The following is a 51,367-nucleotide window of genomic DNA, read 5'->3' as shown; positions in this document are numbered from 1 at the left end:
ATTTTTTCAGGACGTTACAGATGTTGAATGATTAATCCATCGCTTTCAGTTCATTTAAGAAATCAACAATATCTTGTCCAGAATAATCCGCCATTCCCATTGTTGTATGTGCAATATTTCCTTTCTTGTCTAAAATAACTGTTGTTGGTAACGAACCATTAAAAAACTCAGTAGGAATAGATGAATTTGGATAAACTACAGGCAACGATAAATTTTTACGTTCCATAAATTTTGCTACTTTATCACGTTTTCCTTCTACTTCAACCGTCAAAATAACGATTTCGTTATCATCTTTTACTTTATCATAAAGTTTTTGAATTGATGGCATTTCCGCGATACAAGGCGGACACCAAGTTGCCCAAAAATTCATGAAAACAACTTTACCTTTTAAATCCTCCATGTTGATTGCTTTTCCGTCAGCATACACCATTTCGAACGTATAATTTGCTTCAGATTTTGGTTGAGTTGTTGGTTCAATTTTTTCTAATTTCGGTTCAAATAAGCCTAATTTCATTAAACCTTGTTGCATCATTGCTTTAGCTTCTGGCACAAAAAGTAAGACCAAAGCCAGCGCACCTATGATAATTGTTGAATAATTTCTTTTTAACATTGCTATAAATTTGTTATTGTTTGTTCCCATTGTAATCCGCTTATATCGGTTAAAACTACTTTGTGAATTTTGTCTGAAATATCAAAATTCAGATTTGCTTTCGCTCCCAAAGGTAACACCAAACTGTGTTTGTGCGGTGTAACTTTTGATACATAATAATTCGAAATTTGTTGTTTGTCCAAATTAGATAACTCTTGCATATCCAAACTTTCAATTATTTCATTTTGATGATTATGAAAATCAATTTGGATTAAAAAAGAGCCATAAACATCAGCGCCTTCTATTCGCATTACATCAAATGAAACCTTGTTTTGATATTGTTTCAAATTAGATATTTCCACTTTTGGTTTGACAGATTTATTGTGTAAAGTCCCGTAAACTCCACCATGAAAAACCTGATTTGTAAACAAAGTAACGAATAAAATAAAAAAACTAAAACCTACAAAATAAGGTCTATACTTTTTGATTGAAATTGAATTCCAATTATTTTCTTGTTGAATAAATTGATTTTTATTGAAAAAATAATCCAACGAAATTTTTCCTGAACCAGCCTGAAATAGCGTAAAACCTCCAGCTAATCCTAAAACACCAATTTGCCATTCATCCAGACAAGTTGTACCAATCCAGCCGGAACCAAGTAAAATTCCTATTGCCAAAAAGAAAACGGCTATACTCATGATTCGTGTTTTGTAACCAAGCATTAAGAGTAAGCCTACAACGCCTTCTACAATTGTGAAAATCCACATATTCCAAAGCAACGCTTCAGGATTTTCGACTAAATATTGAATAAGTGGTTTGATGAAAAGGGCATTTGGTAAAAAATGATTGAATTTTTCGCCAATATAACCCGCAGCTTCTGGATCGAGTTTATTTTCTAAAATTAAACGCCTCCAAAAGGCAGAAAAGTACGTCCAACCAATGACTAAACGTAACGCCAATACAGCATTACCCATTGATAAAACAGATTTATTTTGCATGAATTTTTATATAAGTGATTGAATATTGTTGTCTAAATTAATTAAGGAAAATTAAGACATCAACGAATACTTCAATTGCTTATACAACAGATAAAAAGGTATTTTTGGTGATTGAATTTCATTCGAATCAATATCTTCTTCGATTAATGAAGAACGTGCTAACCCAATGAAATGAATAGATGAATCTGGTAAATCAAAATTCGGAACATCAAGATTTTTTGTCGATTTTTTAATCGTTTCAAACTTGACAACCGAACATGAATTCGAATGATTTTGATTAATTTTGACTTGAGAAGTTTTCGTTTGATGAACATTTTCTACGTCCAAAATCGTATGAATAGAAGCTTTAATGCTACATGGTGTAAGTAGCACAAAAATTGAAGAGATGATTAAAACGAAACTTCTAAAATTCATGGAACGAAACTAATCATTAATTTTCAATAAAAACCAATTCACAATTAAACTTTAAGAAATTATTAGAATTTCTATCTTTGTCTTGATGAAAGAAAAACCACTATTTTTTGTTTTAATAATTCTAACACTTTTACTTTTTGTTTTGAGTTTAAGTGTTGGAAAAGTCTCGATTTCTTTCATCGAAATTTTTAATGTGTTTTCTGGTCACTCAGACGAAATGTTGCATAATCTTGTTCTTAATTTTCGTTTACCAAAATCATTAACTGCTTTATTGGTCGGAATTTCGTTGCCAATTTCAGGTTTTTTAATGCAAGAATTATTCAAAAATCCGTTGGCAGAACCTTCTGTTTTGGGAATAACTTCGATGGCAAGTTTAGGCGTTGCGATTGTGATTTTTCTTTTTTCGATGATTGGTTTAGAAGAATTTCTTAATAATCCTTGGTTTACAATTATAGCTTCATTTTTGGGCGCAATTGTTGCGTTGTTTTTGGTTATTTCATTATCATTTCGTGTCAAATCATCGGCATCTTTGGTGATTATAGGATTTATGATTGCAGGTTTAGCAGGCGCATTAATAGGCATGATGCAATATTTTGCTCCTTCCGATAAAATAAAAGCGTATTTAGTTTGGGGATTTGGCTCATTAAGCGGATTGTCTTGGGAACAATTAAGCGTTTTTGGTTTATTTGTTTTGAGTGGAATCATCATTTCATTATTTGCTTTACGTGGAATTACAGCCTTGTTATTGGGCGAAAAATATGCACAATCATTAGGAATTAATATCAAAAAATTACGTTTTACGATTTTAGTTTCGACAGCATTATTAACGGCGTCAGCTACGGCTTTTGCAGGACCAATTAGCTTTATAGGATTGGCAGTTCCACATATTTGCAGAACATTATTACGAACAGGTGATATGAAAATTTTGTACCGATGGATTTTCGTATCGGGTATATTTTTTATGCTGTTATTTTCGATTTTGACAGAAGTTTTTCCGTTTGGAACTTTACCGATTAATATTATTACAGCGTTGTTTGGTGCGCCAATTGTCATTAGTATTTTGTTGAATAATAAAAACGAAGTTCGATGAAAAATACCATTTTGAAATTAGAAAATGTTTCAGTTGGATATGGTTCTAAAGAAATTGTTTTAGCTATAAATGCGACTATAAATTCGAATGAATTAGTTGCTGTTTTAGGAAAAAATGGTGCAGGAAAATCAACGTTGATTAATTCAATTTTAGGCTTTCAGAAAACGTTGAATGGAGAAATTTATTTAGAAAATAATTCAATCAAAAAATTATCTTCTCAAGAAATAGCACAGCAAATTGCGGTTGTTTTACCACGTTTGTCAATTGTTCCAAAGATTAAAGTTTCGGAATTGGTTGCGATGGGACGTTTGCCTTATAACAAGGTTTTGAAAAAGATTTCTGAGGAAGAACAAAACTTAATTGATGAGGTATTAGAATTGGTCGGAATTACAAATTTAGCAAATCAATTTGCAAATGAAATTAGTGAAGGTCAATTGCAATTGGTGATGATTGCGCGTGCATTGTGTCAAGATGCGAAATTGGTGATTTTGGATGAACCGACTTCTAATTTAGATTTAGCGAATCAATATCGAATTTTCAATTTACTGAATGAATTAAAATCGAAAACGAATAAATCATTTCTAATGATCACACACGAAGTTGATTTTGCTTTAGAGAAAGCGGATAAAATTTGGTGGATTGAAAATGGAAATCTTTTCGAAAATATTCCAGAACAAATGGCTTTTGAACATCAAATTATTCAGAAGTTATCCAATCAAAACCTGATATATGATGAAAAAAATAATCGCTTTTCGACACAAAAATCATTTTCTAAAACGATTGGTGTAAAAGGAAATTCGGAATTGGCTTTTTGGGTAAAAAATGCCTTAATTCGGAATGGAATTTCTGTTGAAAATAATGCGGAAAATCATATTGAAATCACAGAAAATAACATCATCTTTGAAGGAATAAAGTTTGAAACGATAGAAGAAATTGTAAATTTTGTACAACACTATGAAAAATATAATTGTAACGGGAGCGAGTAGAGGAATTGGTTTTGAATTGACAAAACAACATTTGGAATTAGGAAACCGAGTGTTGACAGTCTCTCGAAATGTAGATAAATTGAAGGAATTAACGGCGTTTGCAAAAGAAAATCAATATCAGTTTATCGATGTTGATTTGTCTAATTTTGATGAGATTTCAGAAGTTTTGAAAGCTGTGGAATCTTGGAATAAAGTAGATGTTTTGTACAATAATGCAGGAGTTTGTATCAACAAACCATTTATAGAAATTCAACAAGAGGATTTGTTAACTTCTTGGCAGATTAATTTTATGGCACCTTATCGCTTGATACAAGTTTTGATGCCAAAATTTGATACATCTTCTCATGTAGTTAATATTTCGACAATGGGAGCTGTACAAGGTTCAGTGAAATTTCCTGGTTTGTCTGTTTATTCGTCTTCAAAATCTGCAACGGTTAATTTGACTGAATTGTTAGCAGAGGAGTTGAATGAACTTGGACCAAGAATAAATGCAGTAGCTTTGGGAGCGGTACAAACAGAAATGTTAGAAGAAGCGTTTCCGGGATATATTGCGCCTTTACAACCAGATGAAATGGCCGAATATTTGGTAGATTTTGGATTGAATGGTTGGAAATATTTCAACGGAAAAATTCAACAAGCTTCTATTTCTACACCTTAAGAAAAATAGACTTTAGATAAATTGTAAAAGTCGCTCTTGTGCGACTTTTTTTATATCTTGTAATAAATTAACATTTTATGAGATATTTAATCGCGATGATAGCTTTAATAGCTACGGTTTTTAGCTGCAAAAAACCTTCTAATTATTTAGTCAAATATAATTTCAATTTTATTCCAGATTCTTTAAATAAGTCAGATATAAAAGTTGATGAAATGATTCTCCATACAAATAAGTTGGGCTATACATTTTTATCTAATGATTTGTTTATTGCTGATACAACAGATGGAAATATTGCAGATTTAATTAAAAATAAGATTAGTATAAATGATCTTTTGCAGATGAAAACGTCTCCAAATAATGATTTGAGATTATATTTTAGAAATGATTCTAATCTTTATTATATCAAATCTTCGGTTAATCGTCTAAATTATAGTTTTGAAGACAATGTACCAGAAATTTCATGGAAATTATTAAATGAAGAAAAGAAAATCAATAATTATAAAGTAAAAAAAGCTACAACAAATTTATTTGATAGAACTTGGGAAGCTTGGTATACAGAAGATATTCCTGTGTCTTATGGGCCTTACAAATTTCATGGATTACCAGGTTTAATTTTGGATATAAAAGATTCTAAAGGTTACTTTCATTTTGAGCCAATTAGTATAAAAGAAAACGAAGATGATGTTGAATATCCGATTTATAAGGATTTTAATAAGATTAATTCGCAAAAATCTGAATTTGTAAAATATATCAAAGATTATAAAGAAAATCCAGAAGTTATCACTGCAAAAACGGGAGAAAATGCAAAGATTGATCAAGAAAAAAAACTTAAAAAGAAAGAAGAATTAAAGAAACTTAATAACTCTATCGAGAGAGATTTACAGTTTAATATTAAATAATTTTAGCTTGATAGAACTCGTTTTTCTAAAATTTATTTCAACGGAAAAATTCAACAAGCTTCTATTTCTACACCTTAAGAAAAATAGAATTTAGATAAATTGTAAAAGTCGCTCTTGTGCGACTTTTTTTATTGATTCAAAACTCGTTTTCTAAAAATATATATCAACGGAAAACTGCGTAAAAACATCCAAATGCCAAATGCAATCCAAATTCCATAAATACTTAAACCAAAGTAATCTGCAAGATAAATGGTTGGTAGAAAACCAAGAAATGTTGCGACAATTAAGTTGTTTCGCAAGAGTTTTGCATCGCCCATTCCTTTGAAAAAACCATCAAAAATATAAGCCAATGTGTTGATTGGTTGCATTAATAAAACCATCCAAAATACAGAGTTGAAAATAGTCAAAACATTCGGGTCTTGATTGAAAATTTGCCCAATTTGATTGTAAAAAATGAAACAAATAGTAATTAAAATACACGCAATTAAAACAGAATATTTGGAAATATCTTTGCTTAAAATCCAAAGTTTAGGATAATTTCGTTCGCCTTGTAATCGTCCTGCCATAGCATTTCCTGCACCTGCATAACCATCAATAAAAAATGAAAAGAATAACCAAATATTCATCAAAATACTTTGCGCGGCGATATAATCTTTTCCATAATCGGTGGCGTAAGAATTGGCAAGAAAAAATGCAACATTCAACGAAGCTGTTCGTAAAATAAAATTGAAACTTAAGTTGACATATTTCTTAAAAAGTGGATGAATGGTTTTTCCTGGATTTAACCCAAATGAAGTTTTCGTGAAATAGTAGTAAAACGCCATAATTACCATTATCAATTGTGCAATAAGACTTGCATAGGCAGCGCCTTTGATATGATAAGCAGGAATTATTCCATTTACTCCAAAAATTAAAATATAGTCTAAAAACACATGAACAAAAGCAGCTGTTAAACTACATTTCATTGCCCAAACGGTGTTTTGCATTCCTCTAAATGCTCCAAAAAGAGTGAGCGAAATAAGTGTTAATGGAAAACCAAATGCTCTGATTTTGTAATAATCGACCGAAAATTGAAGAACCAAATCTTTTGCATTGTATAGTTCGAATAGATTTTGTGCAAAAAAATACGTTGGTATAAAGATAAGTAAACTCAAAAATAGATTGAAATACAACGCTTGCGGAACTAAAGTTTTGAGACTTTCCAATTTATTTGCTCCAAAACTTTGCGAAACCAAAGACGAAATAGAGGTTTTGGTTTGGGCAACAATCCAGATAATTCCTGAAAGAAAAGAACCAACTAAACCAGTCGCAGCAAGTGCTTCGACCGAATATTCTTTTACATTACCCACCATCGCAATATCGGTTAAGGTAATAAGAGATTCGGCAATCCCCGAAAAAATAGTAGGAATCGCTAATTGATTAATTTGTTTGAAGGTAATTCTATCCAAAACCAAACTCATTACGAAAAATTATTTTTTTACGCGTTTGTATGGTGGTTTGTTTTTGATGATTTGACTCAACATAAATAAGGTAGTTCCGACCAATGTGAAATAACCCAAAAGTGGTAAGCCTGGAATATGATAATCGTTGTATTTGAACATGAAAATACACGCTAAATATCCAGCGAAAATCAAATAATAGATTACTTTTTTGAATGATCCGTAAGTAAATTTTCCTCGAATATATTCAATCAAATTCAATAGAATTAAGAAGAAATAAAAACCGAAAAAGATGTAGCGTAATGGATTAATCGGGCGATCGGTTGTTCTTATATTCACCATTAAATTGTAATTGTAAACACCGTTATAAATTAATAACAATAAGATAAGAACGATAATTATACGAAGTATTTTCATAAAGTATTTTTGCATTAAAAAAGCTGTCGAAACAGCTTTTTGATTTTATTTTACAGGTTTGAAATCTAACGAAAGCGAATTCACACAATAACGTAAACCAGTTTCTGTAGGTCCGTCATCAAAAACGTGTCCTAAATGGCTTCCACAATTTCCGCAAAGAATTTCTGTTCTCTTCATTCCGTGCGAAGTGTCTACACGTTCTACAATTTTCCCTTCTTTTATTTCTTTGTCAAAACTTGGCCAACCACAATGTCCATCAAACTTAGAAGAAGAAGAAAACAATTCTTCTCCACACGCATTACATGTATAAATTCCGTTTTCGAAATGCATGTTGAATTTTCCTGTAAAAGGACGTTCTGTTCCAGCTTCTCTTAAAACATAATATTCTTCAGAAGAAAGTTCTTTTTTCCATTCTTCGTTTGACTTATTGATATTGAATTGAGGTTTTTCGTTCATCGTAACAGTGTTTGAAGGTTGTTCTACTTTAGCATCTTCTTTCTTGTGTTGAGATGTACAAGCAGCCATAAGGCTCATTATTAATCCAACAACAAAAAAAGAAGTATATTTTTTTAGGCAATCCATTGATTATATTTTTCAAAAGCTTGTCTGATTTCTTCTTCAGTACAAACTACATCATAACGACAATTTCCAATCTTGTTGATCAAACTAAAGTTGATTGAATTGTTTTGATTTTTTTTGTCGTGTTTCATCCATTCCATTAAGTTCGGAAAAATTTTCATATCAATTGTATTTAATGCATACATTGACGAAAAACTTTCGCAAACCTCTTCCACATCAGCTTTAGAAATTAATTCTTGATCATAACTAAGGAATGTCTCAATAATCATTCCGATTACAATTGCTTCTCCATGTAAAAGCGGAAAATCAGTTTCTAAAGATTCACTTTCTATAGCATGACCTATTGTATGACCAAAATTTAAAATTTTGCGTTCACCTTTTTCATATGGATCATTATCAACCACATTTTCTTTGATATGAATAGAATCCATGATAAAAGGAGCTAAAGATTCGGCATCGTGCGAAGGTAATTGCACCAAATTATCCCAATGATCACGGTTCTTGATTAAACCATGTTTTAACATTTCGGCTAAGCCAGATTTTACTTGACGTTGCTCTAATGTCAACAAAAATTTAGGATCAACTAACACCATTTCTGGCTGTGTAAATGTCCCAATCATGTTTTTCATTCCTTCCAAATCAATTCCATTTTTTCCACCAGCAGAAGCATCAACTTGCGATAATAACGTAGTTGGAATGTTGATGAATTTGATTCCACGCTTGAAAGTAGAAGCCATAAAACCTCCCATATCGGTTAAAACTCCACCACCAACATTAATAACTAATGAATGACGATCTGCACCCAACTCGCTTAATGCTAACCAAAGATTAGTTACAGTATCGATGTTTTTATTTTCTTCTCCAGAGTCAATTTCAAGGATTTCGTAAGCAGAAATATTGTCCAAATCGGCTAATAATAGCGGTAAACAATGCACATGAGTGTTCTCATCTACCAAAAAGAAGATAGAAGAAAAAGTGTTATTTGCAAGGTAATCGTCTAATATATATGCGATTGAACCAAAATGAATCGGAGCTGATTTCAAAATGAAAAATGTTTTTAAAATGTGCCTAAAATTACGACGACCTTTTTACATCAACCAAATATTTTGAATGATTTATTTTAGGAGGGCTGTCGATAGAATCTATATTGATATTATCGACTTATAAAATAATTATTTTTAAATTTGCACAAATTCATAGATCAATGAACATAGTTCTTTTTGATGGCGAAGAATGGGAAGATTTTTTGCCCCTAACATTTACAAGACCTGTAGCTGCCCTAAGAATGGGGATATTGAGTTTTGCAGAACGTTGGGAAAAAATACTAAATACAGAGGTTTCTTATCAAACGAAACCTTATTTGCAAGAAAAATTTCCTGCTAAACTTCAAACAGAAAATACATTTATCAACCCAACTTTTTTTCCGAATGAAAAATTAATTGAAGCGATAAAGAATTTAAAACCAAACCAAACCCTAATTTTTGACAATCAACTTGTAGCAGTTAAATCAACTGAAGAAACTCCAAAAATCACATCAGATATTATTCAATTTGAAGATGAAGTAATTCATCTACAACATTCTTGGGATCTGTTTACTTACAATTTCCAGGCAATTGAATTTGATTTTGATTTGGTGACAAAAGGAAGAACTTCTCAATCAATATCTACAACCAACCAAGTTTTAGCTCCTGAAAAAATATTTATTGAAGAAGGTGCGAAAGTTGAATTTTCTATTTTGAATGCATCAGAAGGTCCAATTTATATTGGAAAAGATGCCGAAATTATGGAAGGTTCTATGATTCGTGGCGGATTAGCTTTATGCGAGCATGCAAAAATAAATATGGGTGCAAAAATATATGCTGGTTGTACGATTGGTCCTTTTTGTAAAGTTGGTGGTGAATTAAATAATTCAATCCTAATAGCATATTCAAATAAAGGACATGATGGGTTTTTAGGGAATTCTGTAATTGGAGAATGGTGCAATTTAGGCGCGGATACAAATAACTCAAACTTGAAAAATAATTATGCAGAAGTAAAGTTATGGAGTTATAACCAAAAAAGATTTGTAAAAACAGGTTTGCAATTTTGTGGTTTAATAATGGGCGATTATGCTAAATCTGCAATCAATACACAATTTAATACTGGTACAGTTGTTGGAGTTTGTGCGAACGTTTTTCAATCAGGTTTTCCACCAAATATGATTAAACATTATAGTTGGGGTGGACAATCAGACGCTCCTGTTTTTAATTTTGATAAAGCTTGTGAAGCTGCAGAAAAAATGATGGAAAGAAGAAAAATTGCTTTTACACTTGCTGATAAAAGAATTTTAGAACATATTTTTAATTTAAATAATAACTAATTTAATAACGAGTAAATCATAAGAATTTAAGTTTAAAATTGTAATATGATTAATTTTACGTGTTAATCTTTTAACAATTAATTAAAAAATCCTTAATTTTGCTTTTTGTTAGAAAAGAATATTTGTGAAATGACTGGTAAATATAAAAACGTTTTAGAGTTAATTGGAGATACTCCATTAGTTCAGTTAAACAGAATTAACCAAGACATTCCAGGCGAAGTTTATGCAAAGTTAGAATGTTACAATCCTGGACATTCAACAAAAGACAGAATAGCTTTACATATTATAGAAGAGGCTGAAAAAAATGGTCTATTAAAACCTGGTGCTACGATTGTAGAAACAACTTCAGGTAACACTGGATTTGCTGTAGCTATGGTGGCTATCGTAAAAGGGTACAAATGTATCTTAGCGGTATCGGATAAAACAAAGGCAGAAAAGATTTCATTTTTAAAAGCGATGGGAGCAAAAGTATTTTTGTGCCCTGCGAATGTACCTGCTGATGATCCAAGATCATATTACGAAGTAGCAAAACGTATTGCTGCGGAAACGCCAAATTCTCTTTATATTAATCAATATTTTAATCAAGGGAATACAGAAGCTCACTATTTAACAACAGGTCCTGAAATCTGGAATAAAACAGAGGGTAAAATTACTCACCTAATCGGTTGTACAGGTACAGGAGGAACTTTGACAGGTAGTGCACGTTATATAAAAGAGCAAAACCCAGATGTGAAAATCATCGGAGTTGATGCTTATGGATCAATTTTGAAAGGTTATCACGAAACTGGAAAAATTGATCAGAATGATATCTATCCTTACAGAATCGAAGGAATGGGAAAAAATTTAGTTCCTGGAGCTTTAGATTTTGAAATGGTTGATTCTTTTATCAAAGTGACAGACGAAGAAGCTGCTTATCGTACAAGAGAAATTGCTTTGAAAGAAGGAATTATGGCAGGATATACTTCTGGTGCTGCAACACAAGCATATAAACAATTGGCTGAAGCTGGAGAATTTGACGAAAATTCTTTAGTTGTAATTTTGTATCCAGACCACGGATCTCGCTATATGACAAAAGTTTTTAGTGATGATTGGATGGCAGAGCAAGGCTTTACAAATAGTAGACTCAATGGCTTAGAAGCTCGAGCAACAGTCGAAAGAATCAAATAATACGTATATTTGTAAAAATTAAATATTTAAAGTAGGTAGTGTTCATTCACTTTCTACTTTTTTTCAATTAATAAAAAATTAAACTATAATAAAATGGACATTTTTGAACGTTTAAAACAGAACCCTGGACCATTAGGTCAATTCGCTGATTATGGTGAAGGTTATTATGTTTTTCCACAGTTAAAAGGAGAAATTGGACCCGTAATGGAATTCCAAGGTAAAAAAGTAATTACTTGGTCAATCAATAACTACTTAGGTTTAGCTAATCACCCAGAAGTTCGTAAAGCAGATGCTGATGCTGCGGCACAATATGGTATGGCTTATCCAATGGGAGCTCGTGCAATGTCTGGTCAAACAGATTATCACGCTCAATTAGAGCAAGAATTGGCTGATTTCGTTCAAAAAGAATCTGCTTATTTAATGAATTTCGGGTACCAAGGTATGGTATCTACAATTGATGCTTTAGTATCTAAAAATGATGTAATCGTTTATGATGCTGAATGTCATGCTTGTATTGTTGATGGAGTTCGTTTACACTTTGGTAAACGTTTTATTTACCAACACAACAACATCGAAAGTTTTGAAAAAACAATTGCTCGTGCTCGTAAATTAGCTGATAAACAAGGAGGCGGAATTCTAGTGATTACAGAAGGTGTTTTTGGAATGACTGGTAAGCAAGGTATTTTGAAAGAGATTGCTGCTTACAAAGATGAATACAAATTCCGTTTATTAGTAGACGATGCACACGGTTTTGGTACATTAGGTAAAACTGGAGCTGGAGCCGGAGAGGAGCAAGGTTGTCAAGATAAGATTGATATCTATTTCTCAACTTTTGCAAAATCTATGGCAGGTTTCGGAGCATTTATTGCAGGTAACAAAGATATTATTCGTATTTTAAAATATAACTTACGTTCTCAAATTTTTGCTAAATCATTGACAATGCCAATGGTAATCGGAGGTTTAAAACGTCTTGAGTTATTACGTTCTCAACCAGAGCTTAAAGATAAGTTATGGCACAATGTAGAAAAAATTCAGAAAGGATTAGAAGAAAGAGGATTTGATATTGGAGGTTCTAACACATGTGTTACGCCAATCGTATTGAATGGTTCTCCTATCGAAGCGACTGTATTGGCAAAAGAAATGCGCGAAGAATATGGTATTTTCGTTTCTGTAGTAGTTTATCCAGTTATTCCAAAAGGAATGATTATTTTCCGTATTATTCCAACTGCTGCTCACGAAGACGAACACATCGAATATACGTTAAACTCATTTGCTGAGATTAAAGATAAATTAGCTGACGGATATTACAAACGCAAAGCAGAAGAATTGAATGTTGATTTTGTTCAATACTAAAATAAATATTCAATCAAATAATAGAAAAACCCTAAACTGAATTAGTTTAGGGTTTTTTGTTTGTATTCTGTTCAAAAGTTAAGTAATTATTCACTTTTTTCCATATTTGATTTACTATATTTGTTTACAAATTAGACACACAAACACACAACAATTTTAATTATGAAAATTCACAATTTTAGTGCAGGACCATGCATTTTACCACAAGTTGTTTTCGACAAAATGGCTCAAGCTTGTTTAGATTTCAACAATTCAGGAACATCAATCTTAGAAATTTCTCACCGTCGCAAAGATGCGGTAGAAGTAATTGATACAGCAAGAGCGTTGGTAAAAGAATTGATGAATGTTCCAGAAACACATGACGTAGTTTTTATGCAAGGTGGAGCTTCATTGCAATTTCCTACTGTAGCTTACAATTTATTGAAAGAAGGCGGAAAAGCAGCTTATACACAAACAGGAAAATGGGCAGAAAATGCTATCAAAGAAGCGAAGCGTTTCGGAGAAATCGAAGTTATTGCTTCTTCAAAAGATCAAAATTATAGTTATATTCCAAAAGGATATACTGTTCCTTCAGATGTTGATTATTTCCACTGCACATCAAATAATACCATTTTTGGAACACAAATGAAAGAGTTTCCAAATTCTCCAGTTCCAATAGTTTGTGATATGTCTTCGGATATTTTATCTCGCACAATTGATGTTTCTAAATTTGGTGTAATCTATGCTGGAGCCCAAAAAAATATGGGACCTGCAGGTTCTGCTGTTGCAATCGTTCAAAAAGATTTATTAGGTAAAACGGGACGTAATATTCCCGATTATTTAAACTACGAAACACATATCAAAAAAGAATCATCGTTTAATACGTGGCCAGTAATTGCAATTTACGGTGTCATGTTAAATTTACAATGGTTAAAAGAGCAAGGTGGAGTAGAAGCGATTGCAAAAATTAATACTGCAAAAGCAGATGCAATGTATGCTGAAATTGATCGTAACGGATTATTTACAGGAACTGCTGCAACAGAAGATCGTTCTCAAATGAATGCCACTTTTGTCTTAAATAACGAAGATTTCAAAGCTGATTTTGATGCAATGTTAAAAGAAGCTGGAGTTGTTTCTTTGGCTGGTCACCGTGATGTTGGTGGATACCGTGCGTCTATGTACAATGCTTTACCATTAGAATCTGTTCAAGTTTTGGTAGAAGTAATGAAACAATTTGAACAAAAATTTGGTTAATCAGCAGACATTAGATGCTAGATATTAGTATTGAGAAATATATTATCTAACATCTAAAATCTCACATCTTAATTCTATAATAATAACATGAAAATATTAGCAAACGATGGAATTTCTAAGGCAGGAATAGAAGCTTTAGAAGCAAAAGGTTTCGAAGTAATAACTGCTCACGTAGCACAAGAACAATTAGAAAATTATATCAACGAAAATGGAGTTGAAGTACTTTTAGTGCGTTCTGCGACTAAAGTTCGTCAACCTTTGATTGATGCGACAAATCTTAAAATTATCGGTCGTGGAGGAGTTGGTATGGACAATATCGATGTTGCTTATGCACGCGAAAAAGGAATTCAGGTGATTAATACGCCAGCATCTTCTTCTCAATCTGTAGCAGAATTTGTAATTGCGCATTTGTTTTCTATCGTTCGTAATTTACACCAAGCCAATCGTAATATGCCTTTAGAAGGAGATTCTAACTTCAATGGATTGAAAAAAGCTTACGCAAAAGCAATCGAATTGAGAGGAAAAACAATGGGTGTAATCGGTTTTGGCCGTATCGGTGTAGAAGTGATTCGTGAAGCGATTGGTTTAGGAATGAATATTTTAGTGTATGATAAATTCCCAGCAACACGTGACATTGAATTAGAATTTTTTGATGGTCAAAAATTAACGTTTACCATCACTTCTGTTGATTTTGATGAAGTCATTACAAAAGCAGATTTCATTTCGCTGCATGTTCCAGCACAAGATGGATATATTTTGGGTGAAAAAGAATTTGCAAAAATGAAAGATGGCGTGATTGTAATTAATACGGCTCGTGGTGGAGTAGTTGACGAGCGTGCTTTGGTTGATGCAATTGAAGACGGAAAAGTTGCTGGAGCAGCCTTAGATGTTTTTGAGAATGAGCCAACACCAGAAATGGGCTTGTTGATGAACGAATCTTTGTCATTATCTCCTCATATTGCAGGTTCTACGAATGAAGCGCAGGACAGAATTGGAACTGAATTAGCTTCGCAAATCGTTGAGATTTACGGAAAATAATTTTGAGTTTCATTCTATCTAAAACTATTCAAAATGCCTCAATTTAAACCATTCAAAGGAATTCGACCTACAGAAGAAACTTCTCAAGAATTTGTGACGCTTGCCGTTAATCAATATTCGAAAGAAGAATTGGATTATTATATCAATAACAGAGAAAACTCTTTTTTGCATATTATTTTGCCAACTTGGGACGAAACGATTCAAGATCCGAAAGAGAAATTCAGAAAAGTTCGTGAGAATTTTGAGGATTTTATTTCGAAAAAAATATTAACGCAAGACAAGTCGTCTTTTTATATTTATCAAGTCATACAGCCTGATGGACGCGAAACAAAAGGACTTTTAGGCTTGGTGAATATTGATGATTATCGTCAAAATAAAATAAAAAAGCACGAAGAAACTTTGGAGCGTCGTGTGGAATTATTTGCTGATTATTTGAAAGAATCTCATTTCCATGCGGAACCTGTTTTGTTGACCTATAAACCTGCTCAACGTGTAGATTTGTTGATTGATACGGAAATGAAACGCAAGCCGATTCTGAAAATAGAAGAAGAAAACGGAACGCAACATTTGTTGTGGAGAGTTGATAATCGTTTAAATTTAAAACAATTAAAAGATTCAATCGAAAAATTAGACGAATTGTATATTGCAGATGGACATCATCGTATGGAAAGTTCGGAGCGATACACAAAATTTGCGGTTGAAAATTCGAAAGATGAAGTCTATGGTGATGAAGCTTTTAATTATACGTTAGCACTTTTAGTTTCGAATGAAGATTTGATTATCAATGATTATAATCGATTAATTAAAGATTTAAACGGCTTAACTCCAGAAGCGTTTTTAACTGCTTTAGAAGCTGATTTTGAAATTATTCCGAAAGGTGATGAATTAGTTGTGCCAACCAAAAAACATCATATTGTGATGTATTTAGATGGTCAATATTATAGTTTATATGTCAAAAATAATTTATTGACAACCGAAGGTTTAAGCGAATTGGATACTTATATTTTCGAAGAAAATGTGATGAAACCAATTCTAAATATTCAAGATTCTAAAAAGGATAAACGCATTCATTACGAATGTGGTACGCGCAATAGAGAAGGAGTAGAAGCGCTTAAAAATAAAGTTGATCATCACGATTATATTGCAGCTTTTGCTTTTTATCCAGTGGATGTGAAGGATTTGCAATTGATTGCGGATTTAGGGCTTAAAATGCCACCAAAAAGTACATATATCGAACCAAAACCATTAAGCGGTTTTGCTGTATTTGATTTGAAAGAATAAAAAATGAGTATTCAAGAAAATTTAAAAACAATCGAAGCTACAATTCCTGCTCATGTGACATTGGTAGCGGTTTCTAAGACAAAACCTGTGGAGGATTTGCAAGAAGCTTATGCGGCTGGAATGCGAGATTTTGGTGAAAACAAGATTCAAGAAATGTGCGATAAATACGAAGTTCTTCCAAAGGATATACGTTGGCATATGATTGGTCATGTGCAAACCAACAAAGTGAAGTATATGGCGCCTTTTGTGCATTTGATACATGGAGTTGATAGTTTAAAATTGTTGAAAGAAATTCACAAACAAGCCCAAAAAAATAATCGCGTAATTGATGTGTTGTTGCAACAATTTATAGCAGATGAAGAAACAAAATTTGGCTTGGATGAAGAAGAAATTCAACAGATAATGCAAGAAGAAATTCAGCATTTACCAAATGTTCGCGTAGTTGGATTGATGGGAATGGCAACGTTTACGGAAGATGAAAGTCAAATTCGTGAAGAATTCCGTTCTTTAAAATCTAACTTTGATTCATTGAAATCTATTTATCAAAACATTTCTATTTTATCAATGGGAATGTCAGGAGATTATCAAATCGCGATAGAAGAAGGCAGTACAATGGTTCGCATTGGGAGTTCGATCTTTGGACATCGTAATTATTCGATTTAACAGAATAGTATTGCAATACAAAACCCCTGAAATTTATGTTTTAGGGGTTTATTATTTATACAACAATTTCTAAAAAGGTAAAGTGTTTAAATTGAGATTTCCACCAGAAATACATGGTTTTTATCGCTATTAGCTTCATGTAATATCGTTTCTATATTTTTAAAAACTAAGTTAGTTTGCTCTAAAATTGTTAACAGAATTTTTTTGGTTTCGCAATCTATTGGTAATTGACCAGAAATAGAATTCCATTATTCTATACATTGTGAGTAGTGTCCATTTGCAATTGGCATATTTTCTGTTTGAATAATTTTCATTTTCTTATAGGTTTTAAATATATCTTTATATCAAGATATATCACAAGTATATCAAATTAAAAAAACTATTGATAGAATTGGATCAATAATCATTATAAAAAAAATAAAACCTGAACAGATTTGTTCAGGTTCTATTCATTCAGGAATAAATTTTAACCATTTCCTCCACCGCCTCCGCCGCTTTGTTCTTGGTTAGATTTTGAGCGTTCTATATTAAATTGTTTTCCGAAATTGTAACTAATTCCAATACGATACATTCTGAAAGCTTGATTAACTCCCATATTTGTTACGTTGTTAGACGTACTTGTGTAAGTTCCATTTTTATTTTCGAAAAGGTTAGAGATATTGGCAGAGATTTGTAATTTCTTTTTAAATACCATTGCTCTCATACCAATGTTATGACGCATAAAATCTCCAAATTTGTCTAATCCATCTGTACTTTTTGTATAATATGAATAAGTGTAATTAGCAAAAAGTGTTTTCTTTTTATTTAAATCTAAATTATTTGTAATTCTAAATTCCCCATTCATTCCGTCTAATGTATAATTCATTTCAGGAATTTTACTGGTTGTTTTACGATAGAAAACATCTGCCGAAGCATTTACTTTCCACCATTTATAAGGTTTTACGTTGATGTTTTCACTTAAACCAATACTATATGTTTTTCCAATATTATAAGGCTTAGAAAGTGTAATCTTGGTATCAGGATCCATGATGCTTACTTGCTCAAAAAGATCATTCGCATTGCGGTAATACAAACTTGTTACCAATAAATCTTTATACGCATGCTCTAACTCGAAATTATTCGAATTAGAAGGTGTCAAATTTGGATTTCCTTCTGAATAATTATACTCATTTTGTTTCGTTCTTCTTGGATTTAAATACCAAATAAATGGACGATCTACACGACGACTATAGTTTAATGTAAACGAATGATTTTCCGATGATTGATACATCAAATAAGCGGTAGGATATAAGCCGTCATAAGTTTTTTCGTAATTATTTTTCGGATCTTCCATAATGCTTTTCACTTGTGCATGCTCATAGCGTACCCCAACTTTTCCTGTCAGCTTTTCACTCAATTGTTTTTCTACCGAATAATACAATGCGTAGACATTCTCTTTGTAATTGTATTTGCTTGCAAAATCGGTATCTTCATGGAAATTATCATTCGGATTAAGTTTTAAAAATCGTTGATTTTCCGCTTCATCTGTTGCCCAACGTAAACGCGTTCCATAATTCATTTTCCACGAATTAACAGGATGCTCCATATCGATACTTGCATTGAATCGGTTTGAAGAGCCGTCATTTAAGCTGTAATTATTTTCGTATTTACCAGGGATTTCTGCCCAATTAGGATCAAATTCGTTACTGATATTTTTGTTATTGCTATCGTTTCCGTTATTCGAATAGTCAAAATCGAATGTTAACTTTTTACCTTCGGTTTTGAATTTTTTGATGATATGGTAATTTAATCCCAGATAATTCCAATTCCATTTTCCACCATCCCAATTCGTCGTCATATAACGATTTGTTTTGTTGTTCACTAAATCGAAAATATCAATGACTGAATTTCCTTTACTTTCTCCTTTACCATCTGAAATATCTAAATTGAAACCTGTAATTAAGTTGTCATTGATTTGATAATCAATACCAATTCGACCACCATAATAATTGTTCTCATTTTTATTAATTCCGTCCGAAGTCCATTTTTGATCTGGATATAAAGTTGTATTTTTACTTTTACCATACCAATTTCCTAATCCACTGTAAATACTAGAAGTTAATGTCCATTTTCCTTTTCGGTAATTGATATTCCCGTTCAAATTGAATCCACCGTATTTTTGCTGGTTGTATGAAGTCGAAATAGAACCATTCAAACTTTCTTGTTTTGCATTTTTCAATACAATATTGATGATTCCACTGTTTCCTGTCGCATCGTATTTGGCTGGAGGATTTGTAATGACTTCAATTTTTTCAATATCTTCTGTTCGAATGGTTTTTAGATAATTTGACAATTGTTCACTGCTCATTTGCATTAATCGGTCATTAATCATGACGCTTACTGAACCTTTTCCTATAATCGAAATAGCATCTGTCGCTTCTTCCACCTTGATACGTGGCGCAAGTTTCAATGCATCTAAGGCATTTCCACCTTTTGCACCTTCTGCTTGATCGACATTGAAAATTAATCGATCTACTTTCTTTTCAACTAATTTTTTTTGACCTGTAACAACAGCTTCCGTTAAGGTTACATTTTCAGTTTTAGGAACTAAAATAATTCCTAAATCCGTATGATTCATAATCGTGAGAGAGGATGAATGAAGTAAAATTCCAGCTTCTTCAATTCTATACGTATAAGTTCCTTCTTCTAAAATAACCGTAAAGTGCCCATTTTTGTCAGTAGAAATTTCATCTATAATTTTTTCGCCTTGAAAAATGATTACATCTGCTAACGCTATTGGAGCTTGATTGGTATATTGAAAAGTTCCTTTTATTTCTTGTTGAGCAAAAGTATGAACAGATGCAATACAAATAATTGGAAGAAAATATTTTTTCATTTATAGGGTTGTTTACAAATAAGACGCATCAATCATCAAAAAGTTACAAAACTATAAGTGAAAATATCTTAAATAATAATGAATTAAAGAATCAAAAACTCCCAATAAGGGGATTATTGGGAGTGAATAAACTTATTTAAGTTCTTTTTCTAATTGAATAGATTTTGGAAATAGAATGTTGTTTTCGATGTGAATATGAGTATGCAAATCATTCTCGAATTCTTCTAACATTGCATAGGTCACGCGATAAGTGTTACACGCATCTGCTGGTGGAGTGTAATGATTGGTAAGTTCTGCAATCCTTGCAAAACGATCACCTTCTGCGGTATGTTCATGTTCCATCATGTGAACTGGATTTTCAACTGTACCAAAATGAGGAACTTCTAATTCTATTCCTCTTTTCTTTGCATGAGTCATTTTTTTGATAAATGGAAAAAGAATTAATTCTTCTTTTTTTAAATGAGCACTCAAATCTTGAGCTGTTTGATTAAATAAAGCGTTTATTTCATAAAGTACTGGATGTCTTTCACCATGAACTTTGCATAATTTGTCTAAGAAAGCGAGTAAAACAGGTATTTTTTCTTCCACATAAGCATGATGTATTTTTTCAACATATTCACTTAGCAAATCCAATGGCCACGATTTAAAATCAATTGAAGCTTCGGTTTGAGAAGGTAAATTTTCCAAATCATTATACACTTTGTTTACATCTGTAGTTTTATTTTCACAGGCTTCTTCGATGGTTCTTCCACCACGGCAACAAAAATCAATGCCATGTTTTTTGAAAATCGCCGCAGTTCTAAAATCTTCTGAGACCATTTCTCCGATTAAATCTGTTTTTATGTCCATAATAGAATACTTTTTATCTTTTATTAAATTAAATTTTTTTTGAGCCTTACAGCATTATTATTTTTTCTTTGCAATCATGACAAAAGCACACAAATGTTCTTCGTATTTTTTGAAAACTTTCTTCATTTTTATTACTCTTTCTCTCACTTCTGTTTGAGTTGCAATATTTTTTATGATAGTTAAAAACCCTGAAAATCCTTCATCATCAATTAATCTTGAAAGTTCAAGCAGGCGCATTTCAGCTGTTTTAATTTCAATAATTTCGAAACCTTCTTCTTTTACAAGAATTTTCCATTCTTCAACTGTTAATGGTCTTGCATTAACATTCATCGTAATTGCAAGCTCTTTTTGAATGTTCTTTTTGATTTCATCTGAAATATTATTCGGTTTTAATGCTAATTCATGAATTGCATAGTATCCATCTTTTTTTAGAACACGATGAGCTTCTTTTATGATTTCACTTTTACGATGATTGGCATGCATCGTTAGCATAGCTTCTCCAAAAATTTTAGTTTGAGAACAGTCATCAAGTCTTGTGTCAGCAGCATTTCCTAATTGAAAAACAGCTTTTTGATTATCAAATTTTTGATTTAAATTCTCGATAATTTTTTCGTCTAAATCAATTCCAATGTATGATGTTGGCTGTTTGTCAAGTACAATAGAAGTGGTATAACCAAGCCCAGGAGCAAATTCTACAATCGCATCATTTGTATTGATATCTAACAATTCAACCATTTCATTTGTCAACTTTTTTCCTCCAGGTCTTAGTACTTTTTTTCCTATTTTAGCAAGGAGCCAATGTCCAGACATTTTATCAATTGTATCATTTTTCATTTGAGTAAGTTTTTTATTTTCAATTGAAATAAAAAAGACCTTTTTATCTTTTATTAAGGTAAATTTTATTCTAAATTTAATTTTAGAAATACTTCTTGCGAATCTAATTTCTCAACCAATTGGTTGATAGTAGTTGTTTCTAATAAATGCTTTAAAGTATTTCGTATTTCTTTGAATTGCTGATGCAAAGGACAAGGATTTTTTTCTGAACATCGTTTTAGTCCAAGTGCACAACCACTAAAAATTTTATCTCCATCAAAATGTCTAACAATTACAGCCAACGAATTTTTCATATATTTTTCATCGAGATGAAAACCACCATTTGGTCCTTTTGTAGACTGTAAAAGATTTTTTCGAACCATTTCTTGCAAAATTTTTGCAATAAAATATTCAGGAGAATCAATTCCTTTCGCTACATCTTTTATTCCAACTCGATTTCCGTCTTTGGTTTGCTGTGCGATATAAATTACTGCTCTAACGGCGTATTCACAAGTTTTTGATAACATTTACAATTCTTTTACACTACAAATATACATCATTTCTTTAATAAAAGAGTAAAAGGTGTTTTATTAATTCTAATTATTTCCAAAATTCGTCTTCAAAATTATCAAATGGTTTTGTGTGCGAGTTTTCTAATCTTTTACCTATTTGTTTCAAATCACTTTCATCAAGATTTTCTTGTAAGTAAGGAAACCATTCACGTTCCTCGAATCGAATATGATTTTTTAATAAATGAGCAAATTTTTCTACTATTGATTTCTCTGGATGTTGAGCAATCTTTTGTGCTAAAACCTTTAATTCTTGATGTTCGGTTTTAATTTGTTGGTTGTATGTTTCGTTTGAATAGGGAAAAATAATCGTTTCTTCATGTTTAAAGTGCTCAGAAAGATGATTGTTCCAAAAATATTCAACATAAGATGCAATTCGTTCTAATGCAATATTTTTAAAGAAACCTTGTTCAATTTTCCAACTACAAAGCAATCCAAAATGATGATCCTTTGATAAAACGACAATGTGTTCACTTCTTTTCATAATTAACTGTTTTTGTGAATTAAAGTTATGACAATTTTTCACTAAAATTCTTTTTAGTATTCTATTTTAAAATTTAGACGTATTTCAGATCTTTTTTAGGTTGACATAAATGGAAAAGTATTCAATAAAAAAATCATTCTAATTTCCTGCTATTGGACTACCGAAAACTCCGACAGCTAATTCAGTCCATATTAATAAACCAATGAGTAAAACCATTATGCAGAAAAAGATTTTATTTTGTAAACGGTTAGTCAGTTGTAGAATGTAGTTTATCGTTAATCCAATAACCGAAAGTAAAATAAATGCAATAATAAAATCAAATAAACTCCAGTTGACTTCATTTGTAAATTGCATAGCAATTAGTGGAATTGTTATTATTAGACCAATTATTCCAAAAATTAAAGATTGTTTAAGGTGTATTTTTGTATTCATAACTAACTATTTATTGAAATCACTTTGAGAAATAAAGTAATAAAATAAAAATGAGATTAAAAAAAAATAGTTTAATTGATAAATTGTGAACGATTGAGTTTCGATTTAATGAAAAATTAATTTAAATCAATATTTTTCTAAAAAGCATTGTTTAAATTTGAAGTATGAAAGCAAGTTTTGAACCTTATATTTTGAAATTCAAAAATCCAAGCGGTACTTCGCGCGGTGTTTTGACAGAGAAATTGACCTATCTTTTTACATTAGAAGAAGATGGGAAAGAATATGTTGGTGAATGTGGATTGTTTAAAGGATTGAGCTTTGATGATCGTCCTGATTATGAAGAAAAATTGCAATGGGTTTGTGACAATATTGACTTAGGAGTTGATGAATTGTGGCGTGAATTGCGCGAATGGCCTTCGATTCAGTTTGGAGTAGAGCAGGCTTTTCAGAGTATGTTTGCGAATCGTTACAACGAAAATTATACAGATAAATTGAATCCTGATTTGTATGAATCAGCTTTTTCGACAGGTGATAAAGGTATTCAAACTAATGGTTTAATTTGGATGGGTTCGATTGATTTTATGCGCGAACAAATCAAAGAAAAATTAGCGATTGGTTTCAACTGTATCAAGTTGAAAATCGGTGTTGATTGGGAAAATGAGCATAAGATTATTCAACAATTAAGACAAGATTTTTCTGCAGATCAATTAGAATTAAGAGTAGACGCGAACGGAGGTTTTACGTTTGAGGAAGCAAAAGTGGTGTTGCAACAATTGGCTGATTTAAAAATACATTCGATTGAACAACCTATCAAAGCTGGACAAGTAGAGTTGATGGCAGAGTTATGCGCTGCTACACCAACACCAATCGCATTGGACGAAGAGTTAATCGGAATTGTTCATCAAGAAGATAAATTCAACTTATTAGAAAAAATCAAACCGCAATATATTATTCTAAAACCAAGTTTGGTTGGGGGAATTAGAGGTTCGTTGGAATGGATTAATGCAGCAGATACATACGAAATTCCGTTTTGGATAACATCAGCATTGGAAAGTAATATAGGCTTAAATGCTATTGCACAATGGACAGCGATTTTATATCCAGAAATGCCACAAGGATTGGGCACAGGAGGTTTGTTTACAAACAATTTCCCAAGTCGATTAGAATTAAGAGGAGAATATTTATTTCGAAACAAATTAGCATGAATAAAGTAATTATCGCATTTTTTGCAACAATCGTTTTAATGAGTTGTCAAACGACAAAAAAAACAATTGATTTAGTTGCAATTCAAAAATATCAAACCGAATTGGCGACTTTTTATACTGATCTTAAAACGACGCCATTGGTAGACGAAGAAAAAACGAATTTCAAAGGCATTACATTTTTTCCGATCAGCGAAAAATATATAGTGAAAGCGAAATTTACGCCAATCAAAGATGGAAAGGTGATTCCGTTTCCTACTTCTGCGAAAAAAATCAAAAATTACAAAGAATACGGAACGGTAACGTTCATGTTGGATAATGTTGAACAAACGCTGACGGTTTATCAATCTTCACCAATTATGGAGAAATATGCAGACAGTTTGTTTTTACCTTTTATGGACGAAACAAACGGCGTGACGTCTTATGGAGGTGGACGTTATTTGGATTTGAGTACAAAGGATTTAGGTACAACAGCCAATGAAATTACGTTGGATTTTAATCAAGTGTATAATCCATATTGTGCATATAGCAAACATTACAATTGTCCCATTCCGCCAGCGAATAATGTGTTGGATATCGAAATTAATGCAGGTGTAAGTTATCATAAATAGAATGTTGTATTTAGATTTTTCTCAACCTAACTATGATGTCAACGCTATTGAAGTTACCAACGAATTTGAACAATCCATAAAAGATTTTTTGGTTGAATGGTTTTCTGATTCTGAGGTGATGATTGCGCATACTTCGGGGTCTACTGGAACTCCGAAAGAGATTATTTTGACCAAAGAGAATATGCGAAAAAGTGCGAATATGACGGGAAAACATTTGCATTTAGAGAAAGGAAATTCGGCTTTATTGGTGATGCCTGTTACTTATATTGCTGGAAAATTGATGTTGGTTCGTGCAGTAGAAATCGGATTGAAATTGATTTGTATGCAACCAACTTCTCATATTTCTTTGAATGAAATTAATAGTGGAATTTCGCAAAATTTTACCTCGATTGATTTTGTTGCGTTAACGCCTATGCAAGTTGAAAATTCGTTAGATTTTGTTTCAAGATGTCAGAAGTTAATTATCGGAGGAGCGCCTCTTTCGGAGAAAGTGAAACAAGAATTGTTTGCTTTTGAGAACGAAGTCTACGAAACGTATGCAATGACGGAGACGATTACACATATTGCGTTTAAACAAGTTGCGAATCAAAAATATCCTAATGCAGAACAAGTTTTTGAAGCGTTTGATGAGGTAAAGATTTCACAAGATGAGCGAGGTTGTTTGGTGATTGATACGCCTTATGATGGATTGCAAGTTGTAACGAATGATGTGGTTGAATTGATTGATACACGAAAATTTAACTGGATTGGTAGAGCGGATAATGTGATTAATTCGGGTGGAATAAAATTATTTCCAGAACAAATAGAAAATAAGCTGAAATCGTTTATTCATTCTGATTTTTATATTACCTCAAAAGCAGATGAATTATTAGGTCAGAAATTAATTTTAGTGGTAGAAGGAGAGGAGAGGAGCCTGGATTTTTCTTTGGCAGATTTAACCAAATACCAAGTTCCGAAAGAGATTGTTTTCATACCTACATTTTCTCGAACGGAAAGTGGTAAAATAAAACGACAACAGTTTTAGGATCGACCTATTTTTTTATTTTGTTCGTGTATTTTACCTAAAATAGCTTAATTTTAGCACTACTAAAACTTATACTGTGGATTACAATCGACTTTTTAATGATATTTTTTTCTTGATTTTTGATGATAAAATGGATGAAAATCAATATCCAATTTGGAAAAGTTTTTCGTTTATTCACAATCCGATTCAGCAATTAATTAAGGCACAAGATTTATTAAATCAGTTGCTTCACGAATATCCAAAAGATAAAAAAGCACTTTTTCTGAAAGGAGTTGTTCAGCGCAATTTAAACTTCAACGAAGAATCGATTTTGTATCTTTTAGAAGCAAAAAAGGAAGATTATTACTTGTATGCTGCGAATTTCTACATTGCCGAATATTATATTCATAAATTGAAATTTGATGAAGCGCAAAAGTATTTGAAAGAAATTGAAATTGTGTATCCTACCAATCAACGTTTTCTTTTCTTATCGATTTTAGTGAGTTTAGAATTGTTTGAATTTGATGAAGCTAAACGATATTTGAATATTTTGTATCAATTGGTTGAGGATAAACAAGTTTTAGAATTATTGAGTAAAAACCTTCAGATTACTGAAGAAATTGTCTTGAAAACGACAAATCGATTGGTCTTAAAAAATTTCAAGTTGAGAAGTTTTAATTATAATCTTCAGCTCAAAACAAATTTGATTGCTTTTTATAAGAATTTCGCTGATATCGGGGTTAATTTTAATGGAATCAATTGTTTTATTATGGCACTTACCTTGAAGCAAATTACGTTGTATCCTACGTTTCATAATCTTGAACTTTATAATGTTCAAACGATTTTAGATTATATTGATGTTGATAAAAAAGGGATTCAAATGCGCTTAGAAGACATTGATTTTGACCATGATTTTGTCAAAAATTACCACGAATATTTAGAAGTCGAAATTCTATTGAAAGAAGATTAGTTTTTTTACTCAACTACATTTTTCTCAAGGAAATATTTTTGTTGTGATCTTGAATCGAGTTGAAGATGACTGAAGTAGTTTAGAATAATCTGAGATTCTTCGACAGGTTTAGAATGACAATAATGTCAAGTTGAGTTTATTTCAGTTTTGCATAAATAGATGAAGACTTTTCTATTGAAATGATAAATAGGTAACGTGAATAAAAGTGGACAATCAGAAAAAAAACTTTAATTTTGCTAAAATTTATAAGATGGAATTTGTTCAAGATAAGGAAGAAGTTTTTGATAACGTCGAGTTGTTTTTGGAAAGTCTAGAAGTTGGAACGGATGAAGAAAAAAAGAAATCGATTCAGTTAATCAAAAAATCAAAAACATTTTTGGTGATTGATGCGGACGAGGTGATGGTTTTTGCGCCAAGTACATTTATTGGAATTAAAGAAAATAACATTCAGCAGTTTACAGGGAAGTTATTGGAGCACGAAACTAATCCCATTCTAACGAAATTGTTCGGTTCTACACCAAAAATTGATAAAACTTTGGACGAATTATTTTTAGATTTTTGCGACGAAATAGAAGTTAATCGCAATGATGTTGGGATTTCCCGAGATTATTGGATTATAAAAAATATGTAAAAAAAAGAGCTTTTCATCTACAACTGAAAAGCTTTTTTCTCTTAAAAGGCTAAAGAATAACATTGATTTTTGCTTTGCTAATAGGTTTTATTCCAGCCAAAGCGCCATCAATTTCGCACTTCAACAAACCACTTCCGCCACCATAATGATGGATTTGCTTTATCGTAGGGAAATAAGTGCTTATCCATTCCTCCATTTTCTCTACCTCCGAAGCACCAATTCCACTACTGTATAATATTATTTGGATATTATTTGTTGATACGTATCCTTTCAATTCTTCTTGTGAGCAGGTACAAAATGCTTTCCAGTTTTCATTTTTGTTGATCACGCGTTCTAACGTGTCTACAATTTCTTTGTTTTTACCATATACGGCGATTTGTACTTGCATATTAGATTAATTTTAAGGCAAATTAACAACACAACGCATGGTCTAACATTGATTTACGATAAGAAATAAATGACATAAAAAAAAATCGTTCCAATTCGAAACGATTTCTATGTTTTATTGTTGATTTTCTAATTGTGCTAATCTTTCGGCAGCTAAATAAAATTCAGGATTCAACTGCAATGCTTTTTTGTATTCCTCTACAGCTTCGGCTTGTTTCTCAAATTTTTCTAGGATTGCGCCTTTGTTGTAGTATGATAAGAAATGATTTGGATTTAACTCGATTGATTGATTAAAATCATTCAATGCATTTTCTAAATCATTCAAAACAAAATAAGTATTTCCTCTGTTGTAATACGACAAGAAATGTGGCTTCATTTCAATTACTTTCGAATAATCTTCGATTGCTTTATCCAATTGTTGCAATTGATCGTAGCAAAATGCACGATTGTGGTAACATGATTCGTAATCTGGATTAATCTCTAAAGCTTTATTGAAACATTCGATCGCCTCATCGTATTTGTTCAAATTCATCAATACATAACCTTTTTGATGATAAGCTACAAAACTTGCCGGATCAATCTCGATCACTTTATCAAAATTCTCAGCTGCTTTTGTTGGATTATATTGATTGAAATTTGCCATTCCTCTGTAGAAATAGAAGTTTGGATTTTTATCATCTAATTCAATTGCTTTATCAAAATCCTTGATTGCATCTGTATTTTGTTTCATATAATATTGGCTCAATCCACGACCGAAATATGAATTTGCCACTTCTATTTGACGCTTAATCGATAATGTAAAATAATCAATCGCTTTTCTATACTGACCTTTGCGGAGATATTGACTCCCATCTTCATAAAAACTCATAGTTCAATATTACAACAAACTCTTTAAATTTTAAATAAAAAATTTTAGAAAAGTTTATCTTTACGCAAAACAACACACATGAAAATAGAACATTTAGGGATTGCCGTTAAAGATTTGGGATTATCGAATGAATTGTTCGAAAAATTATTAGGAAAAGCACCGTACAAAGAAGAAGCAGTGGAGTCGGAAGGTGTGAGAACCTCTTTTTTTGAAGTAGGCGAATCGAAGATCGAATTGGTCGGTTCTGAAAAAAATGATAGTGCTATTGAAAAATATTTAGAAAAAAATCGCGAAGGAATTCACCATATTGCTTTTGGAGTAGATGATATCGAACTCGAAATAGAGCGTCTTAAAAATCAAGGGTTTACTTTTATTAACGAAACGCCAAAATTGGGAGCAGATAATAAACGTATTGTTTTTTTACACCCTAAAACAACAAATGGCGTATTGGTAGAGCTTTGCGAAGATGTAAAATAATTTTGAAGTTCAAAAAAATAGCTTTAATATTGCAAACGAATTAGGTGATAGCTTCCTTTTTATTGCTTAATTCTCTGGTCCTATAACTCAGTTGGTTAGAGTAGCTGACTCATAATCAGCAAGTCCTTGGTTCGAGCCCAAGTGGGACCACTGAAAATCCCGATAAACACACTGTTTATCGGGATTATTTTTTTATTGGGGGTTAGTTAGGGGGTATTTATATTTATTTGTATATTTACACAACTAATGTATTAAGCACTTTTAGTTAATCGGTTATTAACAATAAAGTTTAAATGCTATGAAATGCATTAGTTGCGCAGGTTTAAAACCTGTATTTGTGAGAACATATACAAGAATTCGTTTTGGAAAACTTGAAAATGTAACACAACATTGTCGTTCTTTACCTTATCAAGGTCAATTACGATTATTTTAGAAGTGAGTTTTATAACTCACTTCTTTTATTTAATATAAATTCTCTCATTAGATCTACAGATTCTTCTAATTGTATAGGTGTAAATCTCTGATTCAAAGTATTTTCAGGGTGGTGGATTTGATGTCTAATATATTCTGTAAGAATTTTTCTTTCTGTAATTTGATTTTCACCTCTCATTCGTAGATAATTAATTTCTGTTTTACCTACTTTAAATTCATTCAACCAACTTTCTGCTTCAATGAAACCATATAATTCATTATGGTATTCATCTGTTAAATCTTTAAATGCAATATAGTTTATTTCATTTAAAGAAGGATAAGGTAATTGATTAGGTAAAACCTCTGAAATAGATTTATTTCCTTCTTCATCTTTATTGATTAATCTTAAATTTTCGAACTCCAATCCCTTAACAACTATAGAGCTATGCGTTGTTAATAAAACTTGTGTGTTATCGGCTAGAGATAATTCTTTAAAAGCTTTAATTAATAATCTTTGATGATCAGTATGTTGAGAAGTTTCAGGTTCTTCAATTGCATAAATGACAGATTGTGAATTACCAGATTGCATTCTCCTTTCGGCTTCAGCCCTAAAAAAGTTTAATAAAATTAATCTTTTAACACCACTACCTCTTTTATTAATTGGAATGTTTTCGTCACCAGTTATTGAAACATTTTTAAAAACATCTACCCATTTTAATGAACTTGCTGTAGGAATTATTGGATTCAAAGAATTTGCGATATCAGGATTCATTTCTCTTAATTTCGCTAAAGTTGCATTGGAAACAGCATTCAAATGAGCAGAAACGCGTTCTGCGATATCTTCAAACATTGAGATAACTGTTTGATCTGTTAAGATTTGAGAAACTGCTTTTTTTAAAGGATCTTGGACTTCGCTGTCATTATCACTATTTTTTCTATCAGATTGAAAAAGACAATATAATGGGAGGTATGTTTGTATTTTTTCCCAAATATTTTTAGCATCTTCTTTAGATGTGTCGATTTCAATCTCATTTAATTGTAAGTCATCAGCAAAATGATTCCAAATTGCAGTTCGCATAGTAGCGTTAATTGTTTGATTATCACATTCTATTTCGTTTTGAGTGATGATTCTTCTATATTCTGTATTCTTTTTTATTAATAACTCTGAACAATTTGCATTAGTTGGATGATTTGCTTTAATAAATACCTTTGCTGCTCCTGCATTTGGATATTTTTTGATAATTTCTAGCTTATTATTAGAATTTAAAAGATACTCATTTTCAAATGTAGTAGGATTTGTTGCATCAATAGTGATTGAATCTGGTAAATCTGTAAATATTGCAGTAATAAATATATCTCTATCCCCCTCTTCTAATGCAGATTTATTGATATCATCTTTATCTAATTTGATTACATAATCTCCTTTTCCGTCATGAAAAAAAATATCTAAAGCTTCTAATATTGTTGATTTTCCAATATCATTTTTACCAACAAATACGGTTAAATCATCAATTTTAATTTCTGTTTCTTCTTTGTAGCTTCTAAAGTTTTTTAGCTTAATTGAGTGTAGCTTCATTGTTTAATGTGTTTTTAAAAAAGTATTCAATAATTAGTATGTTAAATTTTTTAATAAAATCTTCAGATAGATTTATTACTTCATTGAAGAAAATAACTTTTTCCTTTTTATGTTTTTTTACTTTTGATTCTAAAATAAATTCAGGCATTAAATTTTGAATTTCATCATCAATTTCAATATTCATCTTTTTACATAGTTTATAAAACCCAAGTTTAGATGCTAAATCTTTATTTAAATTATCTAAATATATGGCTCTATGTGTATTTAAGTGTCTATGATTAATTTGATTTTCAAATGTTTTATTATATGCTTCAATTAGTTTATGAAATTCCGAGTTGACAAAAGCTGGTTTAGTTTTCATAGAATTCAAATTACAATTTTTACTTTTTAGGTTTAAATTTAGAATATCATTAACTGCAATCTTTATAACCTCTAAAATTGTATGAATTTTATGAATTAAAACTTCATTATGATATTTTATGAAATCTATTTCTATAATATCATTTTCTTCGTAATACTTTCTTAATGGATATCTTTTAATAAATATTAAGCACTTTTTTAAATCATTATGTAAATCATCTAATTGAATTATATAATCATGGATATTAAGGCTTATTTTTAAGTTTTTAGGCATATTTTTATGATGATCATTTTCATTGTAATTTTTGCTTTTAATATATCGTTGAAGATATTTCATGTTATATTCAGTTAATATTTTCAAATGATACATATAAATACTTTCTAAGTCTTCTTCTGTCATGAATGAATATTTACTATTTTTAATTTGTTAGTGATTTAAATTCTTTTAATAAAAGTACAACAGATGAAAGACAAGATGTGTCGCTAAAAATTTAATATGCAAAAAAAAACACTCAAAATGAGTGTTTTAATTAAATTTATATTCTTCTATTAGAGGTTTAATAGATGTACTATTAGATACATAATTAAACTCACGCATTTTTGATTCTCTATTATCATAAACAGTGAATCTATCTAACAAGTTATTTCCTGATTTTTCTTCCTTCGAAGGATTAATTGCTAATATCAGTCTTTTTGGATTAGATATAGTTCTTATTATTTTACCTGTTAAAAATCTAAATTCAGAATTAACAAAAGATTTTAAATCTTCTTCAGTTTCGAATAATAATTGATAGAAATTAAAACCACTATGATTTTTAAAATATGCCTTAAAATGAGTTTTGAAAGTATTTTTAAATAGTTCTCTAGTTTGAATTAATTTATCATTAGAATAGTTTGAATAACTATTTAAAACGAACAGAAAGTTTATTTCATAATAGTTTATAAATAGAGTATCTCTATCAAATAAACGCTCTTTAAAATGTGCATTCTTTTCTGTTCCTTTTTCTATATTTTGAATTAAACCATTTGTATCAAAATCATTTATATCTTTTATAACACCTTGTATAAAGAAATTTGGTGATATACTATAACCTTCAGTAATTTCATCTCTATAACGAATTGATTTATTTATTAGAGAAGGTATTTTAGCATTTTCCTGTAGCAAATCAATATTATATTGTATCACATTCTTTGCATAAGTGAATTGTTTATAAATAGAATTATCACTTACATTAGAGTTATGCTTATAATACTTTGAATCTCCTATATAGAATATACTTTCGTCTGTATCTAATATGCTATCAAATTCGAATAAATGATCTAATATTTTACCATCTTGATTGTTTTTAAGATAGTTTAAAGAAATACCATTTGATGTTTTCCTATCTGAAAATTTGTCTGATAAAAGCTTATCAATCATATCTTCAAATACATTATGGTATTGTTTTACAATGATAAAATCATCACTTTTATTTTTGACACTTCCAACAAAAGACTTCTCAAAAAACAATACTAATAAGTTATAAATAGCTTTTAACTTATCTGAATAGTAATTGTTTTTAATCTTTTTGATTTTATATAAACCTGTTTCTAAAAAGATTTTGAATCGCTCTCCTTTGATTAAGTTATATGGACAATCTATTATTACATCTACTTTATATTCGTCTTTTAAATGCTGTAAAACCGAATAGAAATAAGTCATTAATATTTCGTCATCATTTATTTTTTTAACCTTTGTATTTAGGTTATCGTAAATTGGAGTATTACCAACAAATATAGGTTGTTGCTTTCTTATGGTCTTATTCCAGCTTACTTTTTTATGTTTTAATGACTGTTGTTCTTTGGTATGAAAAATAAAAAAGTCTTTATTCTTCTTGTAGAAGTTTAATATCGTTAATACTAAATCCAAGAATGTAAATTCGTTCGTACCTACATTCGTACTTAATTGTAGTGTATCTCCTAATTGAATGATTTTACTATCAACCCTATTTTTATATTCTGCTAAAGATTTATAAAATAGAATTAAGAATTTTCGAAACCAATTCAATAAAGTTATATCCTTTTTTAAGAGTGATTCTATATTTTCGTTGAATAAACTTAAATAAGGAATATTAGTGTCTAAAAACTCATCGTTATCTGTAATGAATAATTTCGGCAAAAAATAGTATAGTTGGTTATCATTGGAATGATAATAACCAACCACATCTATATATCCATGACTACCTATTTGATGATAAAATTTATCACCAAAGCATTTTTCTAAATCATTGATATTGTATTTTGCACCTTCAAATAATATTCTCATTATTCTTCAGATTCAGATTTCTTTTCGTTATATTCTTCTCCGTTAGGCTCGGCAGCTTCACCCACCACTTGATTTTCTTGACTATATTCTACTATTTCTTTATCTTCTGACTTTATTACTGGAACATTTAGAATGTCTGACAATAAATGAATTAGCAACCTATCTTGTTCGTCTTTATTATAAAAGTTATTGAATGAAATATCTCTATTCTTAGTACCATCAGTATTTCTTTCTATAAAAATATTATCTGGGTTAAACACCTCATCTTTAAATACATCATTCCATAAATAGAATAATACTTTGTTAATGAATAATTCTTTTGAGATACTATTTTCAGATTTAGAAGCATTGATAAACCAATTTCCGATCTGTTTATCTTCGGATTTGGTTACACTATAAATTTTATCATTGACTTTAGATAAGAATTCCAGCCAAGAATATTGATGAGTGTCATCAATTTTGATAGTAAAATTAGATTCAGTAGATTTTAAATCAATAGGTACATAATGCCAATCCCATCTACGTTTGAAAGCAGAATCCATAGGATATAATGATTGGTCAGATGTATTCATAGAAGCTAATATTGATAAATTATTAGGCATTTGCAATTTACCATCAAATAATAAATTTACTTTAGCATCCTCCTCAGTTTTATCCTTATTTAATTCATTTTCCTGTTCTTTTAAATATGCCTTTAATTCAGATGATGGCTCAATATTATATTCAGGATTACGGTCTAGTAATTGAAAAATATCTCCAAAAATTTCTGCACAATTTCCTCTGTTTATTTCTTCAATTACTAAGTAATAATCGTCATTTGTATTACTCCAAGCTTTTACGTACAAATCTGTAAATATTTGTGGTACAAATTTGTATTTAATTTTATCGTCATCTTCTGTATCTGTAAATGGTTTATATCCACCTACAAATGAATGGTAATCATAATCGGGATGAAATGTTACTCTTGAATAATAATCGCCTTTTGCCCCAAGTTTTTTTAATTCTTCTTTTATTGCATGTGATTTACCTGTACCAGGAGGACCAAAATATATTTTGTTGAAGCTATTATGATTTTTAAAACTAAATTCTTTTAAAAATTTCTGATAGTTATCTTTATTAAGTATAGCTCTTGGAACATGTGTTGAACTAGCTTCACTAAAAGCCCAAAATTCAGAATCTTTATTCCAGATATTTGTATTTATTGATTCTATTTTTGATTCAATTTCATTTAATTCAATTACAAATAAATCTTCACCAAATGATTCTTTATATTTATCGTTAATTTTTTCTAACCCATTTATTGTTTTATCGTAATTATTCTCATAATAATTACTTTTTAGATTAGCATTTAACCATTTTGCAAATTGATAAATTAAATTAAAATCTTTAATATCTGTAGTTAATTGACATTGCTTGTTGTCAATTTTTAATAAAAAATTATTAAAAAAATCACCTAATAAATTATTGTATTCTTCAACATTAATTAGTTTAATATTAATACCAGAATCAAAGGCAATAAAAATATCATTAAAAAACTCTAATGATTTAAAAACTTTTATGGCATTATCTTTAATATCTACAATTTTTAAAACATAAAACAAACCAGGATTACTATAGCAAACTATGATATCATCTTTTGAAAAAGTAAATTGAGGATTAAAATTTGATGTATCAAAACTAAATTCATCACCAGCTGGAAACGCAGAAAATGTATCTACACCAGAATATACGTTATATAAAAAATATTTAGCCATTATTATTTTTCTATTGTATTAAATTCCCAAGACTTTTCTACAGAAATAAAATGTTTACCAGCCTTTTTTGTAATATCTATAAATGAATCTTTACCTATCAATTCATAAAAAGATTTAGGTAAATTTAATATATCATAATAGCTGGTTTCCACTGGTGAATCTGCTCTCTTTTTTTCTCTTTTTAAGAATGATATTTTTGAATCGATAGAATTTCCATTAAAATTTATTACAATATCTTCCTCTATATCTATAAATAGACTTGATGTAGGATTTAATATTTCGAAACAATTTTTTGATTTGTGAAATTTTAATGAAAGTTTTTCAAATACTCTCATAGAAATCTCATAACAAATATCAGTTTCATTAATAATCTTTTCAACAATAACGTAATCGCCTGGTGTAGGATTATACTCTTCAAAGACAGAAGATAAATTAACAATTCTATATTCTCTATTCGAAGGATAAAATTGGTATCTAATCCATTTGGGTTCCGTAATGATATCCCCCGTTTTCTTTATAACTACTTCGACTTCTTTAGAGTTTAAACTCTCCAAAAAATCTTTAGGTAATTCTTCTTGCATTTCAGCAGATAACCTAATATAAGCATCATTTGTGCTTTGAGAATTAAGTTCTGTACTGTTTAACTTTCTAATAAGTTGTTGAATTCTCATAAGTTAAGTTTTTATAGTAGTTTTGGTTATTATAGGTATTTTTTAATTTCTTTAGCTATATAAGATGCCATTATTGGTGGTACTGCATTACCAATTTGCATATACGTTTTTAGATAAGCACCCATAAAAACATAATCATCTGGAAAAGATTGAACTCTAGCAGCTTCTCTAGGCGTTAAACTTCTTACTGCATAAGGATGAATATGTGAATGACAATCCATTCTCATATGTGCAGTAATTGTTCTACAAGGCTTATCAGCAACTAATTTATAATATTTATCTTTAAAAACATTATTGCGGTGAGAATAAGGCATTAAATGAGCAATTTTTTCATTCGTAGCATCATCCCCTTGATCTAATAATCTATAAATATCATAATTTAAATCGCTAACGAATCTAGATTTATGATTATAAATTAATGGAATATTTCTTCCGGTATTAATCAATTTTAAATATGAATTTTCATTCCCATTAAATTGATTGACATCAACTTTTTTACCTGAAATATCACTATCAATTTCGTTTGAATTTTTTATTCTATTTGGTTCTAAAGGTTTGATAAATTCTAAAGCATCATTTAAAGTATGTCTTTTAATTGAATCTGAATTTGAAATAATTTGCTCAAATATTTCATCAGGAGTTATGTTATTATTTTGTGCAACATCGTTTCTTATAGCAATAAAAATTAAACGCTGTCTTTTTTGAGCAACTCCGAAATCATCCGAAATTAAAATACGACAATTCACATCATAAGTATACTTGATACCATCTATTACACTGACAATATTTTTATAATCATCAATTACTTGTTGCGCATAAGGAAGCATACCACGTACATTTTCCATCACAACAAATTTTGGACTTAAATGTGTAATCGCTTTAATGAAATATTTATATAATTCATTTCTAGGATCATCAATAATACGTTGTTGATTTGCAGTACTAAACCCTTGACATGGAGGACCACCTACAATGATATCTACATCTTGATCAATATAATCTTTTACATTGTCAACTATTTTTCTAATATCACCATTGATGATTTTATCTTCACGTACTTCGGGATGGTTGTAAGAATAGGTATCAATACAAACATCTTCGTGATCGTTAGCTAAAATTACTTTAAAGCCTCGTTTTACGAAACCTAAACTTAATCCACCAGCACCGCAAAAGAAATCAACTAATGTAGGTTTATCTGATTCCGCTTCTTTCTTTTGGTACTTTAACCTAATTGAATTATTTAATTTATCTAAATGATTACCTATAATTTCTTTATTATTAATAGTGAAATTCACACTTTTTATAAAAGGAGTAAATCTTGTAGATAATAGTTTTTTTAATAATTGGATTTCATCTTCGGATTCTATTACACCTAATTTTGTTAAATAAGATATTGTTACATTATCGATAGAATCTATATACTTTTCTATATCTAATTTATTAAGTTCAGCGATAGACTCTACGATTCTAATATGTAAATCGATCTTCTCTAAGAAACTAGCTTTTAATTTTTTATCGTTAATTTCTTTAATATTTTTAAATATCATATTTATTCAATACTTTTTTACATCCTTTAGCAATAGCTTGTGCTAAAAGAACCGGAACTGCATTACCAATTTGTTTATAAATTTCTGTCCTTGAACCTTCAAAAACAAAATCATCTGGAAAAGACTGTAATCTAGCAGCCTCTCTTGGCGTTATAGAACGACCTTGTTTGTGGTCTGGATGTATAAATTGATTACCATCTTTATATAAATGAGCAATTATAGTACGTGCAGGTTTGTCCCAAAATTGAACACAATAACTATTATTAAACACTCTTTGCTTTGGATGTCTTAAATCCTCTCTATTTTCCAATAACTGAGTAAAAGTCCAATTATTTTTACTCATTACTGAATACCTTTCCACATCTAAATCATTTAATTTTCTAGCAACATGATGCCTTAAAATATTAGATTTCTTATCCAATATTTCATTTAGAAATTCATTTGAATTATCAGACTTAAATTCAATTTGATCATTTCCTTCCCCTGCTTTCAAGGGAGGTAAATCACTAATAGCATCAGCTACTGTAACATAACGTTTTAAACTTGACTCATCTGATTCAGAATTAGTTTTAAGTATACTCTTATAAACTTCATCAGCATTAAAAGGTAAATCCTTTCTTACCCCAATAATGATTACACGTTTTCTTATTTGCGGTACACCATAATCAGCTGAATTTAAGACCATTTCTTTAGGTGATTTTATTAATTTATAATTTTCACCTAGCTTTTCAAGTATAGTATCTAAGATTAATTTATTATTTAATTTAGCTGATAATAAACCTGTAACATTTTCAAAAACAAATATTTTAGGATTTAAATGATGTAAAACTCTAATATAACTCTCAAACAAGAAATTACGTGGATCATCTTGCATAGCATTACCATCTTTAGCACGACCTAATGTAGAATAAGCCTGACATGGAGGACCACCTACAATTAAATCTACAGTTCTATCTTTAACTGCACTATCAATAATTTCATTTATATTTTCACTTGTGATATCTACATTTAAAACTTCATCATCAACGTTTTCATATCCATAGAATTTCATTCTAGTTTTTAAAGTTTCACATGCATGTTTATTTATTTCAACATGTGCTAATGCTTTAAACCCTTCTTTATAAAATCCTTCACTTAACCCTCCACAACCAGCGAATAAATCAACAAAACTATACATTGTTTTTATTAGTTAGATTATTAATTATCATGATTTTATATTCTTCATTTTCATTTTCGAAAATTGAATCAATCTTATCATAATAGTATTCATTTTTATATTTCAAGAAGTCTAAATTTAGAATAGATGATACTAATTTCAACTTTTCTAAACTTAACTTCTTTTCATTTTTTTCAACTTTGCAAAGAAAAGAAACATCACAGCCGATTTGTGTCGCTAAATCTTTTTGCGATAATTTTTTTTTAAATCTTGCTTCTTTTATAATTGAACCTATATTCATTTGTTGAATGATTAATTGACCAAAGAGGTCAAATTTATAGAAATTATTAGCTATAAACAAGAAAGTACTAAATTTAATAACATTAACAAATTTTGGAAAAGACCGTTTTATTAAAAGTTTGAAAAAAAAGCATCTATTTAACAGTAGAACTTATAAATCAATACATTGATTTACTATTATCTAAATCATCAATTTTTGTGGATACGAATTGATTTAGAGTATTCATTTTATCAAAATAGTGTAGAACTTTTAATAGCGTTTCAACTGTCGGATTTTCTCCATTTTCAAGATTAACAATCGTGTAACGTGAAAGTCCAAGTTCATTTGCTAATTCTTCTTGCGTTAATTTTTCGAATTTGCGCATTTTTTTGCACCATTTTCCTATATTATTTTTAACATCTTTAATTGAAATAAAGTCAAACATAAATGTAAGTTATATTAAACAAATTTAAGATAATTACAAAAATTGTGTATTATAATAAACATTAAATAAGATGATAAAAGGTTTGAATTTTCATGATTGATAAGTATATGTAGAAAAATTTAGTAATCATTTTCTATCTTTACATCATTAAAATAGTAATTACGTACGCGTAAGCTATCGTTATTTAGTTACAGAAAACTGAGAATCTTCAAAACAGCTAGAATTTCGATAGACTTACGCTCGTGCCATATAGTGGCGTGGGCGAAGTCTGTCTAGCTGTTGGGTATCTCAGTACCTCTGTAATAGATATGATTGTAGTTTCACGCCATCTTTATTTATGGAATATTTACAAAAATTATCTGAACACAGAAAAAGCCCTCTACAAGTTATTGATCTTATTTTCAATCGTATTTTGTTTAAAGAATTCAATCAATCTACAGAAAAAGAAAATTACATTATACTCAATCCTGATTTTGTAAACGAAGTAAAACTGTATCAAAAATCCAATGATATTGGAGTTAATAATCAATATCTACTTGATAAAATCAATGAATTTTTATTAATTGATAATACTTCAATCAAAACAGCAATAATATATTTGATTGTTAGATCTCCTAAATTAATGACGATTACAGAATATTTACTAATCCGTAATTCTTTAAATTTCGATTCATTGGTTCCATATACATTTAATGACTTCGAAAATTTCTTAAATCACAATAAACAAGATTATAGAATTAATATGTTTTTCTACTTTTATTTTCAAGATATTTATGATGTGCTCATAGAAAATGATCGTATTTCTAAAGAAGAATATGATAATAAATTACAATACTTTTTGAATAAATCGGTAGAGTATTCTAATTTTCTTTAACACGATTTTAAATCCTATTTAATTGTAATTTGAGCTGATCCATTAAGCGATTGTATTCAAGTAAATCAATTTCTACAATATTTTTTTCTCCGTTAAATTTGATCTTTTTCACTTTATCAAATTCTAATATTTTAGATTTAATATCTTCTAAATCGATGTTTTTTTGTGGAGCTATTTTTTGTGGATCAACGCTTAAACTTTCTGCAATTTCAATCACTTTGTGTGTGTTAGAATTGGTTTGATTAATCATATCAATCATCGTTTTATTAGTGTTGATATATTGAGTTTTTATTTCAAAAAGTGTAGGATTTAAACGTTTATTTATAAACTCAGAATGAATTTTTGATAATGATCTTTTCATCTCAAAAATTTGTTTGTGTAGTGAAATATTTGCATCTCTTGGTGATGTTTCGTTATCAATAAAAAATTTAAAAATATCTTGAAAAAGATCATCGTAAGTGGGATAATTATATAATCTTTTCATCTTAATTGCATGCTCTCTTATTGACTCATCTAATTTGAAAGTAACTAACTTATTTTTCATTTTACTATTTTGTTAACATTGTTAATACTATTGATATTTAATGTGTTATATTGTAAAGTAGTATTTTAAGGCATATTAAAATACTACTTTTGTTTTATAATTAACTGAAAATTAGGAATATAAAAGATTGAATCGGTTACCCGCGATTACTGCTTGCTATTTCCTAATTTTACTAAAACTATAATTTTTGGCTATTTTTCAAAATTTATGAACTCATTCAAATCTTTATATTTTTTATAGAAATTTGAATCATCTTTTACTTTAGTTTTTAATTCAGTTTCTAAGAAAATTGTTGCAGATTTTCCAGCATCATCGTGATCAAAATAAGTTTGAATAGATTCATATTTATTTATCAATTCTATATTTTTTCTAAGCAAAGCAATTGAATTTAGAATCAAAAAATCGTAAAGAAATTCGTCATTAGAAAATAGAAAAAGGTAACTGATAAAATCGCTCCAGCTTTCAAAAATTTTTAGTCGATTTTGATTATTTTTTATCAAAGAAATATCTTTTTTCACTAAACACATTTTGACATATTTATTTCGAATTTCATATCCATTTTGATTGTTAGGAAATGCAATTGCGTAATATGTTTTTTGATTTAATTTGTAATGAATTTCTTTACAATATCGATTTACAATTTCTAAGGTGAGTTTTCTTTCTTCTAAATATTGAATTAAAGGAAATGATGAAATTTCTTTCAATTTTAAAATTTTATATTCGTTTTTTGTTTGAATTTTTTCAAGTTGAAAATCATTTTGCTTTTGAAAAGAAAAAGAGTTTTCGTTGAATTTTTGAATAATTTCTTTAATTGAAATATTTTCAAGTTTAGAAATTAAATCAATTAAAGTTCCACCGATTCCTTCTCCAAAATCATAAAAACGATTCGTAGAATTATCCACTTTAAACGAAGCTGTTTTTTCATTTCGAAATGGGCTTAGAAACCAAAAAACATTCTGTTTATTATTTATTGGATAAATGTTTTGTTGAGCTAAATAATCTACTATTCTAATTTGCTCATTTATCATTTTGCAATTCATTTTCTGTATGGTTGAGATTTTACGAAATTTTTGATGATTGATGACAGAAGCTTGTAATTTATTGTAAATTAATTCTATAACCCGTCATCACTTTGTCATCAATCATCAAACTCAAATTTTATTTTCTGTATTCTGTCATCAAACTAAATTTTGATGACAGTTTGATGACGATTTTGATGACAGTATTTTATTATATATCAAATAGTTATAAGGCTGTCATCACTGTCATCAAAAAAATGACGTATTTCGCTGAAAATAACAGAATAATATCTTCCTTTTCTGTCAATTTTTACGAATTCACCATGTGGTAAATATTCATATCCTTCATATTTATTTGAATTATTAGAAGGGGTTAAGTTTAGAGTTTTTAATACGTTTCTTGCGTCATTTATTTCAATAGAGTTTCGTCCATGAATTCGTTTAGAAATAGATTGAATATCCTTTGGAGCAATCAAAATTTCATCCTCATTAAAATTTTCATGAATTTCAATCAAAATTTCAAATACTTTTTGTTTTGCATTTTCATTCTCATAATCCATTAATCTTGCTAATGCTTTTGTTCGAATTTGTTCAGGAGTGAACCACATACGAGTTTGCTTTGGTGTGGAATGTGGTATTCGAATTAAATAATTTAAGAAGAAAGGGATTTCTTTGTATAAATGCTTGTCAAACTCAGGGTTTTTAATAATTGAAGGAATTTTTCGAACCCAAAATCGAGTTTCTTTCTTGTCAATTTTGATGAAATTTTTTTCAAAGTTAGAAGTCATCACAAATTTGTAAAACGATTCCACTTCTTCTTTATCTTTTCCTTTGCTTTCTATTTTGTTTCGGTCGGCTGTACTAAGGAATTTAATACGTTCTGTTACTTGTTGATTATCTGTAATGATCTCATCTACCAAAACAAGTAATTTTCCATTCAAATCAGAATTGAAGTTGTTTACGAACGAATCAGCATTGATAAAAGTGGCATTGAAAGAGAAAATTTTACGAAGCCATTTCAGAAATGTACTTTTTCCAGTCTCACGTTCTGAGGAAACCAATACAAGAACAGGTAATATTTGCGTGGGATTTTCTAATAATATTTTGAGATAATCTAACCCTAATAAATATTGCTCTCCAAATATATGTTTGATATATTGGAGTGTATAAGGGATTTTTGATTGTAACTCTTGTAAATCAATTTCCGATTCGGTTTCGATGACATAATCTAGTGGATGATAAATATTGTAGAAATCTCCTATTTCACGCTCATAATTAATATGTTGTGGAATACAACAAAAACCGTAATACTTTTTGATAGCGGATATATAATCTTTACCAAGATCATTTACAATGGTTTCTTTGTTCCAAGAAATCATGATTTTCTCGGTATCTTTTGAGATGGTAGGGCGTTCAATTATAGCATAATATGATATGCCCACTCGAATAAATTCGGCAGAATCTAAGTTCATAATAAGTTGTGTGATTAATTGTTATGTCTTATATTTGCCATAGAATAAAGACAAAACATAACGTAAGTTATTTTTATAAATGAGAGTTTAATGTGGGATTAAACTCTTTTTTTATGCTTTTACTAAATCTTGATTTTGTGAAGCGATTTTGATTAATTGACTTCTTGAATAAATTATATGCCTACCGATCTTATAAAAAGGTAATTTCCCAGCTTTTCTCCAGTTAATGATTGTCTGAACAGTGGTATCAAACATTTCTGCAACTTCCGCTTGTTTCAATCGATCTTCCTTTATAGGAAAACTTGTTTTCTCAATAAATTTTACTGATTCATTTTTTCTTTCAGGAGCAGAATTATTTTCAACTCCTTTGTCTACAAATCTATTACTCATAATAAAAAGGTTTAATTGTTTTTAACTGAGTCAAACTTAGAATGATTTGAGATATAAAAGTTACACCTATATTACACCTGATTGTTAATTAAAAGATAATCAGTATGTTAATTGATATATTTGAAAAGGTGATTTTTATAGTTTTCAATTATTTTATTAGAATTTTTATTCAAAAAAACGTAATTCTTTATTGATTGTTCACTTGTCGAGCTAACATTTAGATATTCAGCTAATAATTTAGGAAGTAATTTAGATAACCCTTCAAGGTACTCGGAGTCCTTTAAAAATGATAAAGCTGCATATAATTTGAATAAATTCTCTTTTTGAGATAAACAGACATTTAAAGTATCTCGACAGTAATTATATTCAACATTAGAATATTTCGTAGGATTTATATTTGTTAGATTATCCAGTATTACTCTAATCATATACCTGTGATCTACTTTAGATATTTCACGTAGTAAGATTATTAAAACTTTATAAATTAAATAGCTGTTATTGTTTTTGTTCAAATAATTTAAATTTTCTTTAATAATATTTTTATCAAGTTTTGATAAAGGAATACATCTTTCATTATTTAAGCTTCCATTTAATAAAACTAAAACTTCATTTTTATGAATTTTTGTATCAATTGATTTTTGATTTATAAGTGGAATGTAATCAAGATTTAAGATTCTGAAGAAGTTATTTATTTCGAATGTTAAATTGACATATGTATGATCATTATTTGATTCTTCTATTGATTTTAGAATATTGTTTTTTAATAATCTAAAGGCTTTTATATGCTCGTAAATAAAAAATGAAAATAGACAGTCTGTTAAACTAAAATGCCCTTTATTTTCAAATTCTAAATCTAGTTTAGCTGTGTTTTGATTAATTTTAAGATCTAAATCTTTTATAAACTTTGATTTCAGATTATTAAACAATGGATTAAGTAAAGTTGATTGAATTTCATACTTTAAGGCGATTAAATAGCATATAAAATATCCAGTTTCAAGTAATTTGGAGTATTCAGAAATGTTTGCTGAATATTTTTTTTCAAATAAGTGAATGTTTAGATTTTCAATTACACTTAATTGATTTTTAAGTAATGGAAAATGAATATCTATGTAATCAAATAGTGTAATAATATCATTGTAATTCAGATGTTCATTGATAATGTCTAAGAGATTTTCAATTTCAATATCTCCATTTTTGTTTAAATGAACTAAAACTTGATTCAACGGTGTATTTATCGTTAGTTTATTCACTTTTTTTGTATTTAACTGTATTCCAAATATCCATTTCCTTCTGCTTTTGTACTTCCTCAATTTTTACATAGCGTCTGAAAGATTTTTCATCTTTACTATTGGTAATATTTCTTAAAACACGTTCATTCATTCCTAAGATTAAACCATTTGTAATAAAGGTTTTTCGTGCTACATGGGAAGTGATTAATTGATACTTTTGAAATTTTTTATAAACTCTTTCAGTTCCAATAAAACGCACTAACTTAACTTCATCAAACCATTTTAATTCTTCGCAACAATCTTGAATTTTTTTATTTAATTTCTGTGAGTAAATTTTAGGAATTGGATTGTAAATTGTGTTTTTATATTTCTCTAAAATAGCTTTTGCAAAATCATTTAATGGAATAATATGATCGTTAGTTTTGGTTTTTATCAAGGATAAATTAATATGATCGTTGTAAATATTTGCATTATCAAGATTGTAAATATCTGAATGACGTAAACCCGTAAAACAACCAAAACAGAAAAAATCTCTTGCTCTTTCCATAGATTTATTTTCAAATTTATGATTGTACAACTCCATTAATTCATCCATTGACAGATAAATAACTTCTATCTCATCTTCAGTACGTTTAATTCGTTTATATTCAATAGAATTATGATATTGTCGATCAAAACTCCATTGCATAAATGTTTTTATGATTGAAATTAATTTTCCGTAGTAATTATTAACCGTTTTACGTTCTTCAAAACAATAAAGCATAAAGACTTCTTCAAATTTCTTATTGATAGTATCGAAACGTAATGGATATTTTGTAAAAGTTTTAAAATCTTTTAGAAAATTTTGTACAGTAGTATATTTTTTAATTGTTCCAGTAGCTTTGGTTAATTTTGAAACATCAATAAATTCTTGAAATGCTTCAAAAAAGCCGATTGAAACTTTGGTGTTATCTTCATCAAATCTTTCATTGAATATTTGTTCAGAAAAATCAATTTCATTGTATTCAAAAAACTTGAAAATAAATTCTACTTTTTCAATTACAGATTGAATTTCTTTATTAGAAGCTTTGTAATATTCAAAGTAGGGGCTTTTCTTTTGATTGTTTATTGTGTAATTATCTTTGTTCCAGTCAGTATCTATAGTTTTAGCGTTGATATTTTTACGTATTCTGGATTTCCCGTGCGTAACAACTAATCTGATAGGGATTAGACCATCTTTGTTGATTTTATCTTTCCTTAGCTCAAAATGATAATTCATTATAACAACTTTTAATTAGGGGGTCAGATAGGGGGTGTTTTTGAAATTAAAATGAGTTAAAATTGACTAAAACTAATTTATGTAAAACTCTAACTATCTGTTATATAATGTGTAAAAATACATTAAAAGTTAATATAAACAAATAGAACTCCAAGTGGGACCACAAAAGCACCTTTTAAAGGTGCTTTTTTTTGTTTAATTAAGTTGATTTTTAATCATTTAGCATTTTTACTACATTTTAAAATCACCATTTTTTACCATAGTTTTGATACCCGTTTGATACCCATTTTATATATTAGCGTTTTATTATTGAAAATCTATAGATGTCAGAAACTAAAAATGCATTTTTACGCTATCAAGTATTAGACGAATGTTTCTCTAATTTTCATAAAAAATATTTTTTAGAAGATATAATTCGTGTTTGTTCACAAAAACTTTCAGATTATTACAGTTACGAGATTTCTGTATCGAAAAGAACAATTCAATACGATATAGATTTTATGAAGGGTTCAGGAGGTAATTTTGCGCCAATTGAAAAATTTAAAGAAGGTCGTAAATCTTATTATAGATATTCTGATCCGTCTTATTCTTTTATGAAAAAGGATTTAGATGCGAATGAATCTGCCGTATTAAAAGATGCATTAATTACAATGTCTCGTATAAAAGGTTTACCTGGTTTTGATTGGTTAAGTAAAATGCAGGTTCAGTTGGAAACAGCATTGGATATTGATACGAGTAAAGAGAAAATAATCAGTTTTGAAGGGAATGATTATCTAAGAGGAATTGAATATCTTCATCAATTATATCGTCAAATCATCAATAAAGAGGTGTTAGAAGTCTTGTATCATCCTTTTACTCTAGAGAATCCAATTTCAATTCATATTTCTCCATTTTATTTAAAGGAATATAACAACAGATGGTTTTTATTAGGGATGAATCATGATGAAAATTATATTCAAACTTTGGCTTTAGACCGTATTGTTTCAGTTGAAAGTACTACTTTTGAGTATATTGAGAGTACGATTGATTTCGAAATTTATTTTAATGAGATTATAGGAGTTACAAATTTTCAAGATAAGAAAGTAGAGAAGGTTAAAATTGAATTAGTGAATGATATTATACCTTATCTTGAAACTAAACCACTTCATGAAGAACAGTGGATTGAAGGTAATATCTTGGAATTGAATATTAAACTAAACTACGAATTAGAAAGTTTAATACTATCATTTGGAGATAAAATGAAAGTAATCGAGCCTGAATCTTTAAGGTTAAAATTAAAAGAGAGAATTAAAAAAATGAATAATTTTTATTAGATGCAATTAGATTGCACCATAAGCTTCTAAGTTTGCATCAATAAAACAAATCAGTTCTTTGGAATACCTGACATAAATATTGAATTTTGATTACTGGTATAATTTCGATTAAACAACGATCGGTAATCACCCTCTATAAGAGGGACAATGTGATGAAGTAATACATAGATAATATTTTTATTATTTTAATATTATTTTATTTTTATTATTTATGAATGATCCTCTATAAAGCTTCTTCATTTTACGATAGTAATCGCTTCAATAAATAAGCTTTATAATTAATCATTCAGTTATCAATTATTTTTAATTGTTTACATAAAGAATATACAGGTATTCCATTGGATTTATAGCTAACCAAATCACTATGAAAAATTCTCTTACTGTTGCTCAAATTACTGAAATCAAAGAAAACTTCTTAAAAATAGAAAGTTTAAATGATTTATGTATTGTATTAAATCAAACAAATGAGTTAACGCAAATAAAGCATACAATAGAAGTTGAACAATTAGCAAAACTTTCAAATCCAGCGTTAGCAAAAAATCGATACAGAGAATTTACGATTAAAAAAAAATCTGGAGCAGATCGTAAAATCAATGCTCCGATTAGTGAATTAAATTTAATTTTAAAATCGTTAAATCAATTATTTAACTTCATATATACTCCTCATACAAATGCATTTGGGTTTGTAGCAGGTAAATCAATTGTAGATAATGCTAAAATGCATACCAACAAAAAGTATGTATATAACATTGATTTAAAAGACTTCTTTCATTCTTTTGATAGAAATCGAGTTAAAATGGGGATTTGGTATCAATTATTTGAAGGTGATAAATCTAAAGAAAAGATTTCATTCATTCTAGCTTGCTTAACTACGCATCCATTAATGATTGAGGGTGAAACTAAGATTGTATTACCTCAAGGTAGTCCAACATCTCCTTCGTTGACAAACCTTCTTTGCTATAAATTAGATCGTCAATTAAAAGGTTTAGCAAAACGTTTTAAACTAACCTATTCTAGGTATGCAGATGATATCACTTTTTCATCAAATTATGATGTATATTCTAATCCAACATTTACGTTGGAATTAAACCGTATCATTACAGCACAAAATTTAATGATTAATCAAGCGAAAACACGTCTGCAAGGAAACGGTTATCGTAAGGAAGTAACAGGTATTACAATAAATGAATATGCTAATGTTTCTCAGAAATACGTGAAACAACTAAGAATGTGGATATTTTTCATCGAGAAATATGGGATAGAAAAGGCGACAGAAATCTTTAAAAAAGACTATTCGAAAGAGAAAGGTCATGTCAAAAGTATGAATGCTTCTATGCTTAATGTAATTGAAGGTAAATTATTATACCTTGGAATGGTACGTGGGAAAGACGATGAAAAGTTTTTAACTTTAAAAAATCGATTCTATAAGTCAATAGGAAAAGTATCTAAAATTGATAAAGTTTTAAACGCTTGGGAAGAAGCGGGAATTTCTAAAGCAATGGATATCTATTATAATAATAAACGAATTTCATTAACTGATTTCTTAGATAATGATGACATAAATAGTATCCTTGATATAATGGGATTTGATGCTGATGATTCCAATAATAAAAAGAATTCTAATATAATTTTTACTTTATAAAATGGACAGTAAGAAATATGACTTCATTCAAAAACTTTTGAATGATAAGAGATTGAACGCCGCGCAAAGAGATCGTGTTTTAGCTCTTACTCAAAAAGAAATAGAGAAGGATTCATTTCAATTCAAAACTATTGAAGAAAGGTTAGTTAATCTTGAAAATATTACGAAGGATAAAAAAGGTATGGAAGAATCAGGGGTAAATAATGATGAAACTGTAGATGTTTTTGATATAACGTATATTTCTCCAAAAAATACATATAAATTCCTATTAAATTTTAATCAAAATCCCATTTTGAAATCAACTTGTCACGATATAGATAGTAATGAGTTAGAAAACATAAAAAAATATTGTGGAGGAATTGAATATTCATTTAAAAAGCATTTAGAAAAAGTTATAGAAGAATATTCAAAATTTGAAAATCAATTTGCACCACCTTATTTAAAAGCTTTGATAAGAGGTTATTTAACAGGACTTGATTATAAAGGTGACATTTTAGAAAATGGTTGGAGTTCACAGAATATTAAATTTAATTGGTCTAGTGAAGAGTTATTAATTTGGTCGGAAAATAATCCTGGTGTTCCTCCTCATTTAAGTGATGGATTAGCTAATCAAATTCAACAATTAGGATTCGAATTTTCTAATCCAATTAAAATTAAAGAATCCATTAATAGTTTTTATGATTTTAAAAATTTAGTCATTTACTTTAAAAAGTTATTCCATATACGAGCGGATAATTCTCTACTAAAATTGGTGAATTTTGTAAATGAGAAATTTCAAGATCAAATAGATTTTATAATTGAAACAGAATCATTTCCTGAAATGATAGAGTTTTTTGTTGATGTTGATAAATTTTTACAAGCTTATTCAAAAATTATTGAATTAATCATTGAATTAGATAATTTAACCAAACCAAAAGTTGTATTAAGTCTTGAAGAAGTAGATGGTAAGATATTATTCGGAATACTACATAAAGATTCTATTTATAAGAAGAGCTTAATAAACACAAAAGAAAGGATCGGGGATAAATACAGAAATTTGATTAATAATCAAATAAATGGAAATTGTAATCTAATTCTTGAAGCAGATTTTGAATCTGATGAATCTTATAGATTAGGAATTTGGAATAAAAAAGATTTATGGAAAACATCACGCCCAAAAGAAGAGGTTTTAAAGGAAAAAGTAGGAGGTGTAAAACATATTTTAGAAATTATTAAAGGTTAGCAAATGATTTATTTGATTGATGATAAAAAATTGAGACAAGAGAAAGATTATAATTGGTCTACTAGTAGATTCGAAGAATTTAATGATATTATTTCTCCAATTTATACATTAGATGAATTGACTCAAAATAGCAAGAAAATCTTCAAGGAAGGAAATGTTGTTCTTTACCATGAATCCTTTCTAGATTTAACACCTTTAAGAAATGAGGCTATAGATAGAAGAAAAGGAATAGAAGAAAAGGCTATATCTAATAATCTTTCAGTGGTATTTTTTAGTGGATCTAAAAATTCAAGAGATATAAAGAATAACATTGCTAATATTCCAGTTTCAGCATTCTATAATAATCTTGAAATATTTCTGGAGAAATATAGGAATGAGGATTTAAATCTTAATTATCTATTGTTTGGAGAAAATTATAAACTTGAAGAAGATTTACAGACTAAAATAAAAGTTGCTGTAGAATTTTCTCAGACATTACCTCCTTTAGAAATAGATGATTTATACTTACATATTAGACCTGCTTTTAATAGTGTTAAGAATTTATGACACTGTCCAAAATTTTGTG

Annotated in this window: 53 protein-coding genes and 1 tRNA gene; 23 read left to right on the top strand and 31 right to left on the bottom strand. The window is 29.4% G+C overall.

The features are described 5' to 3' along the window. Nucleotides 1-31 precede the first annotated feature (31 nt). The 3 genes from B4E59_RS02150 to B4E59_RS02140 are packed head-to-tail and all read right to left on the bottom strand — an operon-like array spanning nucleotide 32 to nucleotide 2,001. A complete protein-coding gene (locus B4E59_RS02150) occupies nucleotides 32-610 on the bottom strand; it encodes a TlpA family protein disulfide reductase (RefSeq protein ID WP_291051097.1) in 579 nt (192 codons plus the stop codon). Between the two features lie 2 nt (nucleotides 611-612). Then, the gene (locus tag B4E59_RS02145) at nucleotides 613-1,587 is read right to left on the bottom strand and encodes a TQO small subunit DoxD (protein WP_291047443.1); all 975 of its coding nucleotides are present in this window, start codon (nucleotides 1,585-1,587) and stop codon (nucleotides 613-615) included. A gap of 51 nt (nucleotides 1,588-1,638) precedes the next feature. Next, entirely contained in the window at nucleotides 1,639-2,001 is a 363-nt protein-coding gene (locus tag B4E59_RS02140) for a hypothetical protein (protein ID WP_180906144.1), read from the bottom strand. An 85-nt stretch (nucleotides 2,002-2,086) separates the two neighbouring features. Between B4E59_RS02140 and B4E59_RS02135 the strand changes: the two genes are divergently transcribed. The 4 genes from B4E59_RS02135 to B4E59_RS02120 all read left to right on the top strand — a co-directional run bounded on the left by B4E59_RS02135 (nucleotide 2,087) and on the right by B4E59_RS02120 (nucleotide 5,634). Continuing rightward, nucleotides 2,087-3,091: a FecCD family ABC transporter permease gene (locus B4E59_RS02135; RefSeq protein ID WP_291051094.1), complete on the top strand. Its 1,005-nt coding sequence runs from the start codon at nucleotides 2,087-2,089 to the stop codon at nucleotides 3,089-3,091. Further along, entirely contained in the window at nucleotides 3,088-4,077 is a 990-nt protein-coding gene (locus B4E59_RS02130) for an ABC transporter ATP-binding protein (protein WP_291051091.1), read from the top strand. Before B4E59_RS02135 ends, B4E59_RS02130 begins: the two co-directional genes overlap by 4 nt. Beyond that, nucleotides 4,046-4,735, top strand: coding sequence for an SDR family NAD(P)-dependent oxidoreductase (locus B4E59_RS02125; protein WP_291047449.1), 690 nt, complete (start codon nucleotides 4,046-4,048; stop codon nucleotides 4,733-4,735). The genes B4E59_RS02130 and B4E59_RS02125 overlap by 32 nt, the downstream gene beginning before the upstream one ends. 77 nt (nucleotides 4,736-4,812) lie before the next feature. After that, the gene (locus B4E59_RS02120) at nucleotides 4,813-5,634 is read left to right on the top strand and encodes a GLPGLI family protein (protein WP_291047451.1); all 822 of its coding nucleotides are present in this window, start codon (nucleotides 4,813-4,815) and stop codon (nucleotides 5,632-5,634) included. Between the two features lie 128 nt (nucleotides 5,635-5,762). Here B4E59_RS02120 and B4E59_RS02115 read toward each other — a convergent pair whose 3' ends face one another. The 4 genes from B4E59_RS02115 to aroB are packed head-to-tail and all read right to left on the bottom strand — an operon-like array spanning nucleotide 5,763 to nucleotide 9,112. Continuing rightward, the gene (locus B4E59_RS02115; RefSeq protein WP_291047454.1) at nucleotides 5,763-7,094 is read right to left on the bottom strand and encodes an MATE family efflux transporter; all 1,332 of its coding nucleotides are present in this window, start codon (nucleotides 7,092-7,094) and stop codon (nucleotides 5,763-5,765) included. A 9-nt stretch (nucleotides 7,095-7,103) separates the two neighbouring features. Next, entirely contained in the window at nucleotides 7,104-7,490 is a 387-nt protein-coding gene (locus B4E59_RS02110) for a hypothetical protein (RefSeq protein ID WP_147279964.1), read from the bottom strand. Nucleotides 7,491-7,535: 45 nt separating this feature from the next. Then, the gene (msrB, locus tag B4E59_RS02105) at nucleotides 7,536-8,072 is read right to left on the bottom strand and encodes a peptide-methionine (R)-S-oxide reductase MsrB (RefSeq protein ID WP_125350119.1); all 537 of its coding nucleotides are present in this window, start codon (nucleotides 8,070-8,072) and stop codon (nucleotides 7,536-7,538) included. Then, on the bottom strand, nucleotides 8,060-9,112 hold the full coding sequence (gene aroB / locus B4E59_RS02100; protein ID WP_114999381.1) for a 3-dehydroquinate synthase: 1,053 nt from the start codon (nucleotides 9,110-9,112) through the stop codon (nucleotides 8,060-8,062). The genes msrB and aroB overlap by 13 nt, the downstream gene beginning before the upstream one ends. A gap of 161 nt (nucleotides 9,113-9,273) precedes the next feature. Here aroB and B4E59_RS02095 point away from each other — a divergent pair, with 161 nt between their 5' ends. The 7 genes from B4E59_RS02095 (at nucleotide 9,274) to B4E59_RS02065 (ending at nucleotide 17,163) form a co-directional block, all read left to right on the top strand. Continuing rightward, nucleotides 9,274-10,428 carry a GlmU family protein gene (locus B4E59_RS02095; RefSeq protein ID WP_038336997.1) on the top strand — a complete coding sequence of 385 codons (1,155 nt, stop codon included), beginning with the start codon at nucleotides 9,274-9,276 and terminating at the stop codon, nucleotides 10,426-10,428. Between the two features lie 129 nt (nucleotides 10,429-10,557). Next, nucleotides 10,558-11,595 carry a PLP-dependent cysteine synthase family protein gene (locus B4E59_RS02090; protein WP_219034446.1) on the top strand — a complete coding sequence of 346 codons (1,038 nt, stop codon included), beginning with the start codon at nucleotides 10,558-10,560 and terminating at the stop codon, nucleotides 11,593-11,595. Nucleotides 11,596-11,688: 93 nt separating this feature from the next. After that, the gene (locus B4E59_RS02085; RefSeq protein ID WP_221855281.1) at nucleotides 11,689-12,948 is read left to right on the top strand and encodes an aminotransferase class I/II-fold pyridoxal phosphate-dependent enzyme; all 1,260 of its coding nucleotides are present in this window, start codon (nucleotides 11,689-11,691) and stop codon (nucleotides 12,946-12,948) included. A gap of 162 nt (nucleotides 12,949-13,110) precedes the next feature. Further along, the gene (gene serC, locus B4E59_RS02080; protein WP_038337000.1) at nucleotides 13,111-14,181 is read left to right on the top strand and encodes a 3-phosphoserine/phosphohydroxythreonine transaminase; all 1,071 of its coding nucleotides are present in this window, start codon (nucleotides 13,111-13,113) and stop codon (nucleotides 14,179-14,181) included. Between the two features lie 87 nt (nucleotides 14,182-14,268). Then, on the top strand, nucleotides 14,269-15,219 hold the full coding sequence (locus tag B4E59_RS02075) for a D-2-hydroxyacid dehydrogenase (protein ID WP_114999386.1): 951 nt from the start codon (nucleotides 14,269-14,271) through the stop codon (nucleotides 15,217-15,219). A 33-nt stretch (nucleotides 15,220-15,252) separates the two neighbouring features. After that, nucleotides 15,253-16,500, top strand: coding sequence for a DUF1015 domain-containing protein (locus B4E59_RS02070; RefSeq protein ID WP_125350117.1), 1,248 nt, complete (start codon nucleotides 15,253-15,255; stop codon nucleotides 16,498-16,500). A 3-nt stretch (nucleotides 16,501-16,503) separates the two neighbouring features. Continuing rightward, a complete protein-coding gene (locus B4E59_RS02065) occupies nucleotides 16,504-17,163 on the top strand; it encodes a YggS family pyridoxal phosphate-dependent enzyme (RefSeq protein ID WP_114999389.1) in 660 nt (219 codons plus the stop codon). Nucleotides 17,164-17,249: 86 nt separating this feature from the next. On the opposite strand, the gene B4E59_RS14615 is transcribed toward B4E59_RS02065, so the two are convergent. The 7 genes from B4E59_RS14615 to B4E59_RS02035 form a co-directional block, all read right to left on the bottom strand. Beyond that, nucleotides 17,250-17,402, bottom strand: coding sequence for a RidA family protein (locus tag B4E59_RS14615; RefSeq protein WP_084106958.1), 153 nt, complete (start codon nucleotides 17,400-17,402; stop codon nucleotides 17,250-17,252). 227 nt (nucleotides 17,403-17,629) lie between these two features. After that, nucleotides 17,630-20,038, bottom strand: a complete 2,409-nt coding sequence (locus B4E59_RS02060) for a TonB-dependent receptor domain-containing protein (protein WP_291051087.1) — start codon at nucleotides 20,036-20,038, stop codon at nucleotides 17,630-17,632. Nucleotides 20,039-20,170: 132 nt separating this feature from the next. Then, nucleotides 20,171-20,887, bottom strand: a complete 717-nt coding sequence (gene ric / locus B4E59_RS02055) for an iron-sulfur cluster repair di-iron protein (protein ID WP_038337005.1) — start codon at nucleotides 20,885-20,887, stop codon at nucleotides 20,171-20,173. 57 nt (nucleotides 20,888-20,944) lie between these two features. Beyond that, nucleotides 20,945-21,721: a class I SAM-dependent methyltransferase gene (locus B4E59_RS02050; protein ID WP_291051084.1), complete on the bottom strand. Its 777-nt coding sequence runs from the start codon at nucleotides 21,719-21,721 to the stop codon at nucleotides 20,945-20,947. Nucleotides 21,722-21,786: 65 nt separating this feature from the next. Continuing rightward, nucleotides 21,787-22,227, bottom strand: coding sequence for an RrF2 family transcriptional regulator (locus tag B4E59_RS02045; RefSeq protein WP_038337007.1), 441 nt, complete (start codon nucleotides 22,225-22,227; stop codon nucleotides 21,787-21,789). 73 nt (nucleotides 22,228-22,300) lie between these two features. After that, nucleotides 22,301-22,753: a hemerythrin domain-containing protein gene (locus tag B4E59_RS02040; protein ID WP_038337008.1), complete on the bottom strand. Its 453-nt coding sequence runs from the start codon at nucleotides 22,751-22,753 to the stop codon at nucleotides 22,301-22,303. Between the two features lie 138 nt (nucleotides 22,754-22,891). Next, entirely contained in the window at nucleotides 22,892-23,185 is a 294-nt protein-coding gene (locus B4E59_RS02035) for a hypothetical protein (protein ID WP_291051080.1), read from the bottom strand. A gap of 164 nt (nucleotides 23,186-23,349) precedes the next feature. Between B4E59_RS02035 and B4E59_RS02030 the strand changes: the two genes are divergently transcribed. From B4E59_RS02030 to B4E59_RS02010, 5 genes are all read left to right on the top strand, one after another. After that, a complete protein-coding gene (locus tag B4E59_RS02030; RefSeq protein ID WP_221855291.1) occupies nucleotides 23,350-24,390 on the top strand; it encodes an o-succinylbenzoate synthase in 1,041 nt (346 codons plus the stop codon). Then, a complete protein-coding gene (locus tag B4E59_RS02025; RefSeq protein ID WP_221855293.1) occupies nucleotides 24,387-24,998 on the top strand; it encodes a DUF1684 domain-containing protein in 612 nt (203 codons plus the stop codon). The genes B4E59_RS02030 and B4E59_RS02025 overlap by 4 nt, the downstream gene beginning before the upstream one ends. Before the next feature lies 1 nt (nucleotide 24,999). Then, a complete protein-coding gene (locus B4E59_RS02020) occupies nucleotides 25,000-26,022 on the top strand; it encodes an AMP-binding protein (protein ID WP_291051075.1) in 1,023 nt (340 codons plus the stop codon). Nucleotides 26,023-26,098: 76 nt separating this feature from the next. Then, on the top strand, nucleotides 26,099-26,971 hold the full coding sequence (locus tag B4E59_RS02015) for a tetratricopeptide repeat protein (protein WP_291051072.1): 873 nt from the start codon (nucleotides 26,099-26,101) through the stop codon (nucleotides 26,969-26,971). A 250-nt stretch (nucleotides 26,972-27,221) separates the two neighbouring features. Then, nucleotides 27,222-27,602: a hypothetical protein gene (locus tag B4E59_RS02010; RefSeq protein WP_125350110.1), complete on the top strand. Its 381-nt coding sequence runs from the start codon at nucleotides 27,222-27,224 to the stop codon at nucleotides 27,600-27,602. Nucleotides 27,603-27,651: 49 nt separating this feature from the next. On the opposite strand, the gene B4E59_RS02005 is transcribed toward B4E59_RS02010, so the two are convergent. After that, nucleotides 27,652-27,990 (bottom strand): hypothetical protein, encoded by a 339-nt coding sequence (locus tag B4E59_RS02005; RefSeq protein ID WP_125350109.1) that lies wholly within the window; start codon nucleotides 27,988-27,990, stop codon nucleotides 27,652-27,654. Nucleotides 27,991-28,104: 114 nt separating this feature from the next. Next, entirely contained in the window at nucleotides 28,105-28,857 is a 753-nt protein-coding gene (locus B4E59_RS02000) for a tetratricopeptide repeat protein (protein WP_038337013.1), read from the bottom strand. A 78-nt stretch (nucleotides 28,858-28,935) separates the two neighbouring features. Between B4E59_RS02000 and mce the strand changes: the two genes are divergently transcribed. Beyond that, complete coding sequence (gene mce, locus B4E59_RS01995; RefSeq protein WP_219034454.1) at nucleotides 28,936-29,334, top strand: methylmalonyl-CoA epimerase; 399 nt, start codon at nucleotides 28,936-28,938, stop codon at nucleotides 29,332-29,334. Between the two features lie 76 nt (nucleotides 29,335-29,410). Then, nucleotides 29,411-29,484, top strand: a tRNA-Ile gene (locus B4E59_RS01990). 292 nt (nucleotides 29,485-29,776) lie between these two features. Here the strand turns inward: B4E59_RS01990 and B4E59_RS01985 are convergent. The 9 genes from B4E59_RS01985 to relB form a co-directional block, all read right to left on the bottom strand. Continuing rightward, entirely contained in the window at nucleotides 29,777-31,321 is a 1,545-nt protein-coding gene (locus B4E59_RS01985) for an ATP-binding protein (protein WP_291051069.1), read from the bottom strand. Beyond that, nucleotides 31,302-32,081 carry a Cthe_2314 family HEPN domain-containing protein gene (locus B4E59_RS01980; protein WP_291051067.1) on the bottom strand — a complete coding sequence of 260 codons (780 nt, stop codon included), beginning with the start codon at nucleotides 32,079-32,081 and terminating at the stop codon, nucleotides 31,302-31,304. Before B4E59_RS01980 ends, B4E59_RS01985 begins: the two co-directional genes overlap by 20 nt. Before the next feature lie 126 nt (nucleotides 32,082-32,207). Beyond that, nucleotides 32,208-33,986, bottom strand: coding sequence for a hypothetical protein (locus B4E59_RS01975; protein WP_291051064.1), 1,779 nt, complete (start codon nucleotides 33,984-33,986; stop codon nucleotides 32,208-32,210). Further along, entirely contained in the window at nucleotides 33,986-35,740 is a 1,755-nt protein-coding gene (locus tag B4E59_RS01970) for an McrB family protein (RefSeq protein ID WP_291051062.1), read from the bottom strand. The genes B4E59_RS01975 and B4E59_RS01970 overlap by 1 nt, the downstream gene beginning before the upstream one ends. A gap of 2 nt (nucleotides 35,741-35,742) precedes the next feature. After that, nucleotides 35,743-36,411, bottom strand: coding sequence for a hypothetical protein (locus B4E59_RS01965; RefSeq protein WP_291051059.1), 669 nt, complete (start codon nucleotides 36,409-36,411; stop codon nucleotides 35,743-35,745). 29 nt (nucleotides 36,412-36,440) lie between these two features. After that, entirely contained in the window at nucleotides 36,441-37,958 is a 1,518-nt protein-coding gene (locus B4E59_RS01960) for a DNA cytosine methyltransferase (protein WP_291051058.1), read from the bottom strand. After that, nucleotides 37,948-39,135 (bottom strand): DNA cytosine methyltransferase, encoded by a 1,188-nt coding sequence (gene dcm / locus B4E59_RS01955; RefSeq protein ID WP_291051056.1) that lies wholly within the window; start codon nucleotides 39,133-39,135, stop codon nucleotides 37,948-37,950. Before dcm ends, B4E59_RS01960 begins: the two co-directional genes overlap by 11 nt. Beyond that, complete coding sequence (locus tag B4E59_RS01950) at nucleotides 39,128-39,415, bottom strand: helix-turn-helix domain-containing protein (protein WP_291051053.1); 288 nt, start codon at nucleotides 39,413-39,415, stop codon at nucleotides 39,128-39,130. The genes dcm and B4E59_RS01950 overlap by 8 nt, the downstream gene beginning before the upstream one ends. Nucleotides 39,416-39,572: 157 nt before the next feature. Then, nucleotides 39,573-39,839: a type II toxin-antitoxin system RelB family anti-toxin gene (gene relB, locus B4E59_RS01945; protein WP_291051050.1), complete on the bottom strand. Its 267-nt coding sequence runs from the start codon at nucleotides 39,837-39,839 to the stop codon at nucleotides 39,573-39,575. A gap of 337 nt (nucleotides 39,840-40,176) precedes the next feature. Here relB and B4E59_RS01940 point away from each other — a divergent pair, with 337 nt between their 5' ends. Beyond that, nucleotides 40,177-40,713, top strand: coding sequence for a hypothetical protein (locus tag B4E59_RS01940; protein ID WP_291051047.1), 537 nt, complete (start codon nucleotides 40,177-40,179; stop codon nucleotides 40,711-40,713). Nucleotides 40,714-40,720: 7 nt separating this feature from the next. Here the strand turns inward: B4E59_RS01940 and B4E59_RS01935 are convergent, their stop codons facing one another. From B4E59_RS01935 to B4E59_RS01910, 6 genes are all read right to left on the bottom strand, one after another. Continuing rightward, nucleotides 40,721-41,257 carry a hypothetical protein gene (locus B4E59_RS01935; RefSeq protein ID WP_291051045.1) on the bottom strand — a complete coding sequence of 179 codons (537 nt, stop codon included), beginning with the start codon at nucleotides 41,255-41,257 and terminating at the stop codon, nucleotides 40,721-40,723. A 191-nt stretch (nucleotides 41,258-41,448) separates the two neighbouring features. Next, the gene (locus B4E59_RS01930) at nucleotides 41,449-42,285 is read right to left on the bottom strand and encodes a DUF8464 domain-containing protein (protein WP_291051042.1); all 837 of its coding nucleotides are present in this window, start codon (nucleotides 42,283-42,285) and stop codon (nucleotides 41,449-41,451) included. A 209-nt stretch (nucleotides 42,286-42,494) separates the two neighbouring features. Further along, the gene (locus B4E59_RS01925; protein ID WP_291051039.1) at nucleotides 42,495-43,748 is read right to left on the bottom strand and encodes a primase-helicase family protein; all 1,254 of its coding nucleotides are present in this window, start codon (nucleotides 43,746-43,748) and stop codon (nucleotides 42,495-42,497) included. Between the two features lie 111 nt (nucleotides 43,749-43,859). Further along, nucleotides 43,860-44,138 carry a helix-turn-helix domain-containing protein gene (locus B4E59_RS01920; RefSeq protein ID WP_092908189.1) on the bottom strand — a complete coding sequence of 93 codons (279 nt, stop codon included), beginning with the start codon at nucleotides 44,136-44,138 and terminating at the stop codon, nucleotides 43,860-43,862. A gap of 107 nt (nucleotides 44,139-44,245) precedes the next feature. Beyond that, nucleotides 44,246-45,388 carry a hypothetical protein gene (locus tag B4E59_RS01915; protein ID WP_092908188.1) on the bottom strand — a complete coding sequence of 381 codons (1,143 nt, stop codon included), beginning with the start codon at nucleotides 45,386-45,388 and terminating at the stop codon, nucleotides 44,246-44,248. After that, entirely contained in the window at nucleotides 45,381-46,625 is a 1,245-nt protein-coding gene (locus B4E59_RS01910; RefSeq protein WP_291051034.1) for a phage integrase SAM-like domain-containing protein, read from the bottom strand. Before B4E59_RS01910 ends, B4E59_RS01915 begins: the two co-directional genes overlap by 8 nt. Before the next feature lie 323 nt (nucleotides 46,626-46,948). Between B4E59_RS01910 and B4E59_RS01905 the strand changes: the two genes are divergently transcribed. The 4 genes from B4E59_RS01905 (at nucleotide 46,949) to B4E59_RS01890 (ending at nucleotide 51,348) form a co-directional block, all read left to right on the top strand. After that, entirely contained in the window at nucleotides 46,949-47,938 is a 990-nt protein-coding gene (locus tag B4E59_RS01905; RefSeq protein WP_291051031.1) for a helix-turn-helix transcriptional regulator, read from the top strand. A 364-nt stretch (nucleotides 47,939-48,302) separates the two neighbouring features. Then, entirely contained in the window at nucleotides 48,303-49,580 is a 1,278-nt protein-coding gene (locus B4E59_RS01900) for a reverse transcriptase family protein (RefSeq protein ID WP_291051029.1), read from the top strand. A gap of 1 nt (nucleotide 49,581) precedes the next feature. Next, nucleotides 49,582-50,802 (top strand): hypothetical protein, encoded by a 1,221-nt coding sequence (locus tag B4E59_RS01895; protein ID WP_291051027.1) that lies wholly within the window; start codon nucleotides 49,582-49,584, stop codon nucleotides 50,800-50,802. Nucleotides 50,803-50,814: 12 nt separating this feature from the next. Beyond that, on the top strand, nucleotides 50,815-51,348 hold the full coding sequence (locus B4E59_RS01890; RefSeq protein WP_291051025.1) for a hypothetical protein: 534 nt from the start codon (nucleotides 50,815-50,817) through the stop codon (nucleotides 51,346-51,348). Nucleotides 51,349-51,367: the final 19 nt, after the last annotated feature.

It is taken from the genome of Empedobacter sp. UBA2044 (assembly GCF_002333005.1).
Taxonomy (GTDB): Bacteria; Bacteroidota; Bacteroidia; order Flavobacteriales; family Weeksellaceae; genus Empedobacter; species Empedobacter falsenii_B.
Note: the sequence above shows the minus strand (reverse complement) of the source record. Positions and strands in the feature narration are given on the sequence as shown.

Coding starts and splice junctions, on each gene's coding strand:
- B4E59_RS02085 (WP_221855281.1), top strand. CDS start 11,689: ATGGACATTTTTGAACGTTTAAAACAGAACCCTGGACCATTAGGTCAA.
- B4E59_RS01985 (WP_291051069.1), bottom strand. CDS start 31,321: ATGAAGCTACACTCAATTAAGCTAAAAAACTTTAGAAGCTACAAAGAA.
- ric (WP_038337005.1), bottom strand. CDS start 20,887: ATGGACATAAAAACAGATTTAATCGGAGAAATGGTCTCAGAAGATTTT.
- B4E59_RS02020 (WP_291051075.1), top strand. CDS start 25,000: ATGTTGTATTTAGATTTTTCTCAACCTAACTATGATGTCAACGCTATT.
- B4E59_RS02125 (WP_291047449.1), top strand. CDS start 4,046: ATGAAAAATATAATTGTAACGGGAGCGAGTAGAGGAATTGGTTTTGAA.
- B4E59_RS02005 (WP_125350109.1), bottom strand. CDS start 27,990: ATGCAAGTACAAATCGCCGTATATGGTAAAAACAAAGAAATTGTAGAC.
- B4E59_RS01960 (WP_291051058.1), bottom strand. CDS start 37,958: ATGATATTTAAAAATATTAAAGAAATTAACGATAAAAAATTAAAAGCT.
- B4E59_RS02095 (WP_038336997.1), top strand. CDS start 9,274: ATGAACATAGTTCTTTTTGATGGCGAAGAATGGGAAGATTTTTTGCCC.
- B4E59_RS01895 (WP_291051027.1), top strand. CDS start 49,582: ATGGACAGTAAGAAATATGACTTCATTCAAAAACTTTTGAATGATAAG.
- B4E59_RS01905 (WP_291051031.1), top strand. CDS start 46,949: ATGTCAGAAACTAAAAATGCATTTTTACGCTATCAAGTATTAGACGAA.
- B4E59_RS01935 (WP_291051045.1), bottom strand. CDS start 41,257: ATGAAAAATAAGTTAGTTACTTTCAAATTAGATGAGTCAATAAGAGAG.
- B4E59_RS02060 (WP_291051087.1), bottom strand. CDS start 20,038: ATGAAAAAATATTTTCTTCCAATTATTTGTATTGCATCTGTTCATACT.
- B4E59_RS02000 (WP_038337013.1), bottom strand. CDS start 28,857: ATGAGTTTTTATGAAGATGGGAGTCAATATCTCCGCAAAGGTCAGTAT.
- B4E59_RS02140 (WP_180906144.1), bottom strand. CDS start 2,001: ATGAATTTTAGAAGTTTCGTTTTAATCATCTCTTCAATTTTTGTGCTA.
- B4E59_RS02035 (WP_291051080.1), bottom strand. CDS start 23,185: ATGAATACAAAAATACACCTTAAACAATCTTTAATTTTTGGAATAATT.
- B4E59_RS02075 (WP_114999386.1), top strand. CDS start 14,269: ATGAAAATATTAGCAAACGATGGAATTTCTAAGGCAGGAATAGAAGCT.
- B4E59_RS02010 (WP_125350110.1), top strand. CDS start 27,222: ATGGAATTTGTTCAAGATAAGGAAGAAGTTTTTGATAACGTCGAGTTG.
- B4E59_RS01950 (WP_291051053.1), bottom strand. CDS start 39,415: ATGAATATAGGTTCAATTATAAAAGAAGCAAGATTTAAAAAAAAATTA.
- B4E59_RS02090 (WP_219034446.1), top strand. CDS start 10,558: ATGACTGGTAAATATAAAAACGTTTTAGAGTTAATTGGAGATACTCCA.
- B4E59_RS01910 (WP_291051034.1), bottom strand. CDS start 46,625: ATGAATTATCATTTTGAGCTAAGGAAAGATAAAATCAACAAAGATGGT.
- B4E59_RS01970 (WP_291051062.1), bottom strand. CDS start 35,740: ATGGCTAAATATTTTTTATATAACGTATATTCTGGTGTAGATACATTT.
- B4E59_RS01975 (WP_291051064.1), bottom strand. CDS start 33,986: ATGAGAATATTATTTGAAGGTGCAAAATACAATATCAATGATTTAGAA.
- mce (WP_219034454.1), top strand. CDS start 28,936: ATGAAAATAGAACATTTAGGGATTGCCGTTAAAGATTTGGGATTATCG.
- B4E59_RS02070 (WP_125350117.1), top strand. CDS start 15,253: ATGCCTCAATTTAAACCATTCAAAGGAATTCGACCTACAGAAGAAACT.
- B4E59_RS02045 (WP_038337007.1), bottom strand. CDS start 22,227: ATGTTATCAAAAACTTGTGAATACGCCGTTAGAGCAGTAATTTATATC.
- B4E59_RS02115 (WP_291047454.1), bottom strand. CDS start 7,094: ATGAGTTTGGTTTTGGATAGAATTACCTTCAAACAAATTAATCAATTA.
- B4E59_RS02150 (WP_291051097.1), bottom strand. CDS start 610: ATGTTAAAAAGAAATTATTCAACAATTATCATAGGTGCGCTGGCTTTG.
- relB (WP_291051050.1), bottom strand. CDS start 39,839: ATGTTTGACTTTATTTCAATTAAAGATGTTAAAAATAATATAGGAAAA.
- msrB (WP_125350119.1), bottom strand. CDS start 8,072: ATGGATTGCCTAAAAAAATATACTTCTTTTTTTGTTGTTGGATTAATA.
- B4E59_RS02050 (WP_291051084.1), bottom strand. CDS start 21,721: ATGAAAAATGATACAATTGATAAAATGTCTGGACATTGGCTCCTTGCT.
- B4E59_RS01940 (WP_291051047.1), top strand. CDS start 40,177: ATGGAATATTTACAAAAATTATCTGAACACAGAAAAAGCCCTCTACAA.
- B4E59_RS02025 (WP_221855293.1), top strand. CDS start 24,387: ATGAATAAAGTAATTATCGCATTTTTTGCAACAATCGTTTTAATGAGT.
- B4E59_RS02145 (WP_291047443.1), bottom strand. CDS start 1,587: ATGCAAAATAAATCTGTTTTATCAATGGGTAATGCTGTATTGGCGTTA.
- B4E59_RS01930 (WP_291051042.1), bottom strand. CDS start 42,285: ATGATAAATGAGCAAATTAGAATAGTAGATTATTTAGCTCAACAAAAC.
- B4E59_RS01925 (WP_291051039.1), bottom strand. CDS start 43,748: ATGAACTTAGATTCTGCCGAATTTATTCGAGTGGGCATATCATATTAT.
- B4E59_RS02030 (WP_221855291.1), top strand. CDS start 23,350: ATGAAAGCAAGTTTTGAACCTTATATTTTGAAATTCAAAAATCCAAGC.
- B4E59_RS01965 (WP_291051059.1), bottom strand. CDS start 36,411: ATGAGAATTCAACAACTTATTAGAAAGTTAAACAGTACAGAACTTAAT.
- B4E59_RS01920 (WP_092908189.1), bottom strand. CDS start 44,138: ATGAGTAATAGATTTGTAGACAAAGGAGTTGAAAATAATTCTGCTCCT.
- B4E59_RS02110 (WP_147279964.1), bottom strand. CDS start 7,490: ATGAAAATACTTCGTATAATTATCGTTCTTATCTTATTGTTATTAATT.
- B4E59_RS01980 (WP_291051067.1), bottom strand. CDS start 32,081: ATGACAGAAGAAGACTTAGAAAGTATTTATATGTATCATTTGAAAATA.
- B4E59_RS01900 (WP_291051029.1), top strand. CDS start 48,303: ATGAAAAATTCTCTTACTGTTGCTCAAATTACTGAAATCAAAGAAAAC.
- B4E59_RS02130 (WP_291051091.1), top strand. CDS start 3,088: ATGAAAAATACCATTTTGAAATTAGAAAATGTTTCAGTTGGATATGGT.
- dcm (WP_291051056.1), bottom strand. CDS start 39,135: ATGTATAGTTTTGTTGATTTATTCGCTGGTTGTGGAGGGTTAAGTGAA.
- B4E59_RS02135 (WP_291051094.1), top strand. CDS start 2,087: ATGAAAGAAAAACCACTATTTTTTGTTTTAATAATTCTAACACTTTTA.
- serC (WP_038337000.1), top strand. CDS start 13,111: ATGAAAATTCACAATTTTAGTGCAGGACCATGCATTTTACCACAAGTT.
- B4E59_RS02065 (WP_114999389.1), top strand. CDS start 16,504: ATGAGTATTCAAGAAAATTTAAAAACAATCGAAGCTACAATTCCTGCT.
- B4E59_RS02120 (WP_291047451.1), top strand. CDS start 4,813: ATGAGATATTTAATCGCGATGATAGCTTTAATAGCTACGGTTTTTAGC.
- B4E59_RS02040 (WP_038337008.1), bottom strand. CDS start 22,753: ATGAAAAGAAGTGAACACATTGTCGTTTTATCAAAGGATCATCATTTT.